The sequence below is a fragment of the Pseudobutyrivibrio xylanivorans DSM 14809 genome (assembly GCF_900141825.1).
GTDB lineage: Bacteria > Bacillota > Clostridia > Lachnospirales > Lachnospiraceae > Pseudobutyrivibrio > Pseudobutyrivibrio xylanivorans.
Map to the genome: position 1 here is coordinate 1 of NZ_FQYQ01000020.1, position 52,384 is coordinate 52,384.

General features: G+C 38.4%; 45 protein-coding genes. 42 read left to right on the forward strand and 3 right to left on the reverse strand.

Translation table 11 applies throughout. The annotated features are described in order from the left end of the window. The 23 genes from BUA88_RS16190 to BUA88_RS12325 form a co-directional block, all read left to right on the forward strand. On the forward strand, positions 1–212 hold a 212-nt coding region (locus BUA88_RS16190; RefSeq protein WP_159430897.1), incomplete at its 5' end, for a hypothetical protein. Between the two features lie 940 nt (positions 213–1,152). Next, positions 1,153–2,130 carry a calcium/sodium antiporter gene (locus BUA88_RS12220; RefSeq protein WP_072918455.1) on the forward strand — a complete coding sequence of 326 codons (978 nt, stop codon included), beginning with the start codon at positions 1,153–1,155 and terminating at the stop codon, positions 2,128–2,130. A 214-nt stretch (positions 2,131–2,344) separates the two neighbouring features. Beyond that, a complete protein-coding gene (locus BUA88_RS12225) occupies positions 2,345–3,022 on the forward strand; it encodes a YczE/YyaS/YitT family protein (RefSeq protein ID WP_242939618.1) in 678 nt (225 codons plus the stop codon). A 138-nt stretch (positions 3,023–3,160) separates the two neighbouring features. Continuing rightward, entirely contained in the window at positions 3,161–3,442 is a 282-nt protein-coding gene (locus BUA88_RS12230) for a hypothetical protein (RefSeq protein WP_072918458.1), read from the forward strand. A gap of 16 nt (positions 3,443–3,458) precedes the next feature. Continuing rightward, a complete protein-coding gene (locus tag BUA88_RS12235) occupies positions 3,459–4,010 on the forward strand; it encodes a GNAT family N-acetyltransferase (protein ID WP_242939619.1) in 552 nt (183 codons plus the stop codon). A gap of 51 nt (positions 4,011–4,061) precedes the next feature. Beyond that, entirely contained in the window at positions 4,062–4,889 is an 828-nt protein-coding gene (locus BUA88_RS12240; protein WP_072918461.1) for an alpha/beta fold hydrolase, read from the forward strand. Beyond that, positions 4,890–5,366 (forward strand): Cys-tRNA(Pro) deacylase, encoded by a 477-nt coding sequence (gene ybaK / locus BUA88_RS12245; protein ID WP_072918463.1) that lies wholly within the window; start codon positions 4,890–4,892, stop codon positions 5,364–5,366. It begins immediately after the preceding gene. A gap of 13 nt (positions 5,367–5,379) precedes the next feature. Then, positions 5,380–5,853 (forward strand): GNAT family N-acetyltransferase, encoded by a 474-nt coding sequence (locus BUA88_RS12250; protein WP_072918465.1) that lies wholly within the window; start codon positions 5,380–5,382, stop codon positions 5,851–5,853. 103 nt (positions 5,854–5,956) lie between these two features. After that, complete coding sequence (locus tag BUA88_RS12255; RefSeq protein ID WP_072918467.1) at positions 5,957–6,601, forward strand: MerR family transcriptional regulator; 645 nt, start codon at positions 5,957–5,959, stop codon at positions 6,599–6,601. After that, positions 6,582–6,893, forward strand: a complete 312-nt coding sequence (locus BUA88_RS12260) for a YbjQ family protein (RefSeq protein WP_072918470.1) — start codon at positions 6,582–6,584, stop codon at positions 6,891–6,893. The genes BUA88_RS12255 and BUA88_RS12260 overlap by 20 nt, the downstream gene beginning before the upstream one ends. A 61-nt stretch (positions 6,894–6,954) precedes the next feature. Continuing rightward, positions 6,955–8,490, forward strand: coding sequence for an alanine/glycine:cation symporter family protein (locus BUA88_RS12265; RefSeq protein ID WP_072918472.1), 1,536 nt, complete (start codon positions 6,955–6,957; stop codon positions 8,488–8,490). Next, on the forward strand, positions 8,490–10,622 hold the full coding sequence (locus BUA88_RS12270) for an ATP-dependent helicase (protein WP_072918474.1): 2,133 nt from the start codon (positions 8,490–8,492) through the stop codon (positions 10,620–10,622). The genes BUA88_RS12265 and BUA88_RS12270 overlap by 1 nt, the downstream gene beginning before the upstream one ends. A gap of 17 nt (positions 10,623–10,639) precedes the next feature. Next, positions 10,640–10,921, forward strand: a complete 282-nt coding sequence (locus tag BUA88_RS12275; protein WP_072918477.1) for a hypothetical protein — start codon at positions 10,640–10,642, stop codon at positions 10,919–10,921. A gap of 121 nt (positions 10,922–11,042) precedes the next feature. Next, complete coding sequence (locus tag BUA88_RS12280) at positions 11,043–13,355, forward strand: DUF2298 domain-containing protein (protein WP_072918479.1); 2,313 nt, start codon at positions 11,043–11,045, stop codon at positions 13,353–13,355. 145 nt (positions 13,356–13,500) lie between these two features. Next, positions 13,501–13,962: a LytTR family DNA-binding domain-containing protein gene (locus BUA88_RS12285; protein WP_072918482.1), complete on the forward strand. Its 462-nt coding sequence runs from the start codon at positions 13,501–13,503 to the stop codon at positions 13,960–13,962. Then, on the forward strand, positions 13,959–14,681 hold the full coding sequence (locus tag BUA88_RS12290) for a LiaF transmembrane domain-containing protein (protein WP_072918485.1): 723 nt from the start codon (positions 13,959–13,961) through the stop codon (positions 14,679–14,681). Before BUA88_RS12285 ends, BUA88_RS12290 begins: the two co-directional genes overlap by 4 nt. Positions 14,682–14,746: 65 nt before the next feature. Beyond that, entirely contained in the window at positions 14,747–15,604 is an 858-nt protein-coding gene (locus BUA88_RS12295) for a patatin-like phospholipase family protein (RefSeq protein ID WP_072918488.1), read from the forward strand. Positions 15,605–15,636: 32 nt separating this feature from the next. Next, entirely contained in the window at positions 15,637–17,202 is a 1,566-nt protein-coding gene (locus tag BUA88_RS12300; RefSeq protein ID WP_072918490.1) for an ABC-F family ATP-binding cassette domain-containing protein, read from the forward strand. Positions 17,203–17,338: 136 nt separating this feature from the next. Next, positions 17,339–18,280 carry an ABC transporter ATP-binding protein gene (locus BUA88_RS12305; protein ID WP_072918493.1) on the forward strand — a complete coding sequence of 314 codons (942 nt, stop codon included), beginning with the start codon at positions 17,339–17,341 and terminating at the stop codon, positions 18,278–18,280. After that, a complete protein-coding gene (locus BUA88_RS12310) occupies positions 18,280–19,425 on the forward strand; it encodes an ABC transporter permease (RefSeq protein ID WP_072918495.1) in 1,146 nt (381 codons plus the stop codon). Before BUA88_RS12305 ends, BUA88_RS12310 begins: the two co-directional genes overlap by 1 nt. Then, positions 19,412–20,575 (forward strand): ABC transporter permease, encoded by a 1,164-nt coding sequence (locus BUA88_RS12315; protein ID WP_072918498.1) that lies wholly within the window; start codon positions 19,412–19,414, stop codon positions 20,573–20,575. The genes BUA88_RS12310 and BUA88_RS12315 overlap by 14 nt, the downstream gene beginning before the upstream one ends. Continuing rightward, a complete protein-coding gene (locus BUA88_RS12320; RefSeq protein WP_083572514.1) occupies positions 20,565–21,554 on the forward strand; it encodes a sensor histidine kinase in 990 nt (329 codons plus the stop codon). Before BUA88_RS12315 ends, BUA88_RS12320 begins: the two co-directional genes overlap by 11 nt. Further along, a complete protein-coding gene (locus tag BUA88_RS12325) occupies positions 21,551–22,183 on the forward strand; it encodes a response regulator (protein ID WP_072918504.1) in 633 nt (210 codons plus the stop codon). Before BUA88_RS12320 ends, BUA88_RS12325 begins: the two co-directional genes overlap by 4 nt. 13 nt (positions 22,184–22,196) lie before the next feature. Here the strand turns inward: BUA88_RS12325 and BUA88_RS12330 are convergent, their stop codons facing one another. Further along, entirely contained in the window at positions 22,197–22,973 is a 777-nt protein-coding gene (locus BUA88_RS12330) for a histidinol-phosphatase (protein ID WP_072918506.1), read from the reverse strand. Between the two features lie 186 nt (positions 22,974–23,159). Between BUA88_RS12330 and BUA88_RS12335 the strand changes: the two genes are divergently transcribed. The 7 genes from BUA88_RS12335 (at position 23,160) to BUA88_RS12365 (ending at position 31,699) form a co-directional block, all read left to right on the forward strand. After that, positions 23,160–23,918 (forward strand): SGNH/GDSL hydrolase family protein, encoded by a 759-nt coding sequence (locus tag BUA88_RS12335; RefSeq protein ID WP_072918508.1) that lies wholly within the window; start codon positions 23,160–23,162, stop codon positions 23,916–23,918. A 184-nt stretch (positions 23,919–24,102) separates the two neighbouring features. After that, complete coding sequence (locus BUA88_RS12340; RefSeq protein ID WP_072918511.1) at positions 24,103–24,843, forward strand: ABC transporter ATP-binding protein; 741 nt, start codon at positions 24,103–24,105, stop codon at positions 24,841–24,843. Beyond that, the gene (locus tag BUA88_RS12345) at positions 24,843–25,766 is read left to right on the forward strand and encodes a SufB/SufD family protein (RefSeq protein ID WP_072918514.1); all 924 of its coding nucleotides are present in this window, start codon (positions 24,843–24,845) and stop codon (positions 25,764–25,766) included. The genes BUA88_RS12340 and BUA88_RS12345 overlap by 1 nt, the downstream gene beginning before the upstream one ends. A 162-nt stretch (positions 25,767–25,928) precedes the next feature. Beyond that, positions 25,929–26,291, forward strand: coding sequence for a hypothetical protein (locus BUA88_RS12350; RefSeq protein ID WP_072918516.1), 363 nt, complete (start codon positions 25,929–25,931; stop codon positions 26,289–26,291). Between the two features lie 197 nt (positions 26,292–26,488). Next, complete coding sequence (locus tag BUA88_RS12355) at positions 26,489–28,540, forward strand: methyl-accepting chemotaxis protein (RefSeq protein ID WP_072918518.1); 2,052 nt, start codon at positions 26,489–26,491, stop codon at positions 28,538–28,540. Positions 28,541–28,703: 163 nt separating this feature from the next. Next, complete coding sequence (locus BUA88_RS12360) at positions 28,704–30,164, forward strand: carbon starvation CstA family protein (RefSeq protein ID WP_072918521.1); 1,461 nt, start codon at positions 28,704–28,706, stop codon at positions 30,162–30,164. A 209-nt stretch (positions 30,165–30,373) separates the two neighbouring features. Further along, positions 30,374–31,699 carry an MFS transporter gene (locus tag BUA88_RS12365; protein ID WP_072918523.1) on the forward strand — a complete coding sequence of 442 codons (1,326 nt, stop codon included), beginning with the start codon at positions 30,374–30,376 and terminating at the stop codon, positions 31,697–31,699. Positions 31,700–31,742: 43 nt separating this feature from the next. Here BUA88_RS12365 and BUA88_RS12370 read toward each other — a convergent pair whose 3' ends face one another. Next, positions 31,743–33,440, reverse strand: coding sequence for a carboxylesterase family protein (locus BUA88_RS12370; RefSeq protein ID WP_072918526.1), 1,698 nt, complete (start codon positions 33,438–33,440; stop codon positions 31,743–31,745). 146 nt (positions 33,441–33,586) lie between these two features. On the opposite strand from BUA88_RS12370, the gene BUA88_RS12375 reads away from it, so the two are divergent. The 12 genes from BUA88_RS12375 (at position 33,587) to BUA88_RS12430 (ending at position 52,006) form a co-directional block, all read left to right on the forward strand. Continuing rightward, on the forward strand, positions 33,587–34,417 hold the full coding sequence (locus BUA88_RS12375; protein ID WP_028247631.1) for a MerR family transcriptional regulator: 831 nt from the start codon (positions 33,587–33,589) through the stop codon (positions 34,415–34,417). Between the two features lie 53 nt (positions 34,418–34,470). Then, positions 34,471–35,022, forward strand: a complete 552-nt coding sequence (locus BUA88_RS12380; RefSeq protein ID WP_072918528.1) for a DJ-1 family glyoxalase III — start codon at positions 34,471–34,473, stop codon at positions 35,020–35,022. A 13-nt stretch (positions 35,023–35,035) separates the two neighbouring features. Continuing rightward, positions 35,036–35,497: an S-ribosylhomocysteine lyase gene (locus tag BUA88_RS12385; RefSeq protein ID WP_072918530.1), complete on the forward strand. Its 462-nt coding sequence runs from the start codon at positions 35,036–35,038 to the stop codon at positions 35,495–35,497. 13 nt (positions 35,498–35,510) lie between these two features. Next, the gene (locus BUA88_RS12390; RefSeq protein ID WP_072918533.1) at positions 35,511–36,197 is read left to right on the forward strand and encodes a 5'-methylthioadenosine/adenosylhomocysteine nucleosidase; all 687 of its coding nucleotides are present in this window, start codon (positions 35,511–35,513) and stop codon (positions 36,195–36,197) included. 135 nt (positions 36,198–36,332) lie between these two features. Further along, positions 36,333–38,132, forward strand: a complete 1,800-nt coding sequence (locus BUA88_RS12395) for a sensor histidine kinase (protein WP_072918535.1) — start codon at positions 36,333–36,335, stop codon at positions 38,130–38,132. 2 nt (positions 38,133–38,134) lie between these two features. Continuing rightward, positions 38,135–39,619, forward strand: a complete 1,485-nt coding sequence (locus BUA88_RS12400; RefSeq protein WP_028247636.1) for a response regulator transcription factor — start codon at positions 38,135–38,137, stop codon at positions 39,617–39,619. Then, complete coding sequence (locus BUA88_RS12405; protein ID WP_072918537.1) at positions 39,616–40,818, forward strand: sugar ABC transporter substrate-binding protein; 1,203 nt, start codon at positions 39,616–39,618, stop codon at positions 40,816–40,818. The genes BUA88_RS12400 and BUA88_RS12405 overlap by 4 nt, the downstream gene beginning before the upstream one ends. A gap of 132 nt (positions 40,819–40,950) precedes the next feature. Beyond that, positions 40,951–42,222, forward strand: a complete 1,272-nt coding sequence (locus BUA88_RS12410; RefSeq protein WP_072918539.1) for an extracellular solute-binding protein — start codon at positions 40,951–40,953, stop codon at positions 42,220–42,222. Between the two features lie 66 nt (positions 42,223–42,288). Further along, positions 42,289–43,203, forward strand: a complete 915-nt coding sequence (locus BUA88_RS12415; protein WP_330390298.1) for a carbohydrate ABC transporter permease — start codon at positions 42,289–42,291, stop codon at positions 43,201–43,203. A 1-nt stretch (position 43,204) separates the two neighbouring features. After that, a complete protein-coding gene (locus BUA88_RS12420) occupies positions 43,205–44,038 on the forward strand; it encodes a carbohydrate ABC transporter permease (protein WP_028247639.1) in 834 nt (277 codons plus the stop codon). 9 nt (positions 44,039–44,047) lie between these two features. After that, positions 44,048–46,000, forward strand: coding sequence for a glycoside hydrolase family 127 protein (locus BUA88_RS12425; RefSeq protein ID WP_072918541.1), 1,953 nt, complete (start codon positions 44,048–44,050; stop codon positions 45,998–46,000). Between the two features lie 30 nt (positions 46,001–46,030). Then, complete coding sequence (locus BUA88_RS12430; RefSeq protein WP_083572515.1) at positions 46,031–52,006, forward strand: DUF5695 domain-containing protein; 5,976 nt, start codon at positions 46,031–46,033, stop codon at positions 52,004–52,006. A gap of 59 nt (positions 52,007–52,065) precedes the next feature. Here BUA88_RS12430 and BUA88_RS12435 read toward each other — a convergent pair. Then, positions 52,066–52,384: IS3 family transposase (locus tag BUA88_RS12435; RefSeq protein ID WP_143151438.1), on the reverse strand; the 319-nt coding region annotated here is incomplete at its 5' end.

The window sequence follows — 52,384 nt, forward strand, 5'->3', positions numbered from 1 at the left end:
ATGAGCTTTGTGCTCCACACCAAGAAATGGAAGCAATACCATTTCCTAATGATAATTCGAAAGCTGTGGCAATGGATAAGCTCATCCAGGAGCTAATTGGAGATAAGCTTTTAGAAATCAGCAAGTATGTAAATATGAATGTCATAGATAGAACCATTATTATTGATCAGACTTCACTTCATAATGATGGTTATCAGATAATTGCTCACTAAGAGGTGGGTCAAAACAAAGTATAAAAAATAGGAATAACAAAAAAACTGACCCACCCAGTAAAATCATCACTGGTGGGTCAGAACTAAACGAAAAAGCGGGTCAAATCTACTTGACAATCAACAAGGATTTCCTCGGAGGGCTTTTTTCTTTGTTGAAAATAAAAATGTAATGGGTGATAATAGGTGAAGAGAAAATGTGGAACATAAGAGATTATATAGAAAGATACATATAATGAAAAAGACAATAATTAGAAAAATTATATATGTTTTTGTATGTCTTTTTTTGTTATGCAATTTTTTCTGTCTTGATAAGGACGGTCATACCGAGGCAGATGCATTTAGTTATAATGATTCACCATCTATAACTATACATGTGCCTAATGGTATTCAAATGGAAATCAAGAGTGAAAAGAGTTCTAGTGCTGTAGTAGCAAGTACTATTGCTAAAGCAGCTCAACTGAAAACATTTTCTAATTTTAGATATTTTTTATATACACTCATATTAGTTATATTAGGATGTTTCTATATATTTAAAAGATATAATCTGTTCATATCTGAAGCAACCTATCTTAGAACTTTCGTTATCAGATTTATCCACAATAAGGACGGCCGCAAACGTATTTAAAACTTCAACTATGACTTCTTGTGGGCTACTTAAGGAAAAAGCCCACAAGAACTTGGCTTCGCCAAGCAATATTTTCTTTCAGAAAATATTGGTCTATGTCCGGTTCTTGTTTTTCTGATGAAAAACAAAAACCTATGATTTTCAGCTTATGCAGAAACTGCATAGGTTTATTTTGCGTACAAAGGAGTTTAAAAATATGTTTGAAAATATTTTAATAGGAGTTTTTGCAGTAATAATTATTGGTGGAGCCGTCGTTGCATGGTGGATTGAAAATGGTCCAGAGAAAAAAGATAAAGACGATAAGAGGAATGAATAATGATAATTTATATAGCAGTATTAGTCATAGGATTTATTGCATTAATAAAAGGTGCGGATTGGTTTGTCAAGGGCAGTTCAGATATAGCTAAAAACCTTAGAATACCATCTGTTATTATAGGATTAACGATTGTTGCATTAGGAACTAGCGCACCAGAACTTGCAGTAAGTGTGGCGGCCGCAATTCAAGGAGCAAATGAAATATCAGTTAGTAATGTCGTAGGCTCAAATATTTTTAACCTTATGGTTGTGTTAGGAATATGTGCATCTATACACCCTTTAGAAGTGGATAAAAAAATCTTAAAACGTGATATGCCGGTATCTATATTAGCGACAATAGTGACATTAGGTTTTTGTGTAGAATATCCACTACTTCAAAAAATTCAATTATCAAGACTTCGGGTGACCGATGAAGCTGGAATGATTCATCGGTGGTTAGGTGTAGCGCTAATAATAAGCTTTGCTATATACCTATATTTATTAATATGTGATGCCAGAAAAAATCCAATTGAAGAAGATGATGTGCAGTATTTGCCTATTTGGAAATGCTTGGTATTAGCTATAGTGGGGCTTGTATTAATTATCGGAGGCGGCCAGGCTGTAGTAAATGGAGCAAGAGAAATAGCTAGAATGGCAGGAATGAGCGAGACATTAATAGGTTTAACTATAGTTGCTGTAGGAACTTCATTGCCTGAGCTTGTAACATCAATAGTTGCCTCCCAAAAAGGTGAAACAGGACTAGCTATTGGAAATGCAGTTGGATCCAATATTTTTAATTTATTATTGATATTAGGATTATCTGGAACAATACATCCAATGACTGTAAATTTGGCGACAATAATTGATATAATAGTGTTAATCTTAAGCAGTATTATGACACTCATTTATGCAAGAACATCTGCAAGAATAAATCGACCAGAAGGCCTTTCGATGGTTATATTGTATGTCATCTATGTTGTATATGCGATATTGAGGTAATAATATGTTCTGGTCGTGTTGCTACAATCATCGAGTAATAACGAGCGAACAGTCCAACCCAAATTATAAAATCATGCCCTTCGAGGATTCCCCTCGGAGGGCTTTTTAGTTATAAAAATGCTAGAGTCCTTTTCTTATAATTTTTTTATTGTTATTTTTATGTTATAATCCACAGCGGTATATATAAAAGTAAAATGCATAGAGGTAGTAAAAAGTGTTTCAAAGGAATAAAGATAACGACACATTAAAGAAAATAGTATTAAACGTGCTGCTGGCGACAGCAAGCTTATTCGTTAATGGGTTTGGAGTTTATCTTACTATTCAGGCTAATATTGGAGCATCACCTTGGGATGTGCTTAATCTTGGTTTATCTAATACCTTTGGAATCCTTTACGGCACAGCAGCTATCATAGTATCTTTTTCGATTCTCGGAATAGATATTTTAATGAAAGAGCCTATCGGAATCGCTATGATAATAGATTCTATTGTAGTAGGTAAAACAGTAGATCTTTTTAATAGAATAAATTTAGTTGAAAAGTGTGATTCAATTTTCTTGGCAATTCCAATGATGATTTTAGGGTTATTCATAATGGGTTATACCCAGTACACATATATGAGTGCATCCTTAGGATGTGGCCCTCGTGATACTCTTCTTATAGGGTTAACAAGAAGAACTAAGCATGTATCTATTGGTCTAGTAAGTATCATGCTACTTGCTACAGCTACTGTAGTTGGTTGGCTACTAGGTGGGCCAGTTGGAATAGGTACAATTATATGTGCCTTTGGAATGGGACCTATCATGCAGTTCGCATTCTTTACAGTGAAGTTTAATGCTACTGAGATTAGGCATCAGACTATATTAGAATCATTTAGAGTGATTAAAAATAAGTAGATATTGAAGGCTTCGAGTTTTTCTCGGAGCTCTTTTTGTTTGCAAATCAATCTGGTATTGCTATAATTTGAGTAATTATTTAGTATACAATTTAAGAGGAGTGTCTTATATTCCTGCGGGAGTGAAAGGAGAAATGTTATGGTCACACTATTCAACAGAAAGAAGCTATACGAAGACTATTCATCTATGGAAATAGCAAGAATAACAGAGCTTCTAAAAGCTAATAGCATCAGCTATGAGACTAGAACAAAGAGGAATCAGTCAAATTTTGATATGGCATTGCATTCTTCTATGACAACTAGCATTGGTAATGGTGGAGCATATTCCGGTGGGCAGGCTATAGGGAACCTAACATTTCTTTATAAAATATATGTTAGCAGAGCCGACTATGAAAAGGCGAAAAAGCTTATAGAAGAGTAGACCAAAGGAGGAGACCTTGATTACATACAAAGCAATTCAACTAAAAGATGGAAGAGAATGTATTCTAAGAAATGGAGAGCCAGAGGATGCGATAGATTTCATGAAATATTTCACTGATTCTCATGCAGAGACAGAGTTTCTCACCACATACCCAGATGAAACTGAGCATAATGAGCAGATGGTGGCTGCCCATCTACGAGGGAGAAAAGATAGCTCCCATGATATTGAAATAGTAGCCATAGTGGAAGGAAAGCTCATTGGCAGTGCTGGAATTGATATGATTCGTGACAGGGATAAGACCAGACACAGAGCCGAGTTTGGAATCACCGTAATGAAGGATTACTGGGGACTAGGAATTGGAAATGAGTTGACGGCAATGTGTGTAGAAGCTGCTAAAGAAGCTGGATACTTACAGCTTGAGTTAGATGTTGTAGCAGACAATGAAGCCGCCCAAAATCTTTACAAAAAGCATGGCTTTATAGAATATGGCAGGAATCCAAGAGGCTTTAAAACAAGAGCAGGCAAATGGCAGGAGCTGGTTTTAATGCGACTAGAACTTGATAAATAGAAATTACAAGATAACAATGTACTAACAAACACTAGACAGCAAGGAGACCTCATGACAGAAAAAATTTACAAAACACCCAAAGGAGATATCCACTACTGGATAAATACAGAAGGCGCAAATCAGAGTTACCAGCTGGTTTTTCTACCAGGATTAACAGCTGCCCATAGATTATTCGAAAAGCAGCTTCAGGAGTTTGAAGGGAAGTATCCTGTGTTTGTGTGGGATGCACCAGGACATGACACATCTTACCCTTTTGAGATGACATTTTCATTAAAGGATAAGGCAATATGGGTAGATGAAATCCTTAAAGAAAATGGTTTTGATAATCCAGTAATAATAGGCCAGTCCATGGGAGGATATCTGGGACAGATGTATGCTCAACTTTTCCCAGAAAAGCTAAAGGGATTTATTTCTGTGGATTCTGCACCACTTCAAACTCAGTATTACACCAAGCTGGAGCTGTGGCTACTTCACAGAATGGAGCCAGTTTATCGCTATTATCCTTGGAAGACTCTGCTTAGACAGGGCACAGATTATGTAGCTACATCTGAATATGGAAGAGCCCTTATGAAAGAATTCATGATGACCTACGATGGAGATAAGGACAGATATGCAAAGCTTGCAGGAGGTGGCTACAAGATTCTTGTGGAGGCTGTAGAGGAAGCACTTCCTTATGAAATAAAGTGTCCTGCAAGATTAATTTGTGGAACAAAGGACCACGCAGGCTCTTGTATCAGGTATAATAAAGCATGGCATAAAAAGACAGGGCTTCCAATCCACTGGATTGAGGGAGCAGGTCACAATTCAAATACTGACAGGCCAGAGGAAATAAATGAAATCATAGCAGATTTCATGAAGGAATTAGAAGGTAATAAGTAAATGAAAAACAATGATAAGACAAATGTAATGCGAGTCCTGGACTCGAAGAAAATAAAGTATGAAAGCCACACTTATGAGGCAGATCCTACACTTACAGGTGAGCAGATAGCAGGAATTCTTGGGGAGGACACGGAAAAGGTCTTTAAGACACTTGTCACCCAGGGAAAGACAGGCGCTTACTACGTGTTCGTTGTGCCGGTGGAGGCAGAGCTTGATTTGAAGAAAGCAGCCAAGGCAGCAGGTGAGAAATCAATCAGCATGATTAAGCAAAAGGATTTGCTAGGCCTGACTGGCTATGTGCATGGTGGATGCTCACCAATTGGAATGAAAAAGCAGTTCGCCACATTTATACATGAAACAGCGGAAAGCTATGAAAAAGTATTTGTCAGCGCAGGAAAGGTGGGAGCACAAATCGAATTAGCACCAGCTGACCTGATAAAAATTGCAAATATCAAGGTGGCAGATATCATAAGCTAGAAAGGCAAAACCCATGACAATAAGATTAGCTCAGGAAAAGGACATTCCAAAGATTATAGACCTACTGCAGCAGGTACTGGAAGTTCATGCAAAAATCAGACCAGACATTTTTATTTCAGGTACTACCAAGTACAGCTTTGAAGATGTAAAAGAGATGCTTGGTGTGGAGACAAAACCTATATACGTTGCCGTAGATGAAGAGGATAACGTGTTGGGTTATGCCATCTGTGAGATAAAAGAGACACCGGAAGATGCCACAAACAAGGTAAAGTTTAAGCAACTTTATATCGATGATTTGTGCGTGGATGAAAAAGCGAGAGGTCAGCATGTAGGAAAAGCTTTGTTTGAATATGTCAAAGAAGAAGCAAAGCAAATGGGTTGCTATGAAGTGACTTTAGCAGTCTGGACAGGCAACGACAGAGCTGAAGCTTTCTATGAAGGTCTTGGAATGAAGACCAAAGAACGTATTATGGAATTTATTTTATAAAATATATAGAAAAGTATTGACCTTCCATCTTGTGGAAGGTTTATATTTTAGGCAAAGATAAGGCCAAATCTTTTAAAGGACAATCGTTAGTGAGGGCGTTTTAATGAAGATCAACCAGGTAGAAGAGCTTGTGGGAATCACAAAAAAGAACATAAGATTTTATGAAGACCAAGGCTTAATTACTCCAAAAAGAAATTCAGAGAATGGCTACAGAGAGTACTCATTGGAGGATGTAAGAGTTCTAAACAAAATCAAACTCCTTAGAAGACTCGAGGTGCCTATTGAAGAAATCCGTAAGCTTCAGGCAAAGGAAATCTCATTAGATGATTGCTTGCAAAAGCAGAAACAAGAATTTGCCAAAAGACAAAAGGACATGGATATTCTGTCGCGGCTTTGTCAGGAAATCATCGATACCAGTGATGAGCTGGAGGACATGGATGTAGAAAAATATCTGGATGATATGAAACGCCTTGAGAAGGGAGGCGTAAGCTTTATGGATATCAATAAGGTTGATGTAAAAAAGGCAAAGCGTGGTCCTAAGATTGCAGCAGTAGTATTCATAATATTTATGGTAGCTATGATTGCATTAATGGTGTTGGGAAAGATGTCAGATCCAGAAACGCCAATGTTTTTCATAATTCTTATGATTGCTCTATTTATAGCTGCAATAATTGGAGTCTGTTTGGCACTATCACAAAGATTAAAGGAAATAGATGGAGGAGAACAAAATGAAGCTAATAAGTATTGAAAACATTCCAGGACAGGAATACGAAGTATTAGGATTGGTAAAGGGTACAATCGTACAGTCAAAGAATATCGGAAGAGATTTTATGGCTGGTATGAAGACTATTGTAGGTGGTGAGCTCGCTGGCTACACAGAGATGCTTACAGAGGCAAGACAGATCGCCACAAAGCGTATGGTAGATGAGGCTGAGCAGCTTGGCGCAGACGCTATTATTGGAGTACGTTATTCAGGCTCAAGCGTAATGCAGGGCGCAGCAGAGGTTCTTGCCTATGGCACAGCTGTAAAATTTATATAGAACTTGAAGCTTAATAGGGTATACTGTAATTAGTAAACGATTCTAACGAAGGGAGAAAGTTATGGATGCACTATTAAGCTTTATTACAGCAGTATGTGGTAAGATTCAGGTAGTTTCTGATTTATTTTGGGATTTTCCTACGAATTTTGATTGGTATGCAGGTATTCCAATCCTTGGAAATTTCTCACTGGCTATTATTTTATTAATTGGCTCGGGAATCTATTTTTCTATTAGACTTCGTTTTATTCAGGTTAGAAAGTTTAAGAGGGGAATAGAGGTTTTAAAGAATAGTAAAGCGAAGACAGGTATTTCTCCGCTTGCATCATTTTTCCTATCCACAGCAATGCGCGTAGGCCCTGGTAACATCCTTGGCGTAACAGGCGCTGTATCAGTAGGCGGCCCAGGTGCATTGCTGTGGATGTGGATTTCTGCATTCTTCGGAATGTCTACAGCATTTGTAGAGTCTACACTTTCCCAGATTTTCAAAGAGAAAAAGGATGATGAATACATTGGTGGTATGGCTTTCTACGGCAGAAGACTTCTTAAAAACTCAGCAATCGTAGGTGTTGTACTTTCTCTTATGTATATCATTTATGCGCTGCTTTGCTTCCCAGCACAGGGCTTTAATACAGTATCTGCAATGGGACAGATAGCAAGCATAGTAAGTGGAACAGAGCTTCCAACAACGCATGCAGTATATTGGATTGGTTTTGTAATCGTAATCATCGCAACAATCGCGGTTTCCTTTGGTGGAACAAAGAAGATTTCCCATGTGACAGATATTCTTGTACCTGTAATGGCAATTGTGTACGTGGTTACCGTATTTGTACTTATCATTATCAACTTTACAAGAATTCCTTGGTTCTTCTATGCAGTATTTACCGAGGCCTTCAAGCCAGAGGCTGTATTCGGAGGTGCCTTTGGTATTGCATTAATGCAGGGTGTCAAGCGAGGTCTTATGTCTAATGAAGCTGGTCAAGGTACTATCACAATGCCAGCAGCTGCTTCAGATGCAGAACATCCATGTGATCAGGGTTGTGTACAGGCTATTGGTGTTTTCCTTGATACAATAGTAATTTGTACCCTTACAGGTTTTGTAGTTATTATGGGTCGCGTATGGCTTACAGATAATGGAGCAGCTTGGTTTGAGCTTGGAAAGCTTCCAAAGTACCTTGCATCTGCAGCAGAGCTTACACCAGGAACAGCATTTAATAACGTAGTTACATTGTTGATATCTCTATGCTTTGGTTTGTTTGCATTTACATGTCTCCTTGGATTTATGTCCTTCTCGGAGATTTGTGCTAACAGAATAAACCGTAGTAAGACATTTATCAATGTAATCAGAGTGCTGGATATCCTTGTAATTTGCTTCGGAATGCTTACATCCATCGTTGGAATGGATTTAGGGGCATTGTGGGATTTATCAGATTTTGCTAATATCTTGATTGCATACTGCAACATTCCTCTTTTATATATTGGATTTAAGTATGTAAAAAAAGCCCAGCTCCATTACGAGAAAGAGGATGGAACACCTTTTACATCTGACGTTATCGGCATGGATGTAAGCGTCTGGGATGAAAGAGCTAGAAAGAATTAATGTTAGAAAAACAATTTATTGAGTTATACACATCACAATTAAATGAGCAACAAATGGAAGCAGTACGGACCGTCGAAGGGCCCGTGCTGCTTTTGGCTGTTCCAGGAAGTGGTAAGACCACAGTTTTGGTGAACCGCCTTGGATACATGATTTATTGTAAGGGAATAGCCCCGGAGAATATTTTGACTTTGACCTACACAGTGGCAGCCACAAAGGACATGGCCAACAGATTTGAAAAAATATTTGGCCCAGATCTTTCGGATAGATTAGAATTCAGAACTATAAATGGAATTTGTTCCAAGGTCATTGCCTATTATGGCAGAATGATTGGAAAGAATTCCTTTGAGCTTTTGACGGACGAGAAGGAGATAATCAGACTCCTTTCAAGCATATATCTAAATGTGGAAGGGGAATATCCTACAGAGAGTGATATAAAAAATATCCGCACACTCATAACCTACTGTAAGAATATGTATCTTACAGGTGATGAGATTGATAAGCTTGGCAAAGATGAGGATATAAATCTTCGCAAGATATATGAGGCATACAATAATGAGCTGAAGAATCACAGCCTGATGGATTATGATGACCAGATGCTGTATGCCTACAGAATCCTGAAGGGTTCACCTGTGGTGCTCAACTACTATAGAAAGATGTACAAATATATTTGTGTGGATGAGGCCCAAGATACCTCAAAGATTCAGCACATGATAATTTCCTTACTTTCCGGTGAAAGTGGAAATCTTTTTATGGTAGGCGATGAGGATCAGAGTATTTACGGATTTAGAGCAGCTTATCCAGACGCACTGTTGAATTTTGAAAGAAATCATGTAGGTGCAAAAGTGTTGGTGATGGATAAGAATTATCGTTCTAATGCTAAAATTGTAGAAGCGGCAGATATCTTTATCCAGCACAATAAGGACAGACATAAAAAGCATATCTGTGCCACAAAGGATGCCAAGAGCGAGATTAGCTTTGTAAAGATAGACAGAGAAAAGCAGTACAGCTATCTGGTGAAGGTGGCAGAAAACGTAAATACGAAGACGGCAGTATTGTACCGAGATAATGAAAGCGTGCTTCCTCTTGTAGATGCGTTGGAAAGACAGTCGGTGTCTTATAACATAAAAAATGTAGACATGGCTTTCTTCACAAACAGGGTGGTTATCGACATAATCAATATGCTTCAGTTTGCTTTCGTGCCGATGGATGCAGAGCTGTTTATGAAGATATATTTCAAGTTCCAGCTGTATCTCAGCAAGAAGGATGCTATAGAAATGTGTGAGCTTGCAGAGAGAAATCATTCAGATGTGTTAGATGCTATAGAGCTTTTAAATCTTAAAGGTCATGTCTTAGGCAATTGTAAATCCTTAAGAACCCACTATAGAAATATGGTGGATGAGACTCCTTACAAGGCAATTAACCGCATAGAGAATTTTATGGGTTATGGAGATTATCTTAATGACAACAATATAGACACCAACAAAATCTTCATCCTGAAGATGCTGGCTAAAAAAGAAAAAGATATTCCATCCTTCCTAAACAGATTGAATGAGCTCAGAAGAATTCTTATGGAAAAGAAGAATGATAGTAGTTCCAAGCTTATTCTTTCTACAATTCATTCCAGCAAGGGATTAGAGTATGATTCGGTAATCTTGATGGATGTAATTAACGGTGTATTTCCAAACAAAGTACTAAGAGCTAATACAAAGGCTACACCTCAGGAGAAGCGAGATTATGAGGAAGAACGAAGAATCTTTTATGTTGGTATGACCAGAGCCAAGGATAAGCTGACTATCTTCAAATATGAAAACAGGAACTCAACTTTCATTAATGAACTAAAGCCTGAGACCAAGAATGCCGAAATAGAAAACAAGGCATCCTACTCAGCCACAAAGGTTACATCATATTTCAAGCAGCCTAAGGTCACAAGCAAAGGAAATGAAAGTGCTCCAGACAGGTTAATAATAGGCCAGGTTGTTTCTCAAAAGAAATATGGAAAAGGGGCAATCACTGATGTTATTCTTTCAGATGATGGACAGCCAGAGAAGTTTTCAGTACAATTTGAATCAGGTGTAGAGAAGGATTTTATGTTTCCAAATGCATTTTCTTATGGAATGAAGATAATGGATTAATTAAGAGGGGTGGTAGAATGGATAAAGAATTACAAGACTTAAATAAACAGGTTTTGCAGGTACATGAGAGGGTGGATGTTTTATTTAGGACAGCCAAGATACCTTCAATGCTTATGAGCGAATATAAGAATAAGGTTTCCCAGTATGAGAACATGATTGAATCTGTGGAGACTATGAAAAAGATGGCAGGGAGTGACGATGCAGTGGAGAAGCTTATTTTCCAGCAGAAGGAAATCCTTAACCGAAGAATGAAGTGTGAACTTGAACTTGCAAGGAAAGCTCAGAGCTGCATAATCTAATTGCATAGTAATAAATTTGTAATATTTTTAGTTTTTCCCTAGGAATTCCCCTCGTATTACGATATAATTGACGAATACGGGGAGATGAGTATGGATAACATACGATTGGGGGACTAATGTTTTGAATAAGAAATTTAATTATAAGGACTACGTGCCAGAGAGTGCTATTTTCATAATTCTTCTTGGCATGATTGGTCTTCTATTTAAGGAAGAAAGCGTATACATCTATAAGTGGTATTTTGCCCTGTTGATAGTTGGTATAGGCTTTTTTTCATTGACTAAAAAAATCTTCAAGAACTTCACTGACAGAGGATATATATTCTCGAAGGTCTTAGGTGTTTCTATTTCTGGAATGGTGGTATTCTGGCTGTCTAATCTTAAGCTGTTAAAATTCACACCTTTAAACTGTGCCTTTATTACAGTTCTTTTAGCGGTGATTATTTCAACAGTATCAATCCTACAAGATAAGAAAAAAGACACCACTGTTTCTATCGACAAGGATAACCTGAAGCTCATGATAGCCGAGGAGCTTATGTTCCTCCTTCTTCTCACATGCCTGCTTTACATGAAATCTTTTAAGCCAGATGCATATGGCACAGAGAAATTCATGGATTATGGCTTCATGAACACCATGACAAAGCTTACATACTTCCCAGTAGAAGATATTTGGTTCGCATCTGAAAACCTCAATTACTACTATTTAGGTCAGTACTTTGCAGCCTTTATCAATCAGCTTTCCTTTAATGATGTGAGATTCAGCTACAATATCATGTTTTACACAGTATGCTCTATGGCATTTGTAGAGGCATTCTCATGTACTTACAAGCTTATTCAGACAAAGTTTGGTGCAGGCTTTAAGAAGGTTCATGGAATTATTGGTGGCTTACTTGGCGGTGCTGGAGTGTGCTTTGAAGGAAGCGCTCATTTTATCGTCTTTGGAATTGTATTAAACGCCTATAATGCGATTATCGGAAATACGGAGTACTCATACTGGTTCCCAGAGAGTACCAGATATGTTGGTTATGTGCCTGAGAGAATGGATAAGACTATCACAGAGACTCCATCATATTCCTTTGTAATTGGTGATTTGCATGCACATGTTATTAACATCATGTTCGTGCTTACAATCATTGGAATCATCATTGCCTTTGCTACACAGATGGCAGATAAGAAGGGCAAGAATCAGAAGCTCCAATTGGATTTCACACCAAAGGATTTTGTACTTAAGGCTCTTAATCCTACAGTGCTTCTCTGCGGCTTCTTCACAGGCTTCTTCCAGGGAAATAACTACTGGGATTATGCAATCTACATGATGATTTCCGCGCTGACAGTTTTATTTGTAGACTTCAAGGTATACGGATTTAACAAGAAGTGCACACTCTTCTCAGTAATCCAAATCGCATTCATTATGGCGATTGCTAATATAGTAATCCTTCCATTTAAGCTGAACTTTACAAAGATGGAGGGTGGTATTTTCCTTTGTGAGAATCACACTTTGTTCCATCAGCTTCTTGTTCTTTGGCTTTTACCAGTAGCTACTGCAGTTATCTGTTTGGTATTTGCTATCAAGGATTACTTAAATGATGAGGACAAGACTCAGGATAAGAAAATAAATGTTCTTGGCAGAATTATCGTAAATGCGAATATTGCAGATCTTATTGTGATGCTATTTACCTGCTGTTCAATAGGATTGATTCTTATCCCAGAGATTATTTATGTAAAAGATATTTATAACATCGATTACGCCAGAGCAAACACAACCTTTAAGCTGACATATCAGTCTTGTATTATGTTTGGAATAATCACAGGCTATGCCTTGATTTCTCTTTTTACCTTTAAGAAGACAAAGGTTAAAAAGATTTTGGCATGTGTACTTTTAGTGCCTACGCTTGTCTGCATGTCTTACTATTTTGTAAGCTGTCACAACTGGTTTGGAAATATCTTCGACAGCTCAAGACAAAGAACTTTAAATGCCACAGCGTTTATGCAGAACAATCCACAGTTTGTAGAGGATTTACAGGTCGTAGATTATCTGAACAGTCTCGATTATGATAAGCCACCAGTAGTATTAGAGAACTATGGTGACGCTTATACTGATGCAGGCAGAATGTCGGTAGCATCAGGTTGTCCTACAGTATTGGGATGGTATGCACATGAGTGGCTTTGGAGATTTAGCCAGGAGGCTGTCGAGAGTAGAGCTGCGGATATTCGTGAAATCTATACAGGTTACGACCTGGATACAACAAAAGAGCTTATAAAGAAATATAATATCCAGTACATTTATATAGGTCAATTTGAGTACCAGAGCTATGATTTTGCTGGCACACCAATCAATCTCTATAAGCTTTTACAGCTGGGAGATGTGGAACTACAGCTTGAGAATAGCTACTATGGAGGCTATCACAACTACCTTATTAAAGTGAATTTAGATTAGTAATTAAGGAACAGTCACATCCATGGCTGTTCTTTTTGCAAATAGAATTATTACCTTTGATATCAAAATAATTACCTCTTATCCCAAATTGTTGTGTAGGGGAAAAAGATGTGTAGAATATAAATCATAGGAGGCGCCAATAGTTATGAAGATAAATATTGACGTAGATGATTCTTTACAGCAGGATATGATAACCATTCACTGCCGAGAGATAACAGAGGAGATATTAGAGCTGCAGCGACTGTTGTCTGGGGGACAAATGGGGGCACAGAAAATATCAGCCTACATTGATGACACGGAATATTACGTGGAGGTCAAATCAATAATATTTGTTGAGGCTGATGGAAATTACATATCAATCCATACGGGGAAATCCATCTACAGGGTAAGACAAAAGCTATATGAGTTGGAAGAATTGCTACCGAGAGAATTCAAACGAGTGTCGAAATCAACTATCGTAAATACGGATTTGATTTCATCAATCAAAAAGAACATCACTGGAGCAAGTGAGATTTCATTTAGAAATTCCACTAAGAAGGCTTATGCATCACGCAACTACATTAAAGCACTTATAGAAATAATGGATGAAAAGAGGATAAAGAGATGACAAAATCAAAGATTAGAAACATTATTAGAGGTCTTGCACTTATCGCATTTGCGGTATGCTTATTACTTAGCAGATCAAACTATTTCACAGAGTTTCCAATGGTAAAAATGGCAGTATGTATCATTATGGTTGTAGTATTTGTAGAGCAGCTTATTGAGAGAAGCTTCTTAGGAATGTCTATTCCTTTGGGTGTTATGACTTGCTTATTCCAGTCAGAGCTTGGACTTGGTGATATTCATTTTGCTATCATAATGCTTGCTTTCGTACTCATTGGCGCAGGTCTTTCAATGATTTTTGGAAAAAAGTCACATCACATAAACATTGTTCGTGATGGAGACAGCCATACTATCGATGTAAGTGGAAAGGCAGAGTACTGGGAGGATGAAGGTAACTTCGACCTTGATAATAGCCTTGGTTCAAGAACTCAGTATATCAAGATTAACGATATGAAGAAGGGCAGCATCGACAATGCTCTTGGTCAGCTTACAGTATACTTCAATGGAACAACAGTTGATCCAAATGGTGCAGTTCTTGATATCGACAATGGCATGGGAAGTCTTTCAGTTTATTTCCCAAAGGAGTTCAGAGTATCATTTAACTGCGACAATGGAATGGGGAAAATCAATATGCACGGCGAGTGTTCGCAGGATATGTCTCAGCCACTTATCAAGGCAAATGTAGATAATGGAATGGGAACTATTGATTTTTACTTCGAGTAAAGGTTTAATATGATATAACGTCGAGGGACCATGGTGTGGTCCCTCTTTTTGGAGGTTAAGGCATAATGAAAAAGGGACTAGTTATGGAAGGTGGAGCTATGCGTGGCATTTTCACCTGCGGAGTTATCGATGTATTGATGGAAAATGGTATAGAGTTTGACAGTGCAGTAGGTGTATCTGCTGGGGCTACATTTGGATTGAATTTTAAATCAAAGCAGATAGGCAGACCTCTTAGATACAATAAGACTTACTGTAACGATAAGAGGTACTGTAGTGTTCGCTCACTAATTAAGACTGGTGATTTATATAATGTGTCATTTTGCTACGGCACACTTCCATACGAATTAGATGTTTGGGATGTGGACACCTTTTACAATAACCCTATGGATTTCTTCTGTGTTGCTACAGACATAAACACAGGAAAGGCTGTCTATCACAACTGTATTAATCGAGAGAAATCAAGAGACGGTCAGGATATTAAATGGATACGTGCATCAGCATCTATGCCTATGTTTTCCCGTCCGGTGGAAATAGATGGAGGGCTGTATCTTGATGGAGGAATGGCAGATTCCATACCTTTAAGGTTTATGGAAAGCCAAAAATGTGATAGAATCCTTGTAATCGAAACCCAGCCTGCAGACTATGTTAAGAAGCCTCAGAAGTATATGGGGATTATAAAGCTTGTACTTGGCAAATATCCAAACATGATAAAGACCATGAAGGATCGCTATAAGATGTACAATGATGAGAAGGCATACATCCGTGAAAAGGAAAAGGCAGGAGAGGTTTTTGTTATCAGGCCATCGGTAGCACCAAATATTAATCCTACTGAGAAAAATCCTGATGAGCTTCAGCGCGTATACGAAATGGGACGTGCAGAGGCAATCAAATCCCTGGAGGGATTAAAGCAGTACTTGGCATAGGAGACTATGCCTGATTTTGAAAGGTTTTAGGAATGAGTATTTTAAACGTAGAACATTTATCCCATGGTTTTGGTGACCGTGCTATTTTTGAGGATGTGTCATTCAGACTTTTAAAGGGAGAGCATATCGGACTTGTCGGAGCAAACGGCGAAGGCAAGTCTACTTTTATGAATATCATCACTGGAAAGCTTCAGCCTGATGAGGGAAAAATCGAATGGTCTAAAAAGGTGCGTGTAGGATACCTTGATCAGCACACAGCACTTGAAAAGGGCATGACTATCGGAAGCGTACTTCACTCAGCCTTCGATTTCCTCTATGACATGGAGCAGGAGATGAACGACATCTATGCCAGCCTGGGTGATGTCACTGATGATGACGAAATGAACAAGCGTATGGAGGAGGCAGGTACCATTGCAGACCTTCTTACTATGCACGATTTTTACATGATAGATGCAAAGGTAGAAGAAGTAGCCCGAGCACTTGGTGTATTGGAGCTTGGATTAGATAAGGACGTTACAGAACTATCCGGTGGCCAGCGTACTAAGGTCCTTATGGCAAAGCTTCTTTTAGAGAAGCCAGATATCCTTCTTTTGGATGAGCCTACTAACTATCTTGATGTGGAGCACATCGAGTGGCTCAAGAGATATCTGAACGATTATGAGAACGCATTTATTCTTATTTCCCATGACGTTCCATTCCTGAACTCAGTTATCAATCTCATTTACCACATGGATAACAAGCAGCTTAACCGCTACGTAGGAGATTATGACAAGTTCCAGGAAGTTTATGCTATGAAGCAAAGTCAACTTCAGGCTGCCTACAACAGACAGCAGAAGGAGATTGCTGAGCTAAAGGATTTCGTTGCCCGCAACAAGGCTAATGTAGCTACACGTAATATGGCTATGTCTCGTCAGAAGAAGCTTGATAAGATGGATGTAATCGAGCTTGCAGCAGAGAAGCCAAAGCCAGAGTTTTACTTTAAGGAAGCCCGCACACCAAGTAGAGTAATCTTTTCTACAAAGGAGCTTGTTATTGGTTACGATAAGAACGAGCCACTTTCAAAGCCTCTTAACTTGGAGATGCAGCGCAAGCAGAAGATTGTACTTACAGGTGCCAACGGTATCGGAAAGACTACTCTTTTAAAGAGTATCTTAGGTCTTATTCCACCACTTTCAGGTACAGTTTATCAGGGAGAATTCCTTGAGATTGGATACTTCGAGCAGGAGATGGATCAGCATATTTCCACTACATGTATCGAGGAAATCTGGAACGAGTTCCCATCATATAATCAGAATGAGGTACGTTCTGCCCTTGCAAAATGTGGACTTACAACAAAGCACATTGAGAGCTTATGTCGAGTTCTTTCCGGTGGAGAGCAGGCAAAGGTTCGTCTTTGCAAGCTTTTAAACCGTGAGACAAATCTTCTGCTTTTGGACGAGCCTACCAACCACTTAGACGTAGATGCCAAGGATGAGCTTAAGCGTGCCCTTAAGGAATACAACGGAAGTATCCTTATGGTTTGCCATGAGCCTGAGTTCTACGAGGGATTAGCTACTGATGTTTGGGATTGCAGCCAGTGGACAACAAAGACTATCTAGTCCCTGCAATACAATTGTTATATTACATAATGACAAATGTCACTTCACATAATGACAGCCTTCACTACAGAGGGCTGTCTTTTTTTCATATATTATTATCAGAAACAGAAAACACAAACACAAAAAGGAGAAGGATATGAGCCAGTGTGTAGTAGAAATAGAAAACTTAGTAAAAAGATATGGAGACAAGGTGGCAGTTGACCACTTTTCATTAAATGTAAATGAAGGAGAAATCTTAGGACTCCTCGGACCAAATGGTTCCGGTAAGACAACAACAATAAACTGCCTGCTTTCACTACTTCAGTATGACAAGGGAACAGTAACAATCTTTGATAAGGAGATGAAGCCAGAGGCCTACGACATAAAATCACAGATTGGTGTGGTGATGCAGAACGTAGCGGTTATCGACACACTTAATGTTTATGAAAACGTAGATTTTTTCTGCGGACTCTACATCAGAGATAAGGCAACAAGAAAACAGTATGTTGAAGAAGCACTGGAATTTACAGGTCTTACCGAGTACAAAAAATACAAGCCAAAGAAACTTTCAGGTGGTCTCCTTAGACGACTTAACATCGCCTGCGGAATAGCTCACAAGCCAAAGTTAATTATCTTTGATGAGCCTACAGTTGCAGTTGATCCACAGAGCCGAAATGCAATCCTTGAGGGAATCAAAAAGATGAACAAGGATGGAGCAACAATCATCTACACCAGTCACTACATGGAAGAGGTTGAGGAGCTTTGCTCAAGAGTGGTAATCATGGATCATGGCAAGAACATTGCAAATGGTACAACGAGTGAGCTCAAATCATCACTTATGAATCGCGAGACTATCAGAGTAAATCTTCCTAATAAAAACGATGAGGTAATCAAAGGATTAAAGGAAATCAATCATGTTTATAAGGTTAAGGAGGATGGAGATGATCTGGTTATTAAATGCGATGGTGGAGATCATAACCTGGTACATGTACTTAGTTATTTGACTGATAACAACATTCCATTTGGACACGTATCAACAGAACTTCCTACACTTAATGATGTATTCCTTGAAATCACTGGAAAGGAGCTCAGAGACTAATGTTCGGACGAATATTTGTATATAAATTTAAAGAGATTATACGAAACCGCTACATGGTGGGATGGAATTTTCTCTTTCCAATCGTACTTGCCACAGTTTTCTATATGGGATTTGGAAATCTTATAAAGGATGACCCAGACAATTTTCATACCATAGAAGCTGGATACGTAAATACGAATCAGGAAGAATCAAATTTTGAGAAGGTGCTGGAAGAGTTGGAAGAGGAAACAGACGGGAATGTAGCAATCTTATCTCTGAAAAAATACGATTCCAGACAGGCTGCAATGGATGCCATGAATTCAGATGAGGTTTTTGGATTCTATGTTGAGGATGGAGATGAAATCGAAACCATAGTTCCTAAGAACGGATACCATGCAACAATAATGAATCAGATTGTCAGAGAGTATGATAACAAAAAGAATGTGGTCGAAACCATAGCTAAGGATCATCCAGAAAAAATTCAGGCAGCTATGGATATGGTAACTGATAATATCACCATAATGAAGGAACATGATTTTGGAAATAACACATCACCTTACGTGCAGTACTTTTTTGCACTAATCGCCATGTCATCATTATTCAGTTCGTGGATAAGTACAGCTATTCTTGAAGGTATTTGTGCAAACATGACCGAGCGTGGAAAGAGATTTGAATGCTCACCAACAAGCAAGCTTATGACGATACTGGCAGGTATCTGTGCAGCAATGGTAATGCAGTCAGTTTCAAACGCAGTAGTTGTTATATACGTTCAGGAGATTTTGAAGATTAGTTTAGGTGCTCCACTTTGGAACATAATACTTATCACAACACTTGGAAGTGCAGTTGGAGTTTCATCTGGTGTACTTATAGGCTCATTGATTAAGAATGAAAAACTATTAATAGTAGTTCCACTTTGTTTTACAATGACATGCTCATTCTTCAGCGGCCTTATGTGGCATCAGATTAGACAGTACATAGAAAGCAGAGTACCAATCTTTAACAGAATTAACCCGGCATCACTTTTAGTTGACTGTCTGTACACTAGAGCCACTTACGGCAAAACATCTATGTATTATCAGGATATTATCACCATGAGCTGTATGGTTATAGGATGCCTCATTATTAGTGCATTCCTTTTAAGGAGGAGAAAATATGTCAGTCTTTAATGCAATAATAAAATCATTAAAAGCAAATATTACAACAATCATAGTTTATTTAGCGATTTTCACAGTATTTGGAAATATGCAGGCAAAGGCTACAGTTTCAACTCAGGAAACTACCTTTGAGGAAGCGATAATAAGGGTGGCTGTAACGGATAATGATAAATCACAGCTTAGTAAGGCTGTTGTTGATTATCTAGCAGAAACACAGGAAGTAGTTGATCCTAAGACAGATGATCCACAGGTAATGAATGATAATGTGCGCTTCTTAATTTACGATTATGCACTTATTATTCCAGAGGGATTTGAGGAGCAGATTAAGTCGGGAAATGCGGAGGATGCACTTACTTACATTGTACCTGGAACAACAATGTCACAGTACTTATTAACTCAGAAGCTTAATGACTATATGCAGGATATTGTGATATATTTAAATAGTGGTTATTCAGAGGAAGAAGCAATTGATCTTACTCATGAACAGATGGTAGAGCTTAGCAAAACACAGGCTACAGTAATTGATGAGCAGGAGGAAAATCATCGTTCATTCTTCACAGGAATGTTCACCTTTAATGGATACACAATGATGATGCTCCTTTGCATCTGCGGAGCTTGCACATTGACCTTCATGAAGGACAGAGATGTGAGCAATCGTATTTCCGTAAGTGGAATGCATTTCTTCACTAGAAACCTTGCAACGATTGCAGCAGTATTCTTTATTGGCTTTGTGATTACAACAGTTGTAATTATCGTAATTCAGTTGATGGGAATGGAATATGCAAATGATAAGCTTCTCTACTATGCAATTGATACCTACACCCTTATGTTTGTAGGACTTGGAATGGCATATTTCATCTGTTCACTTACAGCTAATGAGAATCTCATAAATATGGTGGCAAATATGTTTGTACTTTCAATGAGCTTCTTATGTGGAGTATTCGTAGACACACAGTATTTATCAGATTCCATCGTAAAGGCAGCACACTTTATGCCTTTGTACTGGTACACCACAGCAATTAAATTTATAAATGATACTCCAATTAATAATATTTGGAGCCGACAGTTTGGTACATACTTAATGATTGAAATCCTCTTTGCAGCAGCGTTCTTTATGGCAGGGATGATAATTTCAAGGAAAAAGGAACAATATGCTATTTGATGTAATCATTAGAGTTTTAGCAGCATTAGGATTAACAGTACTTATTAACGCAAGTGGCATTACAACTCTTTCGGTTGTAATGTCTATTTGCGTTTTTTTGATTCTTGAAATTAGTCTGCTTTTTGATAATAAGTGGGTGTATGGCACGTTATCTGTAATCCCGTTTGTTATAACCACAGGCTATGTGTTGCAGCAGGACAGGATAGCGCTCCGTATATTCTCACTTCTGGTTTTGGCAGGATTTACTTTGATTTCAACCATTCTCTATGAGCAGATGATGCAATATAAAAATCTTCTTCATAGAACCCGTGATGATAGCAAGGAGCTGGAAGAAATCTTGCAGGATAAGAACCGCAGACTTATGGCGGAGCAGGATCAGCAGGTGCATCTTGCTACTCTTGGTGAACGAAACAGAATTGCAAGGGAGATTCACGATAATGTAGGACACCTTCTGTCACGTGCGATTTTACTCTTAGGCGCAATAAATACAGTGAATAAAGACGAAAAGCTGGAGCCTCAGCTGAAAATGCTTGCTGACACACTGGATGAATCCATGGCAAAGATGCGAGCTTCCGTTCATGATTTACATGATGACTCTATTGATTTGAAAAAGAACTTTGATGATATAATTGGCGAGCTGAAAACTTATACCGTAAATACGGATTTAGATTTGGACGAAGCTATTCCGACAAATGTAAAACTATCCCTTATAGGAATTTTGAAGGAAGCTGTCACCAACATTTTGAAACACTCCAATGGAGATTCAGTTTCAATTATTATGCAGAAGAACTACAGCTTCTGCACGTTATCCATCACAGATAACGGCACAATATCAGATGCTATAAAAGAAAAGCTGACTACAGAAAATTACGAAGGTATCGGTCTTTCTAATATAAAAAACAGGGCGACTTCCCTTGGGGGAGATGCATACTTCTATACAGATAAAGGATTTACAGTATTTGCGAGGTTACCGTTATGAAAAAAATCTTACTAATCGATGATGATGAATTAATTACAATGTCCCTTGAAATGATTATTAATGCCGAAGAAGGCTTTGAAGTAATAGGAAAGGGAAATAGCGGAAGAGAAGGCGTAAAGCTTTATGACGAGCTACAGCCAGACCTGCTCCTAATGGACATTCGTATGGCGGATATGAATGGACTTGAGGCAGCAGAGGAAATCCTTTCAAAGCACAAGGATGCCATTATCCTGTTCCTTACAACTTTTTCAGATGATGAATATATCGTAAAAGCGTTGAAGCTTGGTGTCCGTGGATATCTTTTAAAGCAGGATTATAAATCTCTGCCTGCCGCGCTTCATGCTGCCATGGATGGTCAGAGCGTATTTGGTGGAGCCATAGTAGATAAGCTTCCAGCTCTTATGAATAGTGCCACAGAAGAAGACAGCGGATTTGATTATCAGTCTAAGGATATTTCAGAAAAGGAATACGAGGTTATTCAGCTGGTAGCCGAAGGATATTCAAATAAAGAAATCGCTCAGAAGCTTTTCTTATCGGAAGGCACAGTGCGAAACTACCTTTCAACCATTCTTGAAAAGCTGGAGCTTAGAGACAGAACACAGCTTGCTATTTTCTACCTAAAGAACTAAAAAGAGCTAAGGCCTATTTTACAGGTCTTAGCTCTATTACGTTATCTCCATATTCAATATTATTTCTTGTAAGGAATGCTTCAAATTCCTCCATCTGCCATGGCTGCATCACATCTTCAGGATGATGAGCATCGCATCCAATGACGAATTTTGCTCCCATAGCAGAAGCCATAGAGAAGAATCGGTCACTAGGATAATTTCTATTTAAGAAAAATCCCTGCATATTGATTTCAAGTGGAATATTAAGGTCAATGGAAGCCTTAACAATTCGCTTCATGTGGTGCTGGTAAACCATATCTGGCCCAACGTAGTTCATCAGATCTGGATGAGCAAGATAGCTGAACAATCCAGTCTGCATTCCTTCTATTGTTAAATCCACATAAGCTTTTACATTTGCTTCATCTGTAGTCTCAGCGCCCACGTAAAATCCATCTATTTCATTAGTAGGTGCAAAGTGCTGCCCCTGAATAATGTAGTCTATAGGATATTGACGTACCTGCTTCATCAGAGGCTCAAAATACTTATCTGTATACTCTACTTCAAGACCAATAAAGAGCTGAATATCCTTTTTGTATTCTTCACGGAGCTTCACCAGGGTGTCTGTATAGTTTTCAAGCTCGCTCATATCCATACGAATATTAGATTTATATTCTGGTGGATATGGCTGAGGAGTGTGATCAGAGAATCCTAATATCTTAAAGCCGTTTTCAATGGCTTTTTCAATGTACTCTCTTTCAGTTCCTACGGCATGATTACATCTTGTTGTGTGTGTATGGTAATTAGCTAGCATAATCTACCTCCGATAGCCTATATAATACCACAAATAAAAAATATGAAATGTGATTTTTATATCCAGATATGTCATAAGTTTGACAGATTGTGAGAATTATGTTAAATATTATGGACATAATTTAGACACAACTAGGTATTATAATGCAGAAAGTTTTGGTCACAAAAAATAAGTAGAAAGAAGATTATGAGTAAAAAATATTTAAGATGTATAGCAGTAGGCTTGTTATTTACATTATGTGCGATTCCTTCCCTGAAGAGTAATGCTGAGGAAATGACTCATCCAGTGGAAGTACCAGTTCAGCAGGTACCTGTGCAGGATGGTTCAGTACAGGCACTCACAGAGGAACAGCAGGCAGAGCTTCTTGTGCAGGAGCAGTTAGCACAGGTGACAGCAGAGCAGGCTACACGCCAGCTTGTTATCATTGGAGATTCCAGAACAGTCGGTATGAAGAGTGCTGTTGGAAAGAACAATAACATATGGTCTGCAAAGGTTGGAATGGGACTTGCGTGGATGAAGAATGTAGGCGTTCCTTCAGTCGAGGCAAATATAAATGAGAACACAGACGTGGTCATTCTCATGGGAGTAAATGATGTGCGTAGTTTGTCTTATACAGATAAATATGTATCATACATAAATCAAAAAGCAGATACATGGACAGCACTTGGTGCAAGTGTATATTATGTATCTGTAAATCCAATGGCATTTGAAACAAAGTCTTATCCTGGCATCACTAATTCCTTAATTGAAAGCTGGAATACAAAGATGCAGGAAGGACTTAATGAGAATGTTCACTATATCGATACCTATTCCACTATGCTTGGAAATGTAAGCTCAAGAGATGGTATTCATTACAACAAGAGCACATACAAAACAATTTATACCCTTATTAATCAGGGAATAATAATCGACAAATTAGAGCAGAAGATGGCTAATCTCTGTTAATGATAAAGGTCTACTGATAACATTTATCAGTAGACCTTTTATTTTGAAAAAAGGCTTAGACAATTTGAACTTTCATGGTATTATAGTTTGGCATAAATTAATTGACCTAAAAGTTGTAGGGTAATTACCTCTGGCAGGGTAATTACCAATATAAATTAGTTTATATAGTTAGAGGAGTACTAAAATGTTAGAAATCAAAAACCTTACCTACAGGGTTGATGATGAGGGTGATACCACTAAGGAAATCATCGATGGTCTCGACCTTACTGTAGAGGACGGAAAATTCATTGTTATCACAGGACCAAATGGTGGTGGTAAGTCAACACTTGCCAAGCTTATCATGGGTGTTAATCAGCTTACATCAGGTCAGATTATTCTGGATGGTGTGGATATCTCAGAGAAGAATATTACTGAGCGTGCAAAAATGGGAATCAGCTTTGCTTTCCAGGCACCAGTTCATTTCAAGGGAATCAGAGTAATTGATTTACTTCGTCTTGCAGCAGGAGAGCACATCTCTGTTGCAGCAGCATGTGAATATCTTTCAAAGGTTGGTCTTTGCGCAAAGGATTATGTAGAGCGTGAGGTCAACGCATCACTTTCAGGTGGAGAGCTTAAGCGTATTGAAATCGCTACAGTTCTTGCACGTGGAACAAAGCTTTCTATTTTTGACGAGCCAGAGGCTGGTATCGATCTTTGGAGCTTCCAGAACCTTATTAAGGTATTTGAGAACATGAGAAAGACCATTAATGGTACTATCATCGTCATCTCACATCAGGAGCGTATTCTTAACATTGCCGATGAAATCGTAGTTATTGAAAACGGCAAAGTAAAGAAGAAGGGACCTAAGGATGAAATCCTCCCAGAGCTTCTTGGTACATCATCAGCTGTTGGAGCAGCTTGCGAGAAGTTAGGAGGTGACCAGTAATGACACTTGATGCAATTCAAAAGAACATTTTACATGAGGTTGCAGACTTAGATAGTATTCCACAGGGTGCTTACAATATCCGCGCTAATGGAACAAGCGCTGGTCGCAATACTACAGCAAACATTGACATTGTTACAAAGGAAGATAAGCCAGGTATTGATATTATCGTAAAGGCTGGCACAAAGGGCGAAAGCGTTCATATCCCTGTAGTTCTTTCAGAGAGTGGACTTAAGGATATGGTATACAATGACTTTTACATCGGTGAAGATGCTGATGTTACTATCGTAGCTGGCTGTGGTATTCACAATTGTGGAGATCAGGATTCACAGCATGATGGTATTCATACATTCCACGTAGGAAAGAATGCCAAGGTTAAATATGTGGAGAAGCATTATGGTGAGGGCGATGGTAAAGGCGCTCGCATCCTTAATCCTGTTACCGAGGTTTACCAGGAAGAAGGCAGCTATGTAGAGATGGAGATGGTACAGATTAAGGGTGTTGATTCCACAGTCCGTACTAATCTGGCAGAGCTTAAGGAAGGTGCTACACTCCTTATCCATGAGGCGCTTATGACTCACGGCTCACAGACAGCTACTTCAGATTACAAGGTAGCACTTAATGGAGAGGGTTCTAGTGCAGACGTAGTTTCTCGTTCTGTTGCGAAGGACGATTCAGAGCAGATTTTCGAGGTTTCAATCGAAGGTAATACAGCTTGTAACGGACACGCAGCATGTGATGCTATCATCATGGGTAACGCACACGTTGTAGCCATCCCAAAGCTCGATGCTAAAAATGTAGATGCAGCCCTTATTCATGAGGCAGCCATCGGAAAGATTGCTGGCGATCAGCTTATTAAGCTTATGTCTCTCGGTCTTACAGAGGAAGAAGCTGAAGAGCAGATTGTAGCTGGGTTCCTTAGATAATGTGTTGGGAAACTGTCACCGAAGGTGACCGATGAGGGGTAAAAACCTCATACTGTCCCTTAGTGAACAATCTAAGAATTTAATATCTATTCTTTGTGTATTTTAGTTTTCAACCCTCCAAAGGTGGTAGTATGAGATTGCTAACCTATGGAGGGTTTTTATATGGCTATAGCACCTATTAGTGGAATAAATTCATATATGTCTACCGCAAGTATTCAGCCTATGAGTTATGCAGTAGAGAATGAAGCAGAGGTTTCAGATGTGTTTGCTGCTGAGGTAACAAAAAACACTGCTGGTGTAAATGGAGCTAATCCTGTTCAATATCCTAATGCCAATGTAAAGACAGAGTCTATTGAAAAGGAACAGCTCATTGATCCTACAGCTATGCTTGAGCAGAGAAGGAGAACTGCAAGTGCATTCAATGAGATTGCATCTCAGTTCAGAACAGCCAACACAGGTTACAGCAAGGCAGGTATCGGAAATTCCTACGGACTTGCAGGAAATAGATTTGATGCTTTTGCTTAATTGAATAATGAATGGCATATAAAGGGCTAATGTGAGATTCACATTGGCCCTTAATTATTTATGACAAGAAAAATTCATTTCTTAGTTTTTTTAAAATAAAATACACATTTAATAAACAATTTGTTTGGATTTGTTTGGTACATTGGGAGTGATGTAATGGGGTGATTTATATTTTTTAACTGGATCGGGAGGTTTTTATGCGATTCAAGAAACTTTCAGTACGGATAACCTTATATATTGTTATTGCTACATCTATAGGCATAATTATGCAGAATCTCATAGCATCTTACAGCATGTTCAATATGATGCAGGATAATGCAGAAAAAACCTTGACGGGATTAGTTGAGCAAATTACAGCACGTCTTGATGCATACACTCAGAAGCAGTATGCATATCTGGATGGGTTTATGATTTCAAAGGAGATGTCATCACTGAAGGAATTACCAGATGACCCGGCTATACAGGAAACTGCTGAGATATATACAAAAGATTTTATGGAAGCTATTCCAAATAGTAAGAGTCTATTCTATGTGGAATACAATGGAAAGGTATTGACCCATACACGACCTGATATGATAGGCTATCAAAATGACCCTGAGCTGATTAAGATGATTCAGGGACTCTATTATAATACTGAAGGAAAAACAGTTTATAATAGCGTTACAGCAGTATCGCCAGCCACAGGAGATATAAGCCTTGTTTTTGCTCGCTCATCATATAAAAATAATGGTCAGCCAGCAGGCTATTGTTCTGTTGAAATAGATAAAACAGAGTTCTATGATTTGCTGGAACAAGGAATTCATCTTGCAGATAACCAGGATGTCATTTTGACAGGAATCAGAAATCCTGTAGTTTATTATTCCAACAACCCAGAAGAAATTACATTAGCACCAGAAAATCCAGCTGTCTTGTCTATAATGGAAAAGGTGTCGGCTGGTACTTATGAAACAATAGAAGGCGTTGTTCGTTACAATCAGGTTGGTACTAATCGACCTATGTATGGATATTATGAGTACTTGCCAGCGAATGACTGGCTATTGTTTGTTGGAACAGATATAAATGAGTTTTATGGGCAGGCATATGCCACCACAAACAAAATGATAATTAACGGATTAGTGATTATTATTTTGATTGGTTTGTTACTAGTATTATTAATTGGCCATATGATTAAGCCAATTACAAAGATACAGGAGGCATTGGCGAAAGTTGCAGCGTTAGATTTAAGTGATAACAATGAAATTGCTGGATTTGAAAAGCGAGCGGATGAAATAGGAAAGCTTGCTGCCGACACTAAGCGAGTAATTTTCAGCTTGCGAGGCGCCGTGAGTGTGTTCAAGGAATACAGCAATGTAATGGATGATAGTGCAGGTAATTTGGATGATGCGTCAAAGGTATTAGCTAATATTACCGCTGAGAATAAAGATATAGCCGATAATTTGGCAGTAAAAATTAATGAGACAAATGAAGCTATTGAAACAGTTCATGCAGAAATAGAGAATATTGTTTCTTTGGTTGATGAGGTATCTACGAAGGTTGAAGAGGGGCAGTCAGATTCGGAAGAGTTAATCAAATCCGCCTCAGAAATTAACGAAAAGATTAATGACGAAATTCAAAAGAATATGGCTACACTTCAAGAAACAATGGCATCTATGCAGGAGGCACTTGAAAGCCTGAAGGCTGTTGAACAGATTAATGTGCTTGCAGAAGATATTATGTCAATAACTTCGCAGACAAACCTGTTGTCATTGAATGCATCAATTGAGGCAGCTAGAGCAGGTGAAGCGGGACGTGGCTTTGCAGTTGTTGCAGGAGAAATTGGAGCTTTGGCAGACCAGTCTAAGGAAACAGCAATGAACATTACGGAAATAGTTGCAGCAAGCAATGAATCTGTAGTCAATGTAAGAAATCAGGTTTCAAATCTTATTGATTTCATAAAAAATGATGTCATTTCAAGCTTTGAGATATTCTCCGCACAGAGTCAGCATTATGATGAGGGTATATCTACTATCAAGCAGGCTGTGGCTGATATAGGAGATGTAATGAATAATTTATCAGCATCGATTGATGAGATTGCAAAACAGATCGAATCTGTAAATGATGCATCTGTAGAAAATACAGAAGGCGTTGCAAGTATCTTAGGAAAGAATACTCAGACTGATGAACTTTCTCAAGGTATTGAGAATCTGGCTAATGAAACAAAGAATAATGCAAATGATTTGAAGGTAGCCATTAATCAGTTTAATGTTTGATTAATAAGTGCTGTAGTTGAGGCAAGAGCAAAGGCTCTTGCCTCTTTTATGTATTTATTGTGAATTTTTAACCAGCTTTGTTGAACTGTGAATTTACGAGAACTATAATCAAGCTGAAAAGGGTCCAATTTGGACGTTAAAATGAATGGGGGTGAATTTTTTTATGATCAGCTTTCTAGTTTGTTTAGCAGTACTCATCGGTGGCTACTTTGTTTATGGCAGAATTGTCGAGGGTATTTATGGCCCTGACGACAGAGAAACTCCTGCGGTACGAATCAACGATGGTGTTGATTTTGTAGTAATGCCTAAATGGAAGCTGTTCCTTATCCAGCTTTTAAATATCGCTGGACTTGGACCTATCTATGGTGCATTAGCAGGTGCTCAGTGGGGTACATCAGTATTTTTATGGATTACACTTGGTACTATTCTTGCAGGTGGTGTTCATGATTTTTCTGTAGGATTTATGAGCATGCGTCATGATGGTGCAAGTGTTTCTGAGCTTACAGGAATTTATCTTGGAAACATAATGAAGACTATTATGCGAATTTTCAGCGTTGTCCTTCTTGTTATGGTAGGTACAGTTTTTGCAGTTGGACCAGCTGGTTTGATTTCACTTTTGATTGGTAATCACGGAGGCAGCGGCCTTCTCACTAATACATATTTCTGGCTTGCAATCATATTGGTTTATTATTTCATAGCAACATTTATTCCAATCGATAAGATTATTGGAAAGCTCTATCCAGTATTTGGTATTTGTCTATTAGTAATGGCTGTTGGTGTTGCAATTGGTATCTTTACTCATGGATATTCTATTCCTGAGATTGAGTTTGCAAATCTTCATCCATCAACTACACCTATCTGGCCAATGATGTTTGTATCAGTCGCTTGCGGCGCTATTTCAGGCTTCCATGCAACACAGTCTCCACTTATGGCTCGATGCTGTAAATCAGAGAAAGAAAGTCATATGGTATTCTATGGCGCTATGGTATGTGAAGGTGTAATCGCTCTTATTTGGGCAGCAGCAGGTAGTGCAGTTTATGCAAGAACTGGCGGATTGACAGTAGGATTAACAGAGATGCTTGCAAATGGTCAGGCAACTTGCGTATACGATATTTGCACAAAGACAATGGGCGGAGTAGGAATCATTCTTGCTATGCTTGGTGTTATTGCATGTCCTATTACTTCAGGTGATACAGCATTCCGTTCAGCAAGACTTGTTATTGCAGACTGGTTCAAGATTGAGCAGAAGCAGTATCGTAATCGTTTATACATCTGCGTACCTCTTCTTGCAGCAGGCGCATTAATCAGCCAGTTAAATTACGGTGTAATCTGGAGATACTTCAGCTGGTCAAATCAGACACTTGCTATGATAGCTCTTTGGACAGCATCAATGTACTTATACAAGAATGCAAAGAATTACTGGATTACAGTTGTACCAGCAACATTCATGTCAGCTGTATCAGTTACATATTTCTTCTGCGCACCAGAGTGCTTACATTTATCGACAGCGATAGCTTATCCAATCGGACTGGTAGCAGCACTTGTATTCTTAGGATTATTCTTCCATGCAACTGCTGAACATCATGAGTTATTTAAGCATTTTCATTTGTTCCATCATACCTAAAGGACAGGTGATGTAGATAAACAGAACTAAATAGTTTGTTAGAAAGAGGCCATAGAAATATGGTCTCTTTTTTGGTGTAAAAAAGATTGTTTTAAATATTAAATGACGCTTTAAAGTGCTAAATAGATATGGTACAATCCAAATATTATGTGGATGAAAATGTTAATGTGAATAGTAACATGTATATCTACGATATTCGGAGGAGAATAATGGACAACAAAAAGATTGGCTACAAGGACGTATTCACTCAGACTGAATATGTCAAAATGATGTTTGCAGCACTTATTAACAGATTTGGTGATTCTATTGATGCAATTGCCAGCACATGGATTGTTTATCAGCTTACCAGCTCTGCAGCATGGTCTGCTTTGATTTTCGGTATAAATAATCTTCCTACAGTAGTAGTGACTCCACTTGCAGGAGCATGGGTAGAGGGAAGAAATAAAAAGAGAATAATGATAGTGACAGATTTAATTAGAGCAGTAGTTGTGGCTGCCGTTGCGTCACTATTTTTATTTGGTCTTTTACAGCCATGGATGCTTCTTATTTCTACAATTACTATCTCAACAGCTGAAGCTTTTAGAGGCCCAGCTAACACAGCAATTACTCCTAACATACTTGATGAAGAAATGTATGAATTTGGGATGTCATTAAAGGATTCATTATCCCAGATTGTTCAGCTTATTGGTTTGGGCTGTGCTGCCGGAATTATAGCGCTTATTGGCATCTCAGGTGCATTATATATTGATATGGCTACATTTATCATGTCAGCTGCAATAATAATATTCGTGAATACGAAGGAGGCAGTTACTGAAAAAGTAGCGTTTAATGCAAAGAACTATGTGACTGACCTTGTAGAAGGTGTTAAGTATGTTTCAAAGGAAGCAGTTATTGTGTTCTTCTTGTGGTTCTCAGTATTCATTAATGCAGTGTTAGTACCACTTAATGGTTTACAAGCACCAATGGTAGAAGAAATTCTTCATAGTGGGGTAGAGGCATTATCAGTTTTCTCAATTGCATTTACTGTAGGTATGCTTTTGGGAGCAGTGGTATTTCCATATGTATCAAGGATATTGGGAAATGTTGCAATATTTTGGGGAATGGGAATTATGATTAGTGGATATTATATACTTTTGGTAGTATTACAGCCATTGTATGTAAATCAGTGGGTGACATATGCGATATTATCAGTATTATCAGTCCTTACAGGTATGATAATAGCCATAGCTAATTCAATGACTAGTGTAGTATTTATGAAAAAAGTTAAGAAGGAATATATCGCCAGAGCAGCAGCTATCGCTACATCGGTTTGTGTTGCAGCTATGCCAATAACATCATTCCTAGTTAGTGCTGTTGTTACAGTAGTATCAGTTAAGGCAATCTTTATTGTCAGTGGTATTTTGGCATTTCTTGTAACAGCGCTTATGTCTAGAAAAGCATATCTTCTTAGTGATGATGAACCAGCTTCAGCTATATCATGTGAAGAGTCAGTTGAAACTGATGTAGAAGTTAATTCAATTGAGGAAGCCATATAAACTATAAAGGGGCGGTACATTATGTGCCACCCCTTTTAAATGATTATTTATTCTTATAGTAGTTGTCTAATGTAGATGAGAACCATCTTCCATTAAGAACGTTTTTACCCATAAGGTCCTTTACATCATCTGAAACAATATTGTCTGAGTTCATCTGACCAATAATCTTTCCATATGATGAAGAGACATTTTCAAGAGAAACAATAGCGTTATTAGCATCAGCATCAAGGACTAGTGATACAGGATTAGAGCTTGTCCAATTGCTCCACTTATCTAAGCCAGCGCCATTTGGATTGCCAGTAGCAATAAAGTTTGTAAGATACTGATCAAATACATGCGCCATATTCTGGTAGCCTGTAGCACTAAAATCAGCAAAGCTTCCGTAAGAATGATTATCTGTAAGCATAGGTACAAATATTCCGTGGAAGGAACCCATTAATGGTATTCTGGTTGCACTGTTATTGCTACCGTATCTTACCTGACAGAGGTACATGTTGTTTTTATATTTGCCATACATTTCTTCAGCAGAGCACTGTGCATTGAAGATTCTGTACATTTCTGAACCGTACTCAATAGAATATGATTTAGCAAGATCCTGAGTTTTTGCATCAAAAGCCTTCATATCAGCTCCTGAGAAATATCCATCATACGCAGAGAATAAACTGAATTCTGTTTCACCTGTAAGCATTAATACAGGAACACTGTTGAACTTAGTTGTCTTGAAGCCTTCTGAAGGAATGACAACATCATCAGCATATAAATGAGGGAACACGCTCATTCTGATGCCTGCGTTTGACATAAGCTGGCAGAGACGGTCAGCACCGATTCCTTTCATGTATGTAACTACAGCTGGGTCATTAGATAATAACCATGTTTTAGCTGTTTCTATATCAGCAAATAAGCCATCCTCTACTGCTAAAGGAGCAACAGCTTTAGCCATGATTTCAGCACTTTCATCCTTGTCAGCGACTGTCATACCACCTGAGTAAACTACAGCCTTATCAAATTTGCCTTCGAAAAGTGGACTGATAAGCATAGCCATTACATCACGACCACCAGCAGAAAAACCAGATACAGTGATGTTGTTAGGATTTCCGCCGAACTGTGCAATGTTATTTTTCACCCAGTCGAGAGCCATTGCGATATCTAACATAGCATAGTTGCCAGTAGAACCTTCTGTTGTATGGAAAGCTGGGAGTGCATTAAATCCAAGAATTCCAAGACGATAGTTAAGAGAAACATAGATGCAATTTTCATCTACAGTAATTTGAGTACCGTCAATCTCTGTTGAGCTTCCAGTCTGATTGTTTCCGCCGTGGATATAAACCATAACTGGAAGATTTTCTGCATTGGCTGGAGCATAGACATCAAGGTTTAGACAGTCTTCAGAACCAGAGACTACTGTCTTTCCAGTTGCATAATCCTTTCCGCTTTGGATAGCCTTGTTGCCAAGCTTTGAGCAGTCTAATGGTGTAGCCCAGCTTGTAGGAGCAGTAGGAGCAGCCCATCTTAAATCACCAGTAGGTGCAGCAGCGTATGGGATAGAATACCATACATTACATGTGTCGGTGCTGGTTCCTTTAACAGCACCATATTGTGTCTGTTTTACAAGTGATGTAGCAGCTACGTCTTTTTCAACGCTAATGGTTGCTTCTGGAGCAGCCAATACTGTTAGACTCGAGCTGCTAACCATTGCAATGGCAAGTGATAATGCCATAATTCTTGATAACCTCTTTTTCATTTTCTTCTTCTCCTTTTTCATCCCAAAAAGTTTTTATGAGATGAGTATAGGGGGTGGTAGTAACTACCATGCAACTAAAAATACGCTAATTGAATTTTAGTAAAATTGCCGATATAATTGTGAATCATCATTTTAGAGGAAAAGAAATGAAAAAAAGATTCTTATCAATCGGAGATTATTCCAAAAAAGTGGGAGTCTCTCCTGAATTTCTCAAGTTTTATGAAAAGAAGGGATTAGTATCACCGGCTTGGAAGGACGACAGGTCCTACAGATACTATGCTGACTATCAGGTGACCCATTTTATGGAATACCAGCAGCTAAGCAGGATGGGGGTATCCTTAGAGGATGCTAAGGGAATCCAAGAGCATGCCAGTCTCGAAGAAAGACTTAATATCTATAAAAAAGCCTGCGAGGAAAAGAGACAGGAACTGGAGCAGATGGAATTATTCCTAGAGCAAATAGAGGATACATCATTTGCTATCGAAAACATCGCAAACAATAGAGGCTGGAGAATTGCAGAAGTGCCGGTATCCTATTTTGTATATCCAAAATCCTTCGAGCATAAAGAATCTGTTAAGAATCCTGTATGGAAAGACAATTTCAGTATGAATATCACACAGTATGTGAAATTGAAGGACCGTAATTGCGATAGGCTAGAGGAAGGAAATTTCGAGCGCCTTTGGGGCGCTGTGCAGCCTTTTTCAAACATCATTTACAAAGAAGCCAGCAATAACCCTAATAATGAAATAATGGTAGTGGGCGGAGTAAAGTGTTTTGTATATGAACATGCCATTCCAACAGACTATGATGAGTCAGGGAAGCTGAGTGATAAGGTATGGGATTTATCTGAGCCACTCAAAATCCTGAAAGACAATGGAATGAAAAATAAGGGAGTTGTATGGCAGAAACGACTATGTGTTAGCCATGAGGCAGATGGCGAGTTTTTGCAGGTGCAGACTACAATACCAATAGAATAAATGGTATTATAAAGGTACTGTGGATATATTTTGAGAATAAATGGGAGGTAAGCATGAGTAAAGTATTATTATTTATGGCAGAGGGCCATGAGGAAATCGAAGCCCTCACAGTAGTAGATTTACTTAGACGTGCAGGAATCGAGATAGAGACAGTTTCAGTTACCAGCAACAGAATGGTTCCAGGAAGTCATGGAATAGTAACTGTCTGTGATCAGCTTATTGAAGAGGTGGATTTTAACAGTGCAGATATGCTGGTGCTTCCAGGAGGAATGCCAGGCACACTTAATCTGGAACTTTGCCAGCCTCTTATGGAGCAGGTTCATAAATTTAATAACGCAGGAAAGAATATAGCTGCTATCTGCGCAGCACCTACAGTATTTGGTAAGGCAGGCCTCCTTAAGGGAAAGAAGGCTACATGCTATCCAGGTATGGAAAACGATTTGGATGGTGCAAATGTTTCAACAGATGAAGTTTGCCATGATGGAAATATCATCACAAGCCGTGGACTTGGAACAGCTATCCCATTTGCGCTTGAGATAGTTAGAACCTTCCAGGGTGATGCAGCTGCTGATAAATTAGCAAAAGCTATTGTATATAAAGGATAGGAAGAGGAAAGAAATGGAAAGAATAAAGAGTTTCACAATCAATCACAACATTCTTACACCAGGATTTTACATCTCACGTGTAGATGATGGTGATATCATCACTTACGATTTACGTACACGTAAGCCAAACGCAGGCGACTACATGGACAATGCTACAATGCATTCTGTAGAGCATATGATTGCTACGTATATACGTAATTCAGAAATTGCAGACCACGTTATTTACTTTGGACCAATGGGATGCCAGACAGGATTTTACCTTGTAGTTAAGGGCGTAGATTCAAAGAAGACCTTCGAGGTTGTTAAGAAGGTATTTGAGCAGACTGTAAACCATGATGGAGATGTATTCGGAAAGAGTGCCATCGAATGTGGACATTATGAGAATTTGGATATAGAACTCGCAAAGAAGGAGTGCGCTCGCTATCTTGAAGTACTTAATTCTTGGACAAATATGGAATTCACATATCCAGAATAGGAGGAGATTATAAATGACATTAGGTATTATTGGCGCTATGCAGATGGAGATTGAGAATCTCAAGCCATCTATTAAGAATCCTACATTGGAGACAATCAGCAGTGTCACATTCATCAAGGGCCAGATTAATGGTATCGATGTAGTTGCAGCAGTCAGCGGAATCGGAAAGGTATTTGCAGCTGTTTGTACAGAGATTATGATTCTTCATTTTGGTGTTGATCACATCATCAACATTGGTGTTGCAGGCACACTTGTAAGAGACCTTAAAGTTCTCGATGTAGCTGTTGCAGAATCAGCTGTTCAGCATGATATGAATACATCAGCTCTCGGAGATCCAGTTGGTCTTATCTCAGGAATCAACGTAGTAAACTTTGAAGCAGATAAAAGGCTTACTCAGATTGTTTGCGATGTTCTCAAGGATAAAGGAATTCCTTATCAGACAGGTGTAATTGCTTCAGGTGATATGTTTGTAGATACAGACAAGCAGAGAGACAGAATCCGTCAGAACTTCAAGGCTATTGCATGTGAGATGGAAGGTGGAAGTATTGCTCACGTTTGCTATATAAATGATGTACCATTCACACTTATTCGTTCTATCTCTGACGGAGATGGCAGTGCAATGGATTACAATACATTTGCTGGAAAGGCAGCTGAGCAGTCTATAAATATTGTTTTAGATGTGATTGCAAGAATAAAATAATAACAATAAAAAATATGATAATAAACGCCGGTTAGATAAATTTTTAACAAAATTCCATAAATGTATATAAGCTCATTGCTTGTTGTGCAATGAGCTTATTTTTTGTAAGATGATTGTATTGGGTGGGTGAATGTTATGCATAGCATTATTAGAAGATACAATGATCTTAAAATAGGCAAAAAGCTTATTATTATATTTTTACTAATATCTATAATACCTATTATTCTTTTGCAGGTATTTCATTTTACTAGTGTCAGGAAAACTATGACCTCTCAGGTGGATGAAATCATTCAAAGTGATTTAATCCAGATTTCAGAGAGAACTAATCTCAGCCTAGAAAACTATACCAATTTAATGTACCAGATATATGTGGATGAGAATGTTATCGACCAGGTAATGATACTGATGAACGGCACCCCTACAAGACGGGCGGCGGCTAAAAGCGATATTAGAGAGTTGCTTCATAGATACACAAGTGTGGTAGAAGGAGTGCGTTCTATCAGCCTGGTGTGTAAGAATGGGGAGTCGGTAACATACGATTTTGCCACAGATTCATCTATGTATAATATATGGAATCGATTTAAAGATATGAGAATAGCGCCACCATACCTGGATGCGGAAAACAAATCTGGGATGGTCATTACTCCTAGTATGAAGTTTGATGAGAATGGAGTGAAAAAATACTATTTTCATATATCAAAGCGACTGTACAACTTTGACCAGTTGGAAAAAGGAAGTATAGCAACAGTCATAATGACTGTTGACGAAGAGGTTCTAAATACAATATGTAATTCATCTAAGGAGAGCAAAACAGGAATCAACTTCATCCTAGACGATGCTGGCAAGGTAATCTCATATCCTAGTGAAGCTTATGTAGCAATGAGCACTGGAGAAAACTTAGAAGCTTTCGTACGAGAAAGTGGATATTTACAAAGTAGCCATAATATAGGAATCAATAAATACAAGGATGAATCCACAGGGTGGACATTCGTAAATGCTTATGACACAGATGAGATGCTAAAGGATGTTAGAAGGATTCAAATAATAACAGTGTTAATAAGCTCTATCATTATTGTTGTAGTGGGATTGATTATTTTTTACACCACAAGGACCTTTAACAAATCCGTAAATACGATAGTGAAGGGAATGCAGACTGTTCAGGCAGGTGATTTGGACAAACGCATATCAGTAAAAAGTAAGGACGAATTCGGAACAATCGCAGCTAACTTCAACATAATGACAGCCAGGGTAAAGGAGCTATTGCAACAAATATCATCTGCTAAGGATAGGCAGCGCCATGCGGAACTAAAGGCATTAGAAGCCCAGATAAATCCACATTTTTTGTATAACACACTGGATTCAATTAATTGGATGGCAATTGAGCATGGGGAAAATGAAATCAGTAAAGCACTTAGTAACCTGGGGTTGATATTAAGGCATTCAGTGAGCAAGGTGGAGGAAAAGACGCCTATAATTGCAGAATGTGATTTCCTTCAAAGATATTTGGAGTTGCAGCAGATTAGATATGAGGGGGCATTTAAATATGAGATTAATATGCAGCCGGAATTAAAGAATCTATATATTCACAAGCTGCTTATTCAGCCATTTGTAGAGAATGCTATATTACATGGATTTGAAGGAATAGAAGAAGGTGGAATGCTTTCTATAAATATGGACATATCAGAGGATAACAGGTTCCTTCAAATAAGTATTGCAGATAATGGGAATGGAATTGAGGAAGAGCTTGTTAACAAAATGAATAATCGAGATGCAGTTATCAATGATGACAACATAGACAAAGCGGGGTTAGGCCTGAAAAATGCATTTTCAAGGCTAGTAATGTATTACGGAGGTATGGCTCATTGGAATATTAATAGTGTGGAGAAAATCGGAACTGAGATAACATTGTATATTCCTAAAAGTGAGTGTGAGTAGGTATGAATATAGTTATAGTTGAAGATGAAATCAAAATAAGAAATGGGTTATCCAGATTATTATCTAGCTATGGGGAACATGAAGTAATTGCCAAGGCGAAAAACGGTAGAGAGGGATTGGAAACCATAGAAAGCCTTCATCCTGATTTGGTATTCACTGATATTAAAATGCCAGAGATGGATGGACTACAGATGTTAGAAGAAATAAAAAATCGCCAGATAAAATGCCATAGCGTAATACTTACAGGCTATGCAGAATTCGATTATGCCAAGCGTGCTATCACCTGCGGAGCAGATGATTATTTGCTTAAGCCGATTACCGTGGATGCGGTAGACGGTGTGCTAAAATCCATCTCTGCCAAGATTAGTGCAGAGGCCACTAGAATAGATGCAGACCCAGCATCTTACATTAGAGCAATAGTTTCTGGAGCTCTTGAAAACAATGATGAAAACATAGGTAAGGCTGAGCGGATTTTTGAATTATCAAAAGGATATGAATTATGCTTTTTAAGAGGATATAGCACAAGCGGATGCTTAGACAAGACTACCGTTATGGAAAAGTTTAAGGAATATAAGGGCTTGTATGTATCTGAAGATAATAAGGATTTGTTCATGCTTTATGATAAGTCTACCGGAAAGTATTCATCTGACGAGGAAATAGTAGCCATGCTTGACCGCAGAATAGATGTTGTTGATTGTCTAAAGGATTCTGTGTGGTATGTGGCAAGCTTGTCCAGCTTGAAGGAGCTAAAGGATATTGCTCTTCAATCTGATAAGAAATTTTTGGATGGAGAAATGGCAGGAACTAGAATTGTAGAAGACGGTAATAATATCGTATATACGGATTATAAATATAGTAAAGATACTGAAAAAGAAATAGAAAAAATACTTGTGAATAATGATGAGGAAGGCTGGCAAAAATGGAGTGATGGCTTTGCCAAAGGATTCATAGGAAAAGCCTACGATCCATATTCTGTAAGAAGTGCATATCAAAGCCTTGCAGGGTTTATTTTGCAGCTTGCCATTAAAATATGGCCTGATAAAGGCAGACAGATTAGGGAATTAGATACAGTAGAAAAGATATCAAGGGCAAAGCTGTTATCTGAAATAAAGGAATGCTTGGACGAGTCGGCAGCAGTAGTGTTTGCTGGTGAAGCTACCCGTGATGATATTCACAATTATACTATACTAAAGGCAATAGCCTACATCAGAGAAAACTATGCTAACAAGATTTCCCAGGAGGAAGTAGCAAATTATTTGTCTATAACCCCAGAATATCTAAGCACTCTTTTCCATAGAGAAATGAATAAGAATTTCTCTTCATTTGTTAATGAGTTTAGAGTAAGTCATGCTAAGCGCCTGCTTACAGGCAGCAATCTGAAGATATACGAGATTGCAGAACAGGTAGGTTTTACAGATACCAAATACTTTAATAGAGTATTTAAGGATATAGAGGGAGTATCGCCTAAGGAGTTTAGAGAAAGATGAAAAAAGGTCTGAAACTAATAACACTGGCTATGTGCATGGCAATTACAAATACAGCCTGTGGAAGAAGTACTTCTGATGTGGAAAACACACCTGATGAAAAAGAACAATTGTTGATATGGTCTTACTATGAAACAGAAGCACAGGTTAATGGGCTGGATAAGTTAACAGCCAGCTTTAACAAAAGCCAGGACAAATATCAGGTGTCATGGGAGTATGTTCCAATGACAGAATTTGACAAGAAAATATCCAGAGCATATACAGAGCAAGAGCTTCCAGATGTGGTAATTATTGATAATCCTGATATGAAAAAATTCATTCAGCTGGATATGTTTGAAGATATATCTGAGTATGCCAGTACCCTTAATCTAGATACAGATTATTATGAGGCATCTGTAGATACTATCAAATACAATGATAAATACTACGGAGTTCCGTTTAACAGCAACAATGTTTGTTTGATATATCGAAGTGATTTGTTAAAGGCGGCAGGTGTTACATCACCTAAAACCTGGGATGAGCTTAGTGAAACAGCAAAGCTATTATCAAAAGATGGCTCCTACGGATTCTTGATGAGTGCCATGGATTCTGAGCAAGGATCATTTCAGTTATTGTCATGGGTGATGGCTGCCTCTGATTCTGATACACAGCTTACCAGGGAAGCAATCAGTGAATCCTATGATTATTTAGCAGGACTTATAAAAGATGGCTGTATGCCGGCGGATTGTCTTAACTACAGCCAAACAGATATTGCAAGAAGATTTATAGAAGGGGATATAGCTATGATGGAAAACGGACCATGGGTTTTTCCTATGCTAGATGAAGCAGGAATTAGCTATGGCCTTTCACCTATGCCTATGAATAAAAGAAATGCAGTAATACTAGGTGGAGAAAACTTAGGAATAATCAAAGGTAAAAATGTAGAAGGCTCCATTGAGTTTATAAAATATTGCATGGAACAGGGCGGAACGGAAAGATTCTGCAGCGATGCAAATCTACTCCCATCCAGAATAAAATCAGCAAATAAAATAATAGTGGATAATCCTAAGCTGGAAATTATTAGTCAGCAAATGAATTATGCAATTCCTCGCACAGGAATAGAGGGATATTCCAGAATATCCAAGCAATTACCTAAGAGCTTTGCAGATGTAGTGACAGGAGAATTAACACCAGAAGAAGCAGCCAGAAAAACTTTGAATTAAAATTTGGATGAATTTTTTCCACCTTTTTTAATTTATTAGAATTTTTTAAAATCAAAACCTCTCTTAGAATACTTATATAAACAAAGGAGATACAAAGTATCTCAGGGGTAAGTATTCGAAGGGAGGTTTTTTATGAGATTTAAGAAAGCCGTATCAATGGCATTAGCAGGGGCAATGGCAGCGTCACTTATGGTAGGCTGCGGTAGCTCAGAAAGTGTAACAGAAGCAACTGGTTCAGGGGAAGGAACACAGACAGCACAGGCAGGAGACAAGCAAGAGGTAGTTATTTGGGATTACTTTGAGACAGATGCTCAGAAGAAAATGATGGAATCCCTGATTAATGGATTTAACTCATCACAGGATGAATATGTAGCAAGTCATACTTATGTACCATTTGCTGATTATGAGAAGCAGTTAACACTTGGTATTGCATCTGGCGAGCTTCCAGACGTAGTTATTCTTGATGGTTGCGATATGTCATCATTCATTGCTATGGATTTGTTCGGTGATATTTCAGATGCCAACATAGATTGGTCAGAATACATTGAAGGTCCAATGAATTCTACAATGATGGATGGCAAGCATTATGGTCTTCCTTTTGCAACAAACTGTACAGCTCTTTTCTACAATAAGGATATTCTTGATGATGCAGGAGTTCCTTATCCAAATGAGAACACTACATGGGACGAATTCCATGAGATGGCTAAGAAGCTTACAGATTATGGCGTAACAGGCTTTGGTAATGCAGCAATCGGAACAGATGAAGGTACATTCCAGTGCCTACAGTGGTTATACACAGCAGGAGGTTCTTACACAGATATCGAAGCTGGTAAGGATGCATATCAGCTTATGCAGGATATGATTAACGACGGCTCTTGGTCTAAAGAGTGTGTAAACTGGGCTCAGACAGATGTATGTAATAACTGGAAAGCAGGAAACATTGCCATGATGCAAAATGGTCCATGGCAGATTCCTGGTATCGAAGCAGATGCTCCTGATATGAACTATGGTGTAACTGTCCTTCCTAAGAAGGATGCTTCAAGCGGCCAGGCTACATCTATTCTTGGTGGTGAAAACATGGGCGCTGTTAAGAAAGACAACATGGAAGGCGCCAAGGCATTCCTTGAGTACTACAATCAGACAGATGTTATGGTAGATGCAATGAAGCAGTATGGTTCATTCCCACCTAAGACAGAGGCAGCTAAGGATAGCTATTGGACAGATGATCCTATTCAGGCAGAGTTCATTACACAGCTTGAAACTTCTATTCCAAGAGGACCTTCACCAATTTGGCCTTCATATTCAAATGCAATTCAGACTGGTTTCCAGGAAGTACTTACACTTGCTAAGTCGCCAGAACAGGCTGCAAAGGATACACAGGCAGCAGTTGATGCCGTTAAGTAAGAAGTAACATTTGGCGGGGAAGTAATTCCCCGCCATTTTTAGAAATAGTTATTTTGGAGGGATGTTATGATTTCTAGAAAAAAGAAGTTGAATGGACCAGGGAAAATGGGATTATTGTTTTCTCTTCCAGCAGTAATCTATATGCTTATCTTTGTTGGATATCCCACAATTTCAAATATCATTCTTAGTTTAAAGAATGTTAATGTCTTTAATTTTTCAAGACCAGAGGCACAGGAATTTATTGGTCTTTCAAATTATGTAGAGTTATTTACAGATGCTAATTCTGTAATGAGTCGTGCTATTTTGAATACTTTAATATTTACTGTAGCTTCAATCTTTTTCCAGTTTATTATTGGATTTATACTTGCATTATTATTTAGTAAGAAGTTCCCAGCATCAGCATTTTTCAGAGGTGCAACAATGATATCCTGGTTGCTTCCAGTTACTGTAGCAGGTCTTTTATTTAAGTTTATTTTTGCAAGCTCAGGTGGTATAGCAAACCAGCTATTAATGCAATTGCATATTATTAAAACACCTGTTGATTGGCTATTGAATGGCCCAACTGCTATGGTGGCTATTGTAGTTGCGAATATTTGGATTGGAATTCCTTTTAATATGATGTTACTGCTTACAGGTCTAACAACTGTACCAGCAGATATTTATGAAAGTGCAAAAATCGATGGGGCCAATAAGCTTCAGACTTTGTTTAAGATAACAATTCCAGTGATTAAACCAGCAATCATGTCTGTTTTAACACTTGGCTTCGTATATACCTTTAAAGTATTTGACTTAGTTTGGGTTATGACTAAGGGTGGACCAATCAATGCAACAGAATTGGCTTCAACATACGCTTACAAGCTGTCATTTGAACAGTTTGAATTTAGTAAAGGCGCAGCTTCTGCAAACATTCTATTTTTAATTCTATTTGTAGTAGGAATGTTCTACATCAAGCTAATAAATGCAGAAGAGGAGGTAATGTAGGATGAAAAGAGAAAGAAAAGAAAACACCATAAGCTTTATCATTGGAGTGGTGATATTCGTTATCCTTATGTTTCCTCTATATTGGATGATTGTTACAGCCTTAAAAACACAGGTGGAAATCTTCCAGGTTCCTACTCCACTGTGGCCTAAAAACCTTACACTAGAAGCTTTCCAAAGCCAGTTTTCTGAATCATCAGCAACAATGAAGGGCTTTAAGAATAGCTTTCTTATAGCGTTTTCTTCAATGGTAATATCAACAGTATTGTCTATTCCAGCAGCATACGGTCTTGCAAGATTTAGATTTAATGCCAAAAAGCTGCTGATACTGTTTTTTTTAATGATGCAAATGTTGCCATCTACACTTATTTTGACACCACTTTACATTATGTTTTCAAAAGTGGGATTACTAAATAATTACTTAGCGCCAATCCTTGCAGATGCGACTTTGGGAATTCCCTTCTCAATCATCATTCTTCGTACTTATTTCCTTTCTATACCAAAGGAGCTAGACGAGGCAGCGGCAATAGATGGCTGCAATCCGGTAACATCATTTTTTAAAATAATGTTGCCGATTGCAAAGCCAGGTGTGATTGTAGCAGCGGTGTTCTCATTTGTTTATGCATGGGGCGATTTGATTTATGGAATCACATTTATGACAGATCCAAATATGAGACCAATCACATCAAATATTTATAATTATGTTCAGCAATATCAGACACTTTGGAATGCGACTATGGCATTTGGACTTGTAGCAATCTTCCCAATTGTGTTGATATTCATATTTATGCAGAAATACATTGTTAGTGGACTTACAAACGGAGCAGTAAAGGCATAGGGGGAATAAATGAAATATAATGCAAATTCATCAATTCCAATCAGCGACATAAAAATCACTGATGAGTTTTGGAATAAGTACAGAGATTTAGTAGGAAAAGTAATCATTCCATATCAGTGGGATGTTTTAAATGACAGGTTAGAGGATGTTGAAACCAGTCATTGCATTGAAAATTTTAAGATAGCGGCAGGTTTATCAAATGGGAAATTTGAGGGAGCAGTTTTCCAAGATACGGACCTTGCAAAATGGTTAGAGGCTGTTGGATTTTATCTGGCAGCCTATGGCTGTGATGAAAAGCTGGAAGCTATGGCAGACGAAGCTATAGATTTAATCGAAAAGGCGCAGCAGCCTGATGGATATTTAGATACATTCTTTATCATCAATGCGCCAGATAAAAAATGGAAGAATCTATGTGAAGGCCATGAATTATATACTGCAGGACATTTTATGGAAGCCGCAGTTGCTTATTATGAAGCTACAGGCAAAAGAAAAATTATAGACGTAGTATGCCGCTTGGCGGACTTGCTATGTGATGTTTTTGGTAAGGAAGAAGGTAAATGCCACGGATACCCTGGACACCCAGAAGTAGAAGTAGGCCTTGTAAAACTTTACAGAGTGACGGGGGAGAAAAAATATCTGGATTTGGCAAAGCACTTTATTGATATAAGAGGTGTAGGAGATAACTATTTTCTTGAAGAAGAAAAGCAGGAAGATTTTGAGAGAATCTTTCCAGAATTTATAAATTATGATCCTAGCTACAGTCAGTCCCATCTTCCAGTAAGACAGCAAAAAACTGCAGAGGGACATGCTGTTAGAGCAGCTTATTTGTATAGTGCTATGGCAGATGTAGCTGTAGAAACAGATGATAAGGAACTGTTAGATGCCTGTAAGGTGCTTTGGGATGATATGGTTCACAGAAGAATGTATGTAACAGGCAGCATAGGCTCATCAGGTTGGTTGGAAAGATTTACAACCGATTATGATCTGCCAAATGATTGTAATTATTCTGAGAGCTGCGCATCCATCGGACTGGCTATGTTTGGAAAAAGAATGGGTGAAATCACAGGGGAAGCTACATATTTTGATGAGGTAGAAAGAGCATTATATAACACAGTATTGTCGGGAATTGCTATGGATGGAAAAGGCTTTTTCTATGTAAATCCTTTGGAAGTTTGGCCAGCTGCATGTATGGACCACACTTCAAGACTTCATGTAAAAAGCGAGAGACAGAAATGGTTTGGCGTGGCCTGCTGCCCACCTAATATAGCTAGAACACTTGCATCTTTGGGACAGTATATAGCATATAAATCAAAGAATAAGCTTTATTTGAATATGTATGTTTCATCTAAGATAAAGGCAGAGGTTTCAGGCAAGGAAGTCAGACTTGATATTAAAAGCGAAATACCTTGGAATGGCAAAGTATCAGTTCATGTAGAATCAGATGAACAAATGGAAGGAACGCTTGCACTAAGGATTCCATATTATGCAAAGAATCCAAAAATCAGCGTTAGCGGAGCAGGGCTTGATATGAAACAGGATAAAGGCTACATCAACATAACCTTGTCTAGTACAAGTATGGATGTAAGCTTTGAGTTTGACATGCCTGCAAGATTTGTACATTCAAATCCAAAGGTTAGAGCAGATGTAGGCAAGCTTGCAATCATGAAAGGACCATTAGTGTATGCCTTAGAACAGGTAGATAATGGGGATAATCTAGCCAACATTTTTGTGTCCGGTAAAACAAAGCTGCAGGAAGAATTTGACAATAACATCTTAGGGGGAACAACTAGAATAACATTCAACGCTCAAAGGATAAAAGAAGAAGGATGGGATTCTGGTAAATTATATGGTGAAGTGGAAAGTGATTTTGAGGAGGTGAAATTAACAGCCATCCCTTATTGCTATTGGGGAAACAGACAGAAGAATGAAGAGATGTTAGTTTGGATGAAGGAGAAGTTTTAATGTAGTAGAAAGGAGAATTAAGGGGGACAAATGTCAAACACGAGAATGAAGAAAAAGGTTCTGTCACTTGCACTGGCTACGATTACAGCATTTACAACTTTGCCAGGGAGTATGGGGACAATCGATGTGCTGGCTAAGGAAGATAAGGCAACAAGTCAAACAAAGGCGACAGAGGAAGCAGATGGAAGCTACACATTATCCAATGATTATTTCTCTGTAAACATAGGTAAATACGGCCAGATTAGGAAGCTGTATATTGTGGGAGATAAATATCCTACAAACTATGTGATGAACGAAGAAAATGCTCCTGCTCAGGGGGCTAGCAGCACCCACCAATGGATGGGTGAGCTGATACTTGCAACTAAATTTGGTGATGGTGAATATAAAGAAGGATACACAAGCCAGTCCGACTCTGATAGAACCATCACTCTTAAGGATAACAAGGTAATAGTTACATACAGCGGAAAGGCAACTGAAGCTAAAGGAATAAACGGTTATCAGGTAAAGGAAACCTATACTCTTGTTAATGACAGGATAAAGTGGGATATCGAAATAGAAAACAAGAGCGATGAAGTTCTTACAGTAGGAGATTTAGGACTTCCAATTACATTTAACGAATACTGGTCTGGTGGAGATGAAATCTACGAAACAAGAGTAGTAGACCACAGCTTTGTGGGAAAGAATTCTTCATACATATATGCTACACGCCCTAGTGGACAGGGACAGTATGTATTACTTACTCCAGATGACGCAACGGATGCCAGTTTTGAATATCAGGATCACTGGAGAGTAGAGGAAAGAGCAGCTAACGAAAAATCATGGTGTCAGGATCAGGATGGATGGGCCAGCGGCCTGAATGTTTTCTATGTTCATTCAGATGTTATAAAGAAAACTAATCGTGGTTACCTTGATAACACAACATTAAAGTTAAAGAAAGGCGAGTCAAAGAAGTATTCTTTTGATTTTAGTCCAGTTGATAATGAAGAGGATATGAAGTCTACCCTTTATGAAGAGGGAATTATAGATGCAGTGGCTGTTCCAGGTATGACCTTTGCCAAGAATATGCCAGCCAAAATGTATCTTCATACAAAATATGCTGCTAAGGATTTGAAGGTAAATATCAAATGTCCTCATGAGTTGAATCTATTTGATGATAATAAGAATAGTGTCAGCAACAATCTTCCATGTGAAAAAAGCGAAGCTGGCACTTATGCAAAGTACGAATCTACAAAGCTAATCGATGGAGAACAGTATCATATATACGATATTGCCTTTGATGATTTAGGTCAGAATGATGTAGTGGTTTCCTATGACAATGGAACAAAGGAAACTGAGCTACAATTCTATATCATGGATGATGTGAGCAAAGCATTGAATACTCATTCTCAGTTCATGGTAGATAAGACCCAGTGGGATGCTGAAGGCGAGCTATATGATAAGGTTTTTGACGATTGGATGATGGACACCAAATCAAAGCGAGGTTCATTTAGTGGCTATTGGGGCTGGGGCGATGATTGGGGATTGACCCACGGTGAATATATCGCTGAAAAGAATGTTTACATCCCAGTAGAAAGGGAAATAACTGCAATTGATGAGTATTTGGATACTGCAATATGGCATGGACTTATGCAGGAGCATCAAGAGGATTATCTTATCCATGACTTCCAGATGAAGGAGCCAAATGATACACCTACATACAGAGGCTATGCATATCCTCACATATACAATACATACTATTCAATGTATAAGATTGCTAGTAAATATCCTAATATTGTAGATTACATCGAGGATAAGGATACTTATCTATTGAGAGCCTATAACATAATGAAGGCTCTGTATTCAGACGGTGTATATTACAACTGGTCTACAGGTGTAATGGGAGAGCTAACTACTCCTGACATTATCGCCTCTTTAAAGGCAGAAGGATATACTGATGAGGCTGTTGAGATTGAAGATATTATGGCAAAAAAATATAAGAATTTCTCCAGCACAAAATATCCATACGGCTCAGAGTATTCATACGATAATACAGGTGAGGAAGCTGTTTATACGCTGGCAAAGCTTAATCTTAAAACAGATGAGGCAAATGCCCTTAGCATGATGCAGAAAATTGATTTGAAGACTAGAGCATGTAGAGGTCTTCAGCCTGTATGGTATCACTACGCTAATCCTACCACTATCTGTGGCGAAAGCTGGTGGAACTTCCAGTATACAGCAGCACTTGCAGGATATTGCATGGATGATTATTTGCGACTTGAAAATAATGGATTAAATTCTGTAGATTCTGCCGAGGCAGAAAGAGTTAATTATGCTGCAAAGCTTGCAAATCTTACATGCATCAATTCAGGTCAGATAGATGCTGACCCAGAAAATATAGGTACCGTTGCCTGGACTTATCAAAGTGAAATGGGAAATCTAGGCGGACAGGGAACTGGAGGTGGAAAGATACACAACGGCTGGAGACAGATGGCTGGTGAAGCAGATTTGGGACTTTTTGGAGCGCTTCAAATTCTTTCCGCAGATGTAGCAACAGACCCAGTATTTGGTTTATTTGGTTATGGCTGTAATGTGGCTGATAATGGAGATAGCTATTCTATAAAGCCGCTTGACGGATTGAACACCAGATTAAACCTGATAGATGATGGTTGTTATGTAGAGCTTGATAGAGACAGATACGTAAATGCGATAATTACTAAGGATTGCAGTGATGTAAAGCTTACTGTAACAAATTTAGAAAAGACAGAGCATAATACAGATATTAACTTAACAGGATTTGCAGATGGTTGCTATACCATTCTTGTTGATGGTAAAGAGCGCGGAACATTTAAGGCAGCAAAGAATCAGACTGTGAAAGTGTCAGTTCCTCTTGGAAAGAAAGATACATCAGAGGTTGAATTTAAGATTGGAGCAGCTGCAAAGAACACAGCTCCAATTGTAGATGCAGGTAATGATATTGAAACATATCTTCCAGAAGTAGATGGAATAGATGAGGCTACTATAGTCATTGACTTCAATCTTTCTGCAAATCAGGAGAATGGAACAAGACTTATCGAATTTGGTGATTTAGATGAAAACTACTTGTATGTGAGCTTTAAAGGAAATAATCAGTTAAGCATCGCTGCTACTGATATGAAGTCAAAGAAGCTGAAAACAGTGGATACCGTATATGCGATAGCACCAGAATATGATAAGAAATTAGTATTAACAAATGATAATGGAAATATTGCTGCTTACCTTGATGGAGATAAGATTGCTACATTAGATTCAGGCTTTGTATTTTCAGATTTAGGAGATGCTCAAAGAAACTATCTGGGACGCTCTCACGAGGAATCTATTAGCTTCTTAAATGGAAAAATCAAAGGCTTTAGTATGTATTCAAAAGCATTTGATGAAGAAGAGGTTTCAAAGCTTTTTGGAGAATTGAAGGATAGAGAAATTGTATCTATAAAGGATGCAGCAGTTGTAACTAAGATAAACGAAGCACCTAAACTTCCGAAAGAAGTTAGCGCCCTGTATTCAGATGGCGTATATAGAAATGTGGAAGTGAAATGGGATGAAGTATCTGCAGAATCTTATGGTGCTAAGGGCGTGTTTACTGTAGAAGGTTCAGTAGATAAATCTGCAGTTAAGGCCAAAGCTAATGTTGTTGTAGTTGATGGAAAAGAGGTAAATCTTGCAGCGTATGCAACACCTAGTGCTATCGTAAACACTCCACAGGATTTAGGTGGTGTAGCTGGTTTAAATGATGGTTATGACCCATTGGCATCAAACGATACTTCACATGGTGTATGGCACAACTGGTTAGGAGGCGCTCAGGGCGCACCAGCATGGGTAACATACACATGGGATGATGAGGTTATCATCACAGGTCAGGACGCATATTACTTCAAGGATAATGGTGGTAATTTCTCACCAGCAGCTGTAAAGCTGGAGTATCTTGAGGGTGATGAGTGGAAGGAATGCGATATAGTAGAAGGTCTTGGAACAGAACTTGATAAATACAACACTACAACAATCAAACCTATTCAAACAACAGCGCTTAGAATGACTCTTAATCCTAAGACATTAGGCTGTGGTGTAATTGAGTGGAAAGTATACGGATTTAAGGAAGGCGCTGTTGATAAGTCTGGATTAAATAGTGCTATTTCAAGAGCTGAAAAGATTGATCCATTCTTTGTTAAATCAGGATATGCTGATATGAAGTCTGTTTTGGCAGAGGCAAAGGAATTGGTTACAAAGATAGGTGTGTCTCAAAAAGAATTAGATGAGATGACCGACAGACTTAATAGTGCAGTTAATTCCCTGGATATGGATACTAATCTGGCTTTAGATGCTTCAGTTTCAACAAGCTATGTTTCTAGCTGGGAAACATTAGGTGCAGTCAATGATGGCGTGTCATCCTCAGCATCCATGGAAAAGCCAGCAACTGGTGCCTATGGTTCGTGGGGTAACACATCAGAATACGAGACCATTACATACACTTGGGATAAAAAGATAAGCATTAGCAAATCAGCTATTTACTTCTGGAAGGATAATGATTCTGAGGAAGTAGTGGGAATTCAATTCCCTAAGAATTACACCATTAGTTACAAGGACGGTGATGATTGGAAAGAGGTAAATGATGCATCGGGCTTTGGTCTGGAAGAGGATAAGTATAATGTAACATCCTTCAAGCCAGTTATGACTGATGGATTGAGAATTCAGTTAAACAAAAAGGAAGCAAATAATTCAGGTGTAGGTGTAATTGAATGGGCAGTTCTAGGTGGTGAGCCAGTGGAAGAAGAGCTTGAAGAACTAGAAAAGGAAGATGTGGAAGAATTGCTAGAAAAGGATGTGGAGTCAGAAGAAAAGAAAGAAGAGAAGGACTCTGATATCGAAGACGCTAGTAAAGTACCTGCTGAAGAAGCTACTGAAAAAGATGCTGAAACAACAGAGGAAAACACAGATGAAGTGAAATCTGATACAGCAGAGGATTCTAAGCTGAAAGTTACAACAGATGAAGTAGTGCCAGAGGAAAAGATGACAGAATTAGAAGTAGCTACAGGAACAAACTTACTTTTAGGAGCTGTTGCAACTACAAGACTAAGAGCATCTGCTATTGATGATGGATATCCTAATTCTTCATTAGAATACAAGTGGACAGTAAAGAGCAAGCCAAACAATGCAGCAGTAGCTATAGACAAGGATAGTCAGGCAATCACTGATGTAAGCTTTAATCAAGCTGGTAACTATGTACTTACACTTACAGTCTCAGATGGAGAGCTTTCAGCATCTGATGATATTAAGATTAAAGTATCAAACGCTGATAAGTTTCCTGAAAAGCTATGTGAGTACGATTTTGCAGAAAAGTCATTAGACAAGAAAGCTAGATTAGTAAAGGATATCAATGATACTGGATATGATTCAAGCTATAGCTACAATCCAAATCCTGTATTTGCAGCAGTGGATGGAGTAAGCTTTATTGACATGGCAGGAGGCTTCTGCGGATATGTTAAACTTACAGATGAATTAACAAAGGGCAAGATAAAAGAAGACAAAACAAAGGAGCCTATCATTAATCCAGTTAATCCTTTCAAGCCATCGCAAGGTGGAAGCACAGGTACCACACCAGTTAATCATGAGGTAAACAAAGCTGTAAGCCCAGCAAAGGACATCACAGTAGTTGATACTCCTAAGGTGCCTGCTGCTGGAAACAATAAAGTTGCTAAAACAACTGATAAGGTAAAGGCAGCTAATAGCTCTAAGCAAAAGCCCGAAGCTGAAAGCAGTGTAGATGAGAAATTAGAAAATAGTAAAGATTCTACATTGGAAGATTCGGCTGAGAGCACATTAGAAGAGAATAATGAGCAATCAGAAGAAATCATATCTGATGAAGAAACACCTACTACAGGCGAGAAAAAAGATAGAAATGCAATTCTGATATTAATACTCGTTGCACTGGCACTAATTCTTGTAAGTGGCGGATATGTAGTATTCGCAAAGATATTAAAAAAGGGCAATAAGTAATATAGAAAGACCTATTTGGGATTGATATGTACCCAGAATCCTGGACACATATTTATGAACTAGGCTGAACACATGGATGCTATCCTGTATTGTACAGGTGGCATCCATTTTGTTTTTGCCTGAATTCTTTTGTTATTGTAGTAATCTATATATTCTTCAACTGCCTTTGAGAATTCTTCAAAAGAAGAATAGTCTTTCTCATAACCATAGTACATTTCGTTCTTTAATCTTCCAAAGAATGTCTCCATTATACAGTTATCATAACAGTTACCTTTTCGAGACATAGATTGGATAATGCCATGCTCTTGTAAAGCAGTACGATAATAAGTATGTTGATACTGCCAGCCCTGATCGGAATGAAAAATAAGTCCTTTAACT

Bases quoted from the DNA above. Each gene is read 5' to 3' on its own strand.
- BUA88_RS12220 (WP_072918455.1), top strand. From the start codon at position 1,153: ATGATAATTTATATAGCAGTATTAGTCATAGGATTTATTGCATTAATA.
- BUA88_RS12230 (WP_072918458.1), top strand. From the start codon at position 3,161: ATGGTCACACTATTCAACAGAAAGAAGCTATACGAAGACTATTCATCT.
- BUA88_RS12240 (WP_072918461.1), top strand. From the start codon at position 4,062: ATGACAGAAAAAATTTACAAAACACCCAAAGGAGATATCCACTACTGG.
- ybaK (WP_072918463.1), top strand. From the start codon at position 4,890: ATGAAAAACAATGATAAGACAAATGTAATGCGAGTCCTGGACTCGAAG.
- BUA88_RS12250 (WP_072918465.1), top strand. From the start codon at position 5,380: ATGACAATAAGATTAGCTCAGGAAAAGGACATTCCAAAGATTATAGAC.
- BUA88_RS12255 (WP_072918467.1), top strand. From the start codon at position 5,957: ATGAAGATCAACCAGGTAGAAGAGCTTGTGGGAATCACAAAAAAGAAC.
- BUA88_RS12260 (WP_072918470.1), top strand. From the start codon at position 6,582: ATGAAGCTAATAAGTATTGAAAACATTCCAGGACAGGAATACGAAGTA.
- BUA88_RS12265 (WP_072918472.1), top strand. From the start codon at position 6,955: ATGGATGCACTATTAAGCTTTATTACAGCAGTATGTGGTAAGATTCAG.
- BUA88_RS12270 (WP_072918474.1), top strand. From the start codon at position 8,490: ATGTTAGAAAAACAATTTATTGAGTTATACACATCACAATTAAATGAG.
- BUA88_RS12275 (WP_072918477.1), top strand. From the start codon at position 10,640: ATGGATAAAGAATTACAAGACTTAAATAAACAGGTTTTGCAGGTACAT.
- BUA88_RS12285 (WP_072918482.1), top strand. From the start codon at position 13,501: ATGAAGATAAATATTGACGTAGATGATTCTTTACAGCAGGATATGATA.
- BUA88_RS12290 (WP_072918485.1), top strand. From the start codon at position 13,959: ATGACAAAATCAAAGATTAGAAACATTATTAGAGGTCTTGCACTTATC.
- BUA88_RS12295 (WP_072918488.1), top strand. From the start codon at position 14,747: ATGAAAAAGGGACTAGTTATGGAAGGTGGAGCTATGCGTGGCATTTTC.
- BUA88_RS12300 (WP_072918490.1), top strand. From the start codon at position 15,637: ATGAGTATTTTAAACGTAGAACATTTATCCCATGGTTTTGGTGACCGT.
- BUA88_RS12305 (WP_072918493.1), top strand. From the start codon at position 17,339: ATGAGCCAGTGTGTAGTAGAAATAGAAAACTTAGTAAAAAGATATGGA.
- BUA88_RS12310 (WP_072918495.1), top strand. From the start codon at position 18,280: ATGTTCGGACGAATATTTGTATATAAATTTAAAGAGATTATACGAAAC.
- BUA88_RS12315 (WP_072918498.1), top strand. From the start codon at position 19,412: ATGTCAGTCTTTAATGCAATAATAAAATCATTAAAAGCAAATATTACA.
- BUA88_RS12320 (WP_083572514.1), top strand. From the start codon at position 20,565: ATGCTATTTGATGTAATCATTAGAGTTTTAGCAGCATTAGGATTAACA.
- BUA88_RS12325 (WP_072918504.1), top strand. From the start codon at position 21,551: ATGAAAAAAATCTTACTAATCGATGATGATGAATTAATTACAATGTCC.
- BUA88_RS12330 (WP_072918506.1), bottom strand. From the start codon at position 22,973: ATGCTAGCTAATTACCATACACACACAACAAGATGTAATCATGCCGTA.
- BUA88_RS12335 (WP_072918508.1), top strand. From the start codon at position 23,160: ATGAGTAAAAAATATTTAAGATGTATAGCAGTAGGCTTGTTATTTACA.
- BUA88_RS12340 (WP_072918511.1), top strand. From the start codon at position 24,103: ATGTTAGAAATCAAAAACCTTACCTACAGGGTTGATGATGAGGGTGAT.
- BUA88_RS12345 (WP_072918514.1), top strand. From the start codon at position 24,843: ATGACACTTGATGCAATTCAAAAGAACATTTTACATGAGGTTGCAGAC.
- BUA88_RS12350 (WP_072918516.1), top strand. From the start codon at position 25,929: ATGGCTATAGCACCTATTAGTGGAATAAATTCATATATGTCTACCGCA.
- BUA88_RS12355 (WP_072918518.1), top strand. From the start codon at position 26,489: ATGCGATTCAAGAAACTTTCAGTACGGATAACCTTATATATTGTTATT.
- BUA88_RS12360 (WP_072918521.1), top strand. From the start codon at position 28,704: ATGATCAGCTTTCTAGTTTGTTTAGCAGTACTCATCGGTGGCTACTTT.
- BUA88_RS12365 (WP_072918523.1), top strand. From the start codon at position 30,374: ATGGACAACAAAAAGATTGGCTACAAGGACGTATTCACTCAGACTGAA.
- BUA88_RS12370 (WP_072918526.1), bottom strand. From the start codon at position 33,440: ATGAAAAAGAGGTTATCAAGAATTATGGCATTATCACTTGCCATTGCA.
- BUA88_RS12375 (WP_028247631.1), top strand. From the start codon at position 33,587: ATGAAAAAAAGATTCTTATCAATCGGAGATTATTCCAAAAAAGTGGGA.
- BUA88_RS12380 (WP_072918528.1), top strand. From the start codon at position 34,471: ATGAGTAAAGTATTATTATTTATGGCAGAGGGCCATGAGGAAATCGAA.
- BUA88_RS12385 (WP_072918530.1), top strand. From the start codon at position 35,036: ATGGAAAGAATAAAGAGTTTCACAATCAATCACAACATTCTTACACCA.
- BUA88_RS12390 (WP_072918533.1), top strand. From the start codon at position 35,511: ATGACATTAGGTATTATTGGCGCTATGCAGATGGAGATTGAGAATCTC.
- BUA88_RS12395 (WP_072918535.1), top strand. From the start codon at position 36,333: ATGCATAGCATTATTAGAAGATACAATGATCTTAAAATAGGCAAAAAG.
- BUA88_RS12400 (WP_028247636.1), top strand. From the start codon at position 38,135: ATGAATATAGTTATAGTTGAAGATGAAATCAAAATAAGAAATGGGTTA.
- BUA88_RS12405 (WP_072918537.1), top strand. From the start codon at position 39,616: ATGAAAAAAGGTCTGAAACTAATAACACTGGCTATGTGCATGGCAATT.
- BUA88_RS12410 (WP_072918539.1), top strand. From the start codon at position 40,951: ATGAGATTTAAGAAAGCCGTATCAATGGCATTAGCAGGGGCAATGGCA.
- BUA88_RS12415 (WP_330390298.1), top strand. From the start codon at position 42,289: ATGATTTCTAGAAAAAAGAAGTTGAATGGACCAGGGAAAATGGGATTA.
- BUA88_RS12420 (WP_028247639.1), top strand. From the start codon at position 43,205: ATGAAAAGAGAAAGAAAAGAAAACACCATAAGCTTTATCATTGGAGTG.
- BUA88_RS12425 (WP_072918541.1), top strand. From the start codon at position 44,048: ATGAAATATAATGCAAATTCATCAATTCCAATCAGCGACATAAAAATC.
- BUA88_RS12430 (WP_083572515.1), top strand. From the start codon at position 46,031: ATGTCAAACACGAGAATGAAGAAAAAGGTTCTGTCACTTGCACTGGCT.